At 58.8% G+C, this 57671-nt stretch carries 52 protein-coding genes and 3 tRNA genes (2 of these 55 only partly in view); 13 read left to right on the forward strand and 42 right to left on the reverse strand.

The features are described from left to right. The 8 genes in view from FO488_RS11200 to prsT are tightly spaced (at most 47 nt apart) and all read right to left on the reverse strand, a layout consistent with a single transcriptional unit that may run on beyond the window. Window positions 1-833: the 5' portion of an XrtA system polysaccharide deacetylase gene (locus tag FO488_RS11200; protein ID WP_149210637.1), read on the reverse strand. It extends 55 nt beyond the left edge of the window; only the first 833 of its 888 coding nucleotides appear in the window; it begins with the start codon at window positions 831-833; the stop codon falls past the left edge of the window. Between the two features lie 2 nt (window positions 834-835). Next, window positions 836-2092 carry a TIGR03016 family PEP-CTERM system-associated outer membrane protein gene (locus FO488_RS11205; RefSeq protein ID WP_149210638.1) on the reverse strand — a complete coding sequence of 419 codons (1257 nt, stop codon included), beginning with the start codon at window positions 2090-2092 and terminating at the stop codon, window positions 836-838. Continuing rightward, entirely contained in the window at window positions 2089-3276 is a 1188-nt protein-coding gene (locus FO488_RS11210) for an XrtA/PEP-CTERM system-associated ATPase (protein WP_149210639.1), read from the reverse strand. The genes FO488_RS11205 and FO488_RS11210 overlap by 4 nt, the downstream gene beginning before the upstream one ends. Before the next feature lie 16 nt (window positions 3277-3292). Then, the gene (locus FO488_RS11215; RefSeq protein ID WP_149210640.1) at window positions 3293-4159 is read right to left on the reverse strand and encodes an XrtA-associated tyrosine autokinase; all 867 of its coding nucleotides are present in this window, start codon (window positions 4157-4159) and stop codon (window positions 3293-3295) included. A 47-nt stretch (window positions 4160-4206) separates the two neighbouring features. After that, window positions 4207-5703, reverse strand: a complete 1497-nt coding sequence (locus FO488_RS11220; RefSeq protein ID WP_149210641.1) for an XrtA system polysaccharide chain length determinant — start codon at window positions 5701-5703, stop codon at window positions 4207-4209. 41 nt (window positions 5704-5744) lie between these two features. Beyond that, window positions 5745-6551 (reverse strand): XrtA/PEP-CTERM system exopolysaccharide export protein, encoded by an 807-nt coding sequence (locus FO488_RS11225; protein ID WP_149210642.1) that lies wholly within the window; start codon window positions 6549-6551, stop codon window positions 5745-5747. A gap of 35 nt (window positions 6552-6586) precedes the next feature. Beyond that, on the reverse strand, window positions 6587-7984 hold the full coding sequence (locus tag FO488_RS11230) for a TIGR03013 family XrtA/PEP-CTERM system glycosyltransferase (protein WP_149210643.1): 1398 nt from the start codon (window positions 7982-7984) through the stop codon (window positions 6587-6589). A 7-nt stretch (window positions 7985-7991) separates the two neighbouring features. Continuing rightward, window positions 7992-10616 carry an XrtA/PEP-CTERM system TPR-repeat protein PrsT gene (gene prsT, locus FO488_RS11235; protein ID WP_240731869.1) on the reverse strand — a complete coding sequence of 875 codons (2625 nt, stop codon included), beginning with the start codon at window positions 10614-10616 and terminating at the stop codon, window positions 7992-7994. 715 nt (window positions 10617-11331) lie between these two features. On the opposite strand from prsT, the gene FO488_RS11240 reads away from it, so the two are divergent. Next, window positions 11332-11685, forward strand: coding sequence for a PilZ domain-containing protein (locus FO488_RS11240; RefSeq protein WP_149210645.1), 354 nt, complete (start codon window positions 11332-11334; stop codon window positions 11683-11685). A 516-nt stretch (window positions 11686-12201) separates the two neighbouring features. Here the strand turns inward: FO488_RS11240 and FO488_RS20005 are convergent. The 25 genes from FO488_RS20005 to FO488_RS11370 all read right to left on the reverse strand — a co-directional run bounded on the left by FO488_RS20005 (window position 12202) and on the right by FO488_RS11370 (window position 34747). Beyond that, complete coding sequence (locus FO488_RS20005) at window positions 12202-12792, reverse strand: PEP-CTERM sorting domain-containing protein (RefSeq protein ID WP_240731871.1); 591 nt, start codon at window positions 12790-12792, stop codon at window positions 12202-12204. 560 nt (window positions 12793-13352) lie between these two features. Continuing rightward, window positions 13353-13429: transfer RNA gene (locus tag FO488_RS11250), tRNA-Pro, on the reverse strand. 5 nt (window positions 13430-13434) lie between these two features. Continuing rightward, window positions 13435-13788, reverse strand: a complete 354-nt coding sequence (locus FO488_RS11255) for a MerR family transcriptional regulator (RefSeq protein WP_149210646.1) — start codon at window positions 13786-13788, stop codon at window positions 13435-13437. A 12-nt stretch (window positions 13789-13800) separates the two neighbouring features. Next, window positions 13801-14094, reverse strand: coding sequence for an integration host factor subunit alpha (locus FO488_RS11260; RefSeq protein WP_149210647.1), 294 nt, complete (start codon window positions 14092-14094; stop codon window positions 13801-13803). A gap of 84 nt (window positions 14095-14178) precedes the next feature. Beyond that, complete coding sequence (pheT, locus tag FO488_RS11265) at window positions 14179-16584, reverse strand: phenylalanine--tRNA ligase subunit beta (protein WP_149210648.1); 2406 nt, start codon at window positions 16582-16584, stop codon at window positions 14179-14181. 171 nt (window positions 16585-16755) lie between these two features. After that, entirely contained in the window at window positions 16756-17772 is a 1017-nt protein-coding gene (gene pheS / locus FO488_RS11270) for a phenylalanine--tRNA ligase subunit alpha (protein WP_149210649.1), read from the reverse strand. Window positions 17773-17986: 214 nt separating this feature from the next. Further along, on the reverse strand, window positions 17987-18340 hold the full coding sequence (gene rplT, locus FO488_RS11275; protein ID WP_149210650.1) for a 50S ribosomal protein L20: 354 nt from the start codon (window positions 18338-18340) through the stop codon (window positions 17987-17989). A gap of 129 nt (window positions 18341-18469) precedes the next feature. Then, window positions 18470-18667 carry a 50S ribosomal protein L35 gene (rpmI, locus tag FO488_RS11280; RefSeq protein ID WP_149210651.1) on the reverse strand — a complete coding sequence of 66 codons (198 nt, stop codon included), beginning with the start codon at window positions 18665-18667 and terminating at the stop codon, window positions 18470-18472. A 47-nt stretch (window positions 18668-18714) separates the two neighbouring features. Next, on the reverse strand, window positions 18715-19233 hold the full coding sequence (infC, locus tag FO488_RS11285; protein WP_149212166.1) for a translation initiation factor IF-3: 519 nt from the start codon (window positions 19231-19233) through the stop codon (window positions 18715-18717). 16 nt (window positions 19234-19249) lie between these two features. Further along, window positions 19250-21160 (reverse strand): threonine--tRNA ligase, encoded by a 1911-nt coding sequence (thrS, locus tag FO488_RS11290; RefSeq protein ID WP_149210652.1) that lies wholly within the window; start codon window positions 21158-21160, stop codon window positions 19250-19252. 105 nt (window positions 21161-21265) lie between these two features. Further along, a tRNA-Val gene (locus FO488_RS11295) sits at window positions 21266-21340 on the reverse strand. A 49-nt stretch (window positions 21341-21389) separates the two neighbouring features. Then, window positions 21390-22862, reverse strand: coding sequence for a 23S rRNA (uracil(1939)-C(5))-methyltransferase RlmD (rlmD, locus tag FO488_RS11300; protein WP_240731873.1), 1473 nt, complete (start codon window positions 22860-22862; stop codon window positions 21390-21392). Next, window positions 22862-23461 (reverse strand): XTP/dITP diphosphatase, encoded by a 600-nt coding sequence (locus FO488_RS11305; protein ID WP_149210654.1) that lies wholly within the window; start codon window positions 23459-23461, stop codon window positions 22862-22864. The genes rlmD and FO488_RS11305 overlap by 1 nt, the downstream gene beginning before the upstream one ends. Then, a complete protein-coding gene (rph, locus tag FO488_RS11310; protein ID WP_149212167.1) occupies window positions 23458-24174 on the reverse strand; it encodes a ribonuclease PH in 717 nt (238 codons plus the stop codon). The genes FO488_RS11305 and rph overlap by 4 nt, the downstream gene beginning before the upstream one ends. Window positions 24175-24585: 411 nt before the next feature. Next, complete coding sequence (locus tag FO488_RS11320) at window positions 24586-25131, reverse strand: helix-hairpin-helix domain-containing protein (RefSeq protein WP_149210656.1); 546 nt, start codon at window positions 25129-25131, stop codon at window positions 24586-24588. A gap of 78 nt (window positions 25132-25209) precedes the next feature. Beyond that, window positions 25210-26784 (reverse strand): citramalate synthase, encoded by a 1575-nt coding sequence (gene cimA, locus FO488_RS11325; RefSeq protein ID WP_149210657.1) that lies wholly within the window; start codon window positions 26782-26784, stop codon window positions 25210-25212. Window positions 26785-26957: 173 nt separating this feature from the next. Continuing rightward, window positions 26958-27044 (reverse strand) — tRNA-Leu (locus FO488_RS11330). A 35-nt stretch (window positions 27045-27079) separates the two neighbouring features. Beyond that, window positions 27080-27358 (reverse strand): integration host factor subunit beta, encoded by a 279-nt coding sequence (locus FO488_RS11335; protein ID WP_149210658.1) that lies wholly within the window; start codon window positions 27356-27358, stop codon window positions 27080-27082. A 33-nt stretch (window positions 27359-27391) separates the two neighbouring features. Next, a complete protein-coding gene (locus tag FO488_RS11340) occupies window positions 27392-29125 on the reverse strand; it encodes a 30S ribosomal protein S1 (RefSeq protein WP_149210659.1) in 1734 nt (577 codons plus the stop codon). A gap of 99 nt (window positions 29126-29224) precedes the next feature. Continuing rightward, window positions 29225-30067 (reverse strand): 4-hydroxy-3-methylbut-2-enyl diphosphate reductase, encoded by an 843-nt coding sequence (gene ispH, locus FO488_RS11345; RefSeq protein ID WP_149210660.1) that lies wholly within the window; start codon window positions 30065-30067, stop codon window positions 29225-29227. Continuing rightward, window positions 30064-30771 carry a (d)CMP kinase gene (gene cmk, locus FO488_RS11350; protein WP_149210661.1) on the reverse strand — a complete coding sequence of 236 codons (708 nt, stop codon included), beginning with the start codon at window positions 30769-30771 and terminating at the stop codon, window positions 30064-30066. The genes ispH and cmk overlap by 4 nt, the downstream gene beginning before the upstream one ends. Next, window positions 30771-32060 (reverse strand): 3-phosphoshikimate 1-carboxyvinyltransferase, encoded by a 1290-nt coding sequence (gene aroA / locus FO488_RS11355; protein ID WP_149210662.1) that lies wholly within the window; start codon window positions 32058-32060, stop codon window positions 30771-30773. Before aroA ends, cmk begins: the two co-directional genes overlap by 1 nt. Window positions 32061-32094: 34 nt before the next feature. Beyond that, window positions 32095-32958, reverse strand: coding sequence for a prephenate dehydrogenase/arogenate dehydrogenase family protein (locus tag FO488_RS11360; RefSeq protein WP_149210663.1), 864 nt, complete (start codon window positions 32956-32958; stop codon window positions 32095-32097). Between the two features lie 12 nt (window positions 32959-32970). Then, a complete protein-coding gene (gene pheA / locus FO488_RS11365) occupies window positions 32971-34050 on the reverse strand; it encodes a prephenate dehydratase (RefSeq protein ID WP_149210664.1) in 1080 nt (359 codons plus the stop codon). Between the two features lie 157 nt (window positions 34051-34207). After that, window positions 34208-34747: an HD domain-containing protein gene (locus FO488_RS11370; RefSeq protein WP_240731874.1), complete on the reverse strand. Its 540-nt coding sequence runs from the start codon at window positions 34745-34747 to the stop codon at window positions 34208-34210. Between the two features lie 210 nt (window positions 34748-34957). Here FO488_RS11370 and FO488_RS19435 point away from each other — a divergent pair, with 210 nt between their 5' ends. From FO488_RS19435 to FO488_RS11390, 5 genes are all read left to right on the forward strand, one after another. Further along, entirely contained in the window at window positions 34958-35125 is a 168-nt protein-coding gene (locus FO488_RS19435; RefSeq protein WP_168205801.1) for a hypothetical protein, read from the forward strand. Window positions 35126-35346: 221 nt separating this feature from the next. Continuing rightward, complete coding sequence (locus FO488_RS11375; protein ID WP_149210665.1) at window positions 35347-35568, forward strand: hypothetical protein; 222 nt, start codon at window positions 35347-35349, stop codon at window positions 35566-35568. Window positions 35569-35571: 3 nt separating this feature from the next. After that, complete coding sequence (locus FO488_RS11380) at window positions 35572-36027, forward strand: iron-sulfur cluster-binding oxidoreductase (RefSeq protein ID WP_149210666.1); 456 nt, start codon at window positions 35572-35574, stop codon at window positions 36025-36027. After that, window positions 36027-36578 carry a hemerythrin domain-containing protein gene (locus FO488_RS11385; RefSeq protein ID WP_149210667.1) on the forward strand — a complete coding sequence of 184 codons (552 nt, stop codon included), beginning with the start codon at window positions 36027-36029 and terminating at the stop codon, window positions 36576-36578. Before FO488_RS11380 ends, FO488_RS11385 begins: the two co-directional genes overlap by 1 nt. A gap of 5 nt (window positions 36579-36583) precedes the next feature. Then, window positions 36584-37027 carry a PAS domain S-box protein gene (locus FO488_RS11390; RefSeq protein ID WP_149210668.1) on the forward strand — a complete coding sequence of 148 codons (444 nt, stop codon included), beginning with the start codon at window positions 36584-36586 and terminating at the stop codon, window positions 37025-37027. Between the two features lie 16 nt (window positions 37028-37043). Here the strand turns inward: FO488_RS11390 and FO488_RS11395 are convergent, their stop codons facing one another. The 3 genes from FO488_RS11395 to FO488_RS11405 form a co-directional block, all read right to left on the reverse strand. Then, window positions 37044-38741: a cache domain-containing protein gene (locus FO488_RS11395; RefSeq protein WP_168205994.1), complete on the reverse strand. Its 1698-nt coding sequence runs from the start codon at window positions 38739-38741 to the stop codon at window positions 37044-37046. A gap of 410 nt (window positions 38742-39151) precedes the next feature. Next, on the reverse strand, window positions 39152-39643 hold the full coding sequence (locus tag FO488_RS11400; RefSeq protein WP_149212169.1) for a chemotaxis protein CheW: 492 nt from the start codon (window positions 39641-39643) through the stop codon (window positions 39152-39154). A 121-nt stretch (window positions 39644-39764) separates the two neighbouring features. Continuing rightward, a complete protein-coding gene (locus FO488_RS11405) occupies window positions 39765-41636 on the reverse strand; it encodes a tetratricopeptide repeat protein (protein WP_149210670.1) in 1872 nt (623 codons plus the stop codon). A 1221-nt stretch (window positions 41637-42857) separates the two neighbouring features. Between FO488_RS11405 and FO488_RS11415 the strand changes: the two genes are divergently transcribed. The 3 genes from FO488_RS11415 (at window position 42858) to FO488_RS11425 (ending at window position 45199) form a co-directional block, all read left to right on the forward strand. After that, window positions 42858-44330 (forward strand): peptidase S10, encoded by a 1473-nt coding sequence (locus tag FO488_RS11415; protein ID WP_240731876.1) that lies wholly within the window; start codon window positions 42858-42860, stop codon window positions 44328-44330. A gap of 328 nt (window positions 44331-44658) precedes the next feature. Beyond that, the gene (locus FO488_RS11420; protein WP_149210672.1) at window positions 44659-44895 is read left to right on the forward strand and encodes a hypothetical protein; all 237 of its coding nucleotides are present in this window, start codon (window positions 44659-44661) and stop codon (window positions 44893-44895) included. Between the two features lie 67 nt (window positions 44896-44962). After that, window positions 44963-45199: a hypothetical protein gene (locus FO488_RS11425; RefSeq protein WP_149210673.1), complete on the forward strand. Its 237-nt coding sequence runs from the start codon at window positions 44963-44965 to the stop codon at window positions 45197-45199. A 36-nt stretch (window positions 45200-45235) separates the two neighbouring features. Here FO488_RS11425 and FO488_RS11430 read toward each other — a convergent pair whose 3' ends face one another. From FO488_RS11430 to FO488_RS11440, 3 genes are all read right to left on the reverse strand, one after another. Then, window positions 45236-45847, reverse strand: a complete 612-nt coding sequence (locus FO488_RS11430) for a class I SAM-dependent methyltransferase (protein ID WP_168205995.1) — start codon at window positions 45845-45847, stop codon at window positions 45236-45238. 101 nt (window positions 45848-45948) lie between these two features. Then, window positions 45949-46782, reverse strand: a complete 834-nt coding sequence (locus FO488_RS11435; RefSeq protein WP_149210675.1) for an MBL fold metallo-hydrolase — start codon at window positions 46780-46782, stop codon at window positions 45949-45951. Between the two features lie 169 nt (window positions 46783-46951). After that, window positions 46952-47977 (reverse strand): thioredoxin domain-containing protein, encoded by a 1026-nt coding sequence (locus FO488_RS11440; RefSeq protein WP_240731878.1) that lies wholly within the window; start codon window positions 47975-47977, stop codon window positions 46952-46954. A gap of 248 nt (window positions 47978-48225) precedes the next feature. Between FO488_RS11440 and FO488_RS11445 the strand changes: the two genes are divergently transcribed. The 3 genes from FO488_RS11445 (at window position 48226) to FO488_RS11455 (ending at window position 52703) form a co-directional block, all read left to right on the forward strand. Then, complete coding sequence (locus tag FO488_RS11445) at window positions 48226-49434, forward strand: MFS transporter (protein WP_149210677.1); 1209 nt, start codon at window positions 48226-48228, stop codon at window positions 49432-49434. 75 nt (window positions 49435-49509) lie between these two features. Then, on the forward strand, window positions 49510-51291 hold the full coding sequence (locus FO488_RS11450; RefSeq protein ID WP_149210678.1) for a transporter substrate-binding domain-containing protein: 1782 nt from the start codon (window positions 49510-49512) through the stop codon (window positions 51289-51291). Beyond that, window positions 51288-52703 carry a sigma-54 dependent transcriptional regulator gene (locus FO488_RS11455; protein WP_149210679.1) on the forward strand — a complete coding sequence of 472 codons (1416 nt, stop codon included), beginning with the start codon at window positions 51288-51290 and terminating at the stop codon, window positions 52701-52703. The genes FO488_RS11450 and FO488_RS11455 overlap by 4 nt, the downstream gene beginning before the upstream one ends. Before the next feature lie 59 nt (window positions 52704-52762). Here FO488_RS11455 and FO488_RS11460 read toward each other — a convergent pair whose 3' ends face one another. Together FO488_RS11460 and FO488_RS11465 are read right to left on the reverse strand one after the other, a co-directional pair. After that, the gene (locus FO488_RS11460) at window positions 52763-54259 is read right to left on the reverse strand and encodes an AAA family ATPase (RefSeq protein WP_149210680.1); all 1497 of its coding nucleotides are present in this window, start codon (window positions 54257-54259) and stop codon (window positions 52763-52765) included. Between the two features lie 87 nt (window positions 54260-54346). Beyond that, window positions 54347-55528 (reverse strand): glycosyltransferase family 4 protein, encoded by a 1182-nt coding sequence (locus tag FO488_RS11465; protein ID WP_240731880.1) that lies wholly within the window; start codon window positions 55526-55528, stop codon window positions 54347-54349. A 555-nt stretch (window positions 55529-56083) separates the two neighbouring features. Between FO488_RS11465 and FO488_RS11470 the strand changes: the two genes are divergently transcribed. Beyond that, window positions 56084-57406, forward strand: a complete 1323-nt coding sequence (locus tag FO488_RS11470; protein WP_149210681.1) for a dicarboxylate/amino acid:cation symporter — start codon at window positions 56084-56086, stop codon at window positions 57404-57406. A gap of 70 nt (window positions 57407-57476) precedes the next feature. On the opposite strand, the gene FO488_RS11475 is transcribed toward FO488_RS11470, so the two are convergent. After that, window positions 57477-57671, reverse strand: partial view of an IS1182 family transposase gene (locus FO488_RS11475; protein WP_240732271.1) — the end only. 1305 nt of this gene lie beyond the right edge of the window; the window shows 195 of its 1500 coding nt (coding positions 1306-1500); the start codon falls outside the window, past its right edge; it ends in the stop codon at window positions 57477-57479.

The raw sequence follows: 57671 nt of genomic DNA on the forward strand, positions 1-57671 counted from the left end.
GCGATCGCAGCCGTCATGGTGCCGAATTGGAGCTTGCCCAAGAGATGCCGCAGCTTCCCTTCGGTACGGTGCAGATTGAGATAATGCCGAAAACGCGACTTGAGCCCGGCTTTGATGCGGGGCTGTCCCGGATCGATCTCCCAGGGGTGAAAATAGAGCACCGCGGGCTGGTGCTCCTGATCATTGATCCTCGCAATACCCCGCCGGACCAACTCCGCCGGCAACAGCCGCAGATAGCCGCCACCGGCTATCGGCAGCCGATACTCCATGCTGCCACAGCGCACGGGATACGTGGTCAACGGGAACTCCGCCAGGCGCCCGGCATCCCGCTCCACCGCATAGGGGAAACGGGGGGCGTCCGGAATGCCGTAGGTATCGTGATAAACCGGGAAGACACTGCTGTCGAAGGAATAACCTTCGTCGAGCAGAATATCGAAAGCCCAGAGAGATTGCTTCGTTATGGAATAACTGGGGGCGCGATAACCGCAGATTTCCGTGCCGCAGACGTCCTCAAGAATCTGCTTGGCGCGGCGTATATCCGACCTGAAGGCATCCGGTCCGATACGATACACCAGTTGGTGCCCATAGCCATGGCTGGCAATTTCATGCCCCTGGGCCTGAATCTCCCGGACCAGGTGCGGCACCCGTTCCGCAATCCAGCCCAGCACGAAAAATGTGGCCTTTACGCCGAACTCGTCGAGCATACCCAAAACCCGATGCGTATTATCCTCGACCCTCAAGGGGAAACTATCCCATTCCGCAAAGGCGATATGGCGGGCAAAAGCGTTCACCTGGAAATAGTCTTCCACATCTATGGTCAGGGCATTGAGCATGGTCAGAAGATCTTTCTGATTTCCACAATTCCGCGGTTGATGTCCCGGGCATTCGTTGAGGAGTTGATGTCGTCACGGTTGGTCTCGTAGGAGTAGGTCAGGGTGAGCGTGATGTCGTGGTTAAAGGCGTACGCCAAACTGCCAGTAGCGATGAAATGGTAAGGATACTCCCCCCGCAAGCCGTTCTGGTAGTAGCGCTCCGCAGTCGCGTTAAGACTGGCGGTAAGGCTCTCTACGACCTCGTGGCGGCCATAACCGGAAAAGGAAAGTTTGCGCTGGTTGCGCGTATCCGTCTGGGTATTGACATACTCGGAATAGGAACTCGAAATCCCCACGGCCCCCCGCTGCAAAACCTTGTCGAGCTTGCCGCTGTAACTGGTTTCCTTTGTCGAAACGGCCAAGGGATCTTCCGTATTTTGCACATTGGTCTCAAGTGTCGCCACGGCGACCTCAAAGTCATGTGTGACGCCCGCGTGCCAGAACAAATAGTTTACGCTGTTGTAATGCCGGAAGTTTTGCCAGGTATTGCCAATCTGGCCGAAAACGAAGGACTTCTCGGCGTATTGATATTTGAAGCCGCCATAAACGTCGTGTTTGTCGAAATTAACCGGTACCGTTTCACTCCGGGTAAACGCATAGCCCAGTGTCAGGCTCAGCTTGGGCGTCAGTTCGTACGTCAGGTCGGCAAAGCCTCCATGTTCATGCTTATCGATGCCGTCCGAATCCCAGTAACGGGTATCCGTATAGCGATAACCGGTTTTGAGCGTACTCTTTGCTCCCGGCCGCCACAGCAGGTAGGGGGAAACCATTGCGATATTCTGGTCGGTCTGGTTGACGAAAAGGCTGCTTTGCGTGGTTACGTCACGGGAAACATCGAGCGACACCCGACGGTACGTATCGCTGACGTCGAGATAGAAGAAATTATCCACCAGCGCCATAGTCCCCTTCAGGTTGGCGTCGTGATTGTACTCGTCGTCACGGCTGTGCCGCGCATAGTTGCGATAGTCGAACGTGTACGCCACATCCCAGTTCCAGAAGGGGGTGAGATAATGAAGCGTGGCCCCCGGCTGAACGCGGGTAATGTAGTCGGTTCGCTTGCCGGAGGCGGATTCATAGATGTTGTCGTTTATCTCTCCGATTACCGCGAGAGACGGCTTGAAATCAAGTTCGGAAGCGCAGGCCTGCCCCGAAATCCCCGTGAAGAGACCTGTTGCGATCAGCGCACCTATCATTCCAGTCTGGCGGAAACGGTTCATCATTTTCTCCTGGTAAAGGTATCGCCGCCGAAAACCCTGCGGACAAACCCCACGCTCGTGGGCTCGGGGGACATATCCTGGTCACTGTCGCCTTTATGGGACGGGGCGATTTCATCCAGTTTTCTGAGAAGGTTGAATATCTGCGAATCGGCCTTGGTCATGTGCGAGGTAACGTTATTCTGGAGCTGGGTGAAGCGATCCTGAAATTCATTGATGACCGCCTGCGTCGGGGTGCCGTTTGCCCCTTCGAGCGTATCGAGCCGCCGGGCAATATCGCTCAACAGGGTACGCATATCCTTGTTCTCCGATGCCTGCGCGGCAGCTTCGGCATCGGCCGGTGCTCCTTCCCTGGGGGCAACGGCTCCGTTGGCCCAGAAATGGTTGTCGAAATCCAGGTCCCCGATAACTTCGCGCACCATTTCGACCGGTATCACCTTCATTTCTTCGGCAAATGCCGAAAGCATCAGAAAATCGCAGATGATGTTGATCAAGCGCGGGATGCCCCTGCTGTAGCGGAAGATAATGTCCAGCGACTCGAACGGGAACTCCACAGCCAGGGCATTCCCCGCGACCTCAAGGCGATGCATGATGTAGCGCTCGGTCTCCTGGCGGCTTAACGATTGCAAATGGCAGTTGATGCTGATCCGCTGCCGCAACTGACGTAGCTCGGGAGCGGACAGAATGGCCCGCAGCTCGGGCTGCCCGACCAAAATAATCTGCAGGAGCTTGCTGTCGGAGGTTTCCAGGTTGGAGAGCATCCTGACCTCTTCCAGAAGCTCCGGCGCAAGATTCTGCGCCTCATCGATAATCAGGATCGGCTGATTGCCGCGCGCATACTGGTCAACCAGAAAATCGTTCAGATCCCGGATCAGGGTAACCTTGTCCTTTCCCTGGGTCTGAAGGCCGAAATCATCATTAATCATGGCCAACAACTGCTCAGAGGTGACACGGGTGTTAAAGACCTTTGCCAGGACCAACTGTTCATAGCGTTTATTGAGCAGGTTTCGAATGATCGTGGTTTTGCCCGAGCCGACCTCTCCGGTGAGGAGAATGAACCCGGCCCGCTCCCTGATGCCGTAGTCAAGAAAGGTCAGCGCCTTCTTGTGCGACTTGCTCAGGTAGATGAAGCTCGGGTCGGGAACCAGGTCGAATGGCTTCATGCGCAAATTGAAAAAGGTTTCGTACATACGCGCTCCGCTTTTGTTATGAAGCTTTGGGGGAATAGTCGCGATAATATGAGTAGCGCTCATCATGCCGGTCAAGCGTGGCGTCGTTATACACCAGGCCCAGCAGCTCGCACCCCTTGAGGGCTTCGACGGCTTCCTTGACGTTTTCCTGGGAGGCAAGCCGCTCTTTTACGACGAACAGGACCCCATCCATCAGATTGGCCAGGGAGCGGGTCTCCGCGAAGGGGAGAATGGGCGGCGTGTCGAAGATGAGATACCGGTCGGGATAGCGGTACTTCATCTCTTCGATCAACTCTTTCATCTTCTGGGATGTGAAGAGTTCAACCGGGTTGCTGACGGCCCGGCCCGCCGGTATCAGGGAGAGCTTGCCGATCCCGGTAGCCACGATCGCATCTCCGATGTCCAGACCTTCGAGAAGGACATCCGAGAGTCCCCGTTTGTTATTCATATTGAGGTAGCGCTGGACGGAAGGGCGGCGCAGGTCCGCATCCACCAGCAGGACGGTGTGATCGAACTCCTGGGCCAGGCTGATGGCCAGGTTGAGGGCGGTGAGCGTCTTCCCCTCGTGGGGCACCGCACTGGTCACCATAATGGTGTTCTTGAAAAAATCCTCGCCTTTGGTCATTTTCACCAGAACGGACTTCAGCTTCCGGTACTCTTCCGCCGTAGGCGAATGCGGGTCGTTCAGATTGACGAGATACGGGTTGTCTGATGTTATCGCAGGGGTGACGGACGGAGCCGGAGGGGGCTGAGACGGGATGGCCTTGAAGACGTGTTTTTGCTGATGCCCTGCGGGAGCGGGAGCGGGAGCGGGAGCGGGAGCCACGCCCCCCCCTTCCCTAAGCTGTGCCGCCCTTTCCATGGCCTTTTCAATTCTGCTCATATGTTAAGCCCTTTCATGATAAATCAGGTATATCGGCTCTATCCCTTTTACCGCAAATGCCCTTTGACGTCCTGGACAATGCTGGCCGGAGAAATGTAGCTCATCATCGTATCGACATAATTAAGCCCCAGCAGTTCCATGACCGGGAAACAGAGCAGGAAAAGGAAATACACACCGCCGAGGGTGAACAGGCGCTTCGCGCGCTTGTGCTGTAAAGCGACCTCCTGCGGGTCCAGCATATGAGGGATGATCGCCAGGATCGGCACGCCAAAACCCTTGACCGAGCGTGCGTCTTTTACCGATGTGTCCATTTGCTCAAGCAGCAGCAGGATGCCGAAGCTGCCGGCCAAACCGCCGATGATCCCCATCATCATGATGGCGAGGCGATTCGGGCTTATGGGCGCCGTGGGGAGGGTGGCCGGATCGACAATGCGGAATGTGGTCGATTTGTCCTGGACCTCCATCTGCTTCGAAACCTCGGACTGCCCGTGGCGCGCGAACAGTTGGTCGTAGATATTTTTCTGGTTGTTTCTCTCCAGTTCCAGCTTGTCGAGTTCAGCCCGTGCCGCGGGGATATTTCTGAGCAGCGCCTGATTCGAAGCGATATTGCGGCGCAGCCCATCCTCCGATGCCCTGATGGCCGCTATCTCCGAATCGACTTTTGCCAGTTCGTTGGAATCGAACGTCTGCCCGCCGCCCGCAGCCTTCATCTGCTCCTTGATGGACTCGATTTCGCCTTTTACCGTGAGTACCTCCGGGTAGCTATCGGTATATTGGGCCTGAAGTTCGTGCAACTGTTTCTGCAGCGCCAGCAGTTTGGAGCGCAGCGGGTCGCTGGTCGTCTTCGTCACATGGCGCATCCCCTCCAACTGCCGGCGTCTCAGTTCCAGGTCGATGAGTTTTTGCTGTGAAGCGTTGATATCCTGGTACAGTTTCCCCTCGTCGATGGAGATGGCCGTTCCCTTATCACGCTTATAGGCGTTCACCTCATCTTGCGCCTTGTCCAGTTTCGCCTTGAACGTGGAGATCTGCTCGGAAAGGAACTTGGTGGCATCATAAGATTCGCCGCGTTTTGACGACGTATTTTCTTCTATATAGAGGCGGACCAGTGTGTTGACAAAATCCTGGGCAATTTTCGGATTGCTGTCCTTGTACGAGATTATGAACAGGTTCTTGTCTTTTACCTGGACATCGATATTCTTCTGGATTCTTTTCACCAGTTCTTCGCTGTCGGCGCCGCTCTTTGCCGCCAGGTTCATATCGGTGCTGTCGGCGACCTTGGCAAGCAACGTACGGCTGGTTATTGCATAGGTAAGCACCTTTATCGTGTCTTCCATGGACGGTGTAACCGTAAGCCCCTTGACGAGCTCACTTATGACGTTTTTTTCAATGAAAACGGTACTCTTTGCCTCAAACTTCTTGGGAAGCACAAAGCTTACAATCGTCACTGCCGTCATAATCAACAGCGCCAGCACCACAAACAATTCTTTACGCCTGTTCAGAATTTGCAGGAATTTTTTATAATCAAGTTCCGAAGACTGCATATGCACCTCACGAGCAAAGTTTTACGCGTACCGGCCGCCCATCAAAAAAGGCTTTCCTTGACAAGGACGTAATCACCCGCCTCCAATACCAGATTCTGGGACAGATCCCCCTGTTTGAAAAGCTTTTTGGCCTTGACTTCCAGGGATCGCTCTTGTTGCCCGACCTTTCTTCTGATGACGATATCATCCTGATCCGCAAATTTCGTGAATCCTCCCGCTTCGAGTATCGCCTCCATGACCCTCATGCCTTCCCGGTATTCGATGGCCTTGGGCGTATTGACGGCGCCGAGGATGTAGACATTCTTGTCCAAGAGGAGCGGGATGAAGAGCGAATCCCCGGATTCGAGCAGGATGTCGTTCTCCGACTCCCCCTTGATGAACAGCCGGTAGAAATCCTCTTTCACCCTTTTCCCGTTCCGCAGCAAATATGCTCTCCTCAGATCGGCCGTCTTGACCTCGCCAAGCGTGCATAGCAACTGCAGGAGCGTCGTCCGCCTCTGGAGGTCATAGACCCCCGACTTGATTCCGCCGCCGTAAATATACACCTTGCTGTTGGTGATATCCTTCACGGTAACCGTGACAATCGGGTTCTTCACCAGTTCCTTGAGGCGCGTCCCCAGGGCCACCTGCAAACCCGTGGGGGTAGTGCCGCTGGCGGCCACGTCCCCCAGGCCCGGAACGGTAATCTTGCCGTCAGGGCGCACCTTCACGGAAAACGTCAGCTCCTTCACTCCCCAGACGGCAATATCCAGGCCATCGCCTTCACCGATCACATAGTCTGCCGCGCCGGCCGCCAAGGGAAACAGTAACACCATACCGAGACCTACCAACAGCCGCTTCATTTTCATACATTCCTCACAATACCGGGATAGTTGCAGGAGCGCTACTGCCCACCGCGGCCGAAAAGCACCACCTTGATGGTTTCGAAAAAGATCAGCGTATCCAGGAACGGGCTGAGATTTTTGATATAGAACAGGTCGTAGCGCAATTTCTCGATGGCGTCCTCCACCGACGAACCATACGGATAGCGCACCTGCGCCCATCCGGTCAGGCCCGGCTTGATGAAGTGCCGCTTCGAATAGTACGGGATGACCTGTTTCAGTTTTTCGACAAATTCAGGCCGCTCCGGACGCGGTCCCACAAAACTCATGTCCCCCTTCAGCACGTTGTAGAGCTGGGGGATTTCATCGATGCGCGATTTCCTGAACAGCCCCCCAAGCTTGGTCACGCGGGGATCGTTTTTGGCGGCCCAGATGGCGCCGGACTTCGCCTCCGCATCCTGGCGCATGGTTCTGAACTTGTACAGGTGGAACATCTTCTCCTTGTTGCCGACACGCACCTGCTTGAAAAACACCGGGCCCGGAGAATCCAGCTTGATGGCCAGGGCGATCAAGGGGAAAAAGGGGAGCGTCAGGAACAGGCCTATCAACGACAGGACGATATCGATGTAACGTTTGCAGAGGCTGAAATAGATCGGCCGGCGAAAGCCGCTGGAGAAAATGATCCAACTGGGAGTGATGTGCTCCAACATAAGCTTGCCATGGATGAGTTCATAGAACGACGGGGCATCCATCACCTCAAAACCGTTCAATTTACAGCGCAACACGTCCCTGAGCGGAAAAACGCCCCTTCTCTCCGACAACGCAACGACGATTATGTCGGCTTGCGCCTGACGTGTGGCGGCCATCAGATCGTCGGCGTTGCCAACGATCTGGTCGTGGGGAACGACAATACCCTCCCCCTGTCTGTCATTGTCGCTGGCGCCATTGCAGTTGCATAACGCGTATCCCGCCAAGGTATAATTGCGGTTGTGGGCCGAACAGAACTCTCCCACCTGGCTGGCCAGCGGGCCGGTCCCCAGCACCAGAACGCGCCGGGAAAATCGTGGGTTGTGGCGGCCGACCAGATAAAAGACCACATGCCAGATAAACTGCAGGAGAGCAAAAGCGGCAATCGAGATTACCAGCACGCCGCGCCCGAGCATAATGGCCGGGTCGATGTAATAGACGATGGAAAGCAGGAAGAATGAAGTTGCCGCACCAAGCAGCGTATTGATGATGATCTCGCGTTTTCGGGTGTTTCTGTCGAAATCATAGGTATCCATCAGGTGCGAGGCAAACAGGATGGCCAGAACAAAAACAAATGCAGTATAAAATGTCGAGGTCGCAAACAATTTACCGGCGACTTCCTGATAGCCGAGTCGTGCCACGGCTGCCGAATAGAGCGACAGCAGAGCCAGCACGACATCGACCAGTATGAGGATAAGCCAGCGCAAACTCATTGAGACCTCATCTTCTCAGTTCAGACAACACGGTTTTAGCGGCAGCGGCATCGGCAAAGTCGCCAAGCGTAAGAGCTTTTTGCAATGTTCGCACCGCATTTGCCTTATCTCCGGATTCCTTGTAGGCAAGCGCCAGGTGATAATTGATCGTCGGGTTGTTCTGGAGATTGACGGCCTTTTCCAAAACCTTCTTCGCATCGCCTACACGGCGGTTCTTCAGCAGGGCATAACCAAGCGTGTCCAGAACTCCCGCATTCCCGGGTTCAAGCTTATAGGCCATGATAGCCAGGCGCAGGGCTTCTTCCTTATTGCCATGACCGTCTGCACTGAGATAGGCCAGATTGTTCAAGGCCGGTACATAGGTATTTGATTTCTCCAGGCAGAGCCGGTATTTTTCGGCGGCTTCCTTCTTTTTCCCCTTCTGGTCGAATATGGAGCCCTGCGCGTAAATGGCCGGTGCGAAGTCAGGTTTTTTACGCGCGGCGTCGACATACGCCGCCATCGCCTGATCATAATCTTTTTTAATTTCGAATAGTTTGCCCAAATAGAGGAGGGCATTCACATTATTGGCATCGACGTGCAAACCATTCTTCATTTCCCTGATCGCGCTGTTGTAATCCTTCTGGCTTTCGTAAACGGAACCGAGCAACATATAGCCGCGCGCCGAATTCGGATACTTGGTGATGACCTTGCGCGCCTGCTCTACCGCCTTGGCGGTATCCTTCATGGTTGCATAGGTATTAACCTTCAGGACAATGCCCGCCTCAGGGTTCAGGGCCTCCACGTCATCGAAAATCTTGATGGCGTCCTTGTATTTCTTATCGGCGACCAGAATGCGCCCCTTCATCTCAAGGGCAGGGACATCCCGCGGATTTATCTTGATCGCTTCATCCAGCACATTTATCGCCTTGCCGGTTTCCTTCCGTTTCAGATAATGGCTCGCCTGCGCCAAAAATGCCGCCGGGATATTGGCATCTTTCGCCTTCTGGTAATAGGCAAGGGCTGAACGGTCGTCGCCCTTTATCTCGTAGAGAGCGGCCAGGCCGAGCATTGCCTGAGCGTTATGCGGATCATTGCGGTGCAGGGTGCCGTACTCGGCAATGGCTTGGTCGTAATTACCGGTAGCGGCATAATACGTAGCCAGACTCTGGTAGGATGCGGGCAGCAGAGGGTCGATTTCTTTTGCCTTTTGCAGGTTTTTGAGGCCTTCGGCCTGCTTGTTTTCGGAGAAAGAGAGTGCCGCCAGGGCGTTATACAACACGGCATCGCCCTTCTTTCCCGTCAGGCCGGCCCTGAGAACGGACAGCGCCTTGGCATTGTTTCCCTTGCGCATATGGTAGGAGGCGAGCAGCAGGCGGCTGTTCAGAGAGTCGGGAGCCATCTTGACGGCCGCTGCAAGCTCCATTTCTCCCTCTGAATTTTTCCCGCGGCTGAAATAGTAATACCCCTTTTTCTGATAGGCATCCACCATCTTGGGATCGGCTTTTGTCGCCCGGTTCAACTCCTGCATGCCCTCTTCGAACATCCCCTTTGCCATGTAGGCGTTGCCGAGCATATTGTGGGCGACCGCATCCCTGTCATCCTGTTGCAGCACTTTATTGATCTCGGCAATCGCATCGTCAGTCCGCTTCTGGGTCAGAAGGATCGCCCCGGTCATGAGCCGGGCCTGCCGTGAAGTGGGCACCACGTCGAGGATCTTGCGGAATTGGCTCAATGCGCTTTCAAGCTCACCCAGATTATAGTTGCAGAGCCCGAGAAAGTAATATGCCTCCAAGGTCGGCGCAATCTTTATGGAGTTCTGGAGTTGGGCGGCGGCCTCCGCATACTTCTTGCGCTGGTAGCTCACCAGACCCTTCAGGCGATAGCCATCGGCTCTTTTGGGGAACTCTTTGATCAACTCGTCCGAGGCTTTGTCGGCCTTGTCGAACTCCCCCTTTTCAATGCGGATCAGCCCCGACTTGTAAGCGGCGAGTGTCTCGGAATGGCTGATTGCAAGAATTTTCTGATAAATCTCCAATGCCTTGTCGGCGTTTCCCGCACTCTTTTCCAGGGCGGCAAGCATGTAATAGGCACGGGGGTTTTTCGGGTCGGCGGCAACGATCTCATCCAGGAGCCCTTTTGCCTTCTGCTCTTTCCCGGCAGACACGTAGAGCGCAGCCAGTTCGAGTTTCGTCCGTGAACGCTGGGGGTCTGCTTTGAGGGCCTGCAGCAGGTAGCTCTCCGCGTCGTCGTACTTTTTGTTCACGGCGCACGCTATCCCCAGGGTTTCCAGACCCTCGGCGTTGCCCGGATGCTTGCCGAGGTACTGCCCCGCCAGCTTGAAAGCCTCGTCCGGCTTCTTCGAAGCAATCATCAGCTTCGCCAATTCCAGCACAACGTCATCACGGGAAGGATTCTGTTTCAGAACCTTGGTAAATTCCTTCTCCGCCTGTTCCCGTTTCCCCAGGGCGGCATATGCCTTTGCCAGTTGGAAACGCGCATCGCTATAGTTTTCATCCTTCTCCAGGGCGCTTTTGAAAAGAACCAGGGCAGCGCTCGGATTGGAACTGTTCAGCTGCTTGAGCCCCTCACTGAACAACTCCTCCTTCGATTTACTGCCGCAAGCCGAACAGGCTAACAGGATCAAGGCCACTAAAAATATCCTAAACACTTACACCCCCTCCTGGCTGGGCCAGAGACATCGTGCATGCTTCAAAGAAAGTAATTGTTCGCTACGTCCGGCTTCCTTGCCGCCCCCCCTCGCAATCCAAGCCTCCGTTGCCCATTCCGACAGCGGGATTCACAATTGTCAGAATGGTCCGACCCGCGCCAACACAGTATTGATCTGCAATTTTGCGAACAAACGGCCATCCCAGGGGGGCCAATTTACTCTTTTCCCAAGCCAAACGCTACTGTCGGTAATCTTAACAACCAGCAACGAACGGGTCAAACCATGCAAATAATCCTATGAAAACAAGCCATTGCATTGCAGGCACATAAATTGCTTAAAAAATACAAAACTTACGCGATTTTTCAAGGGCGCTTTTCAGCAACAGACCCGGCGACATGAGAGTAAAAATGATTACCGATGTGCCTGTCAGCTATTCAAACCACAAACAAGAATGCAAACACTAGGCCAACACCGTCAACAGCACACCCCAAAAACATATGACATCGTTTTGAATTTGAGTGACACTTTTATGAGGACGAACGCGAAGAACCCTTAAAATATTATAATTCACCGCCAACACCAGATAATTTTGCGGCATTTATTCAAGATATTCTTAAACACTATTATAAATTGTCATAGTTATCAACACATTTCACTGCAATTTCCCTCATAATATCAGTATCGAGGAGATACCAAAATGGAGAAGCGGAATTTCACCAGGGTTGCCTTTTCCGGCGGAGCCTCAATCAAGTATAAAGAGCAAATTCTCTGGGGGAACATCGAGAACGTGAGCCTGCAGGGTTTCTTCATCAAAACAAAGCATGATCTGCCACTCGGCAACCCGCTGGAAGTAACCATTTACCAATCTCCCAACTCATCCATTTACCTGAATGCCAGCGTGGTTCGCAGTGAAGAAGAAGGTGTAGGCATGAAAATCAGCGGAGTGGACGTAAACTCATTCGTCCGCCTCAGGGATGTGGTTTCACAGCAGTGCAACGATCAGACGCTTATCATGCATGAAACCTACAAAATGGCGAACTGCATCCACTGATTCCCGTACCCCCCCTCGTTCAGGTCATCGCCTGGACGCCCCGTCGATACCCTGTCCGCGCCACCCTCTGCTTTCCAAAATCTTGCCCATACGGAAAAACATCCGCCGCCACCTCCCCTCGCACCCTTGCCTTTCTCCTCTACAAATCACGCTAAGCGGTCTTGATGCCGCCCACCGCGGAAGAAAGGTCGGAATCCGCCAAAGCACCGACACGCGTTTTCCCAGCCCCTTGGGCGCGCCCCACGACGGCCACAATCAAGCCGGCAGCAGCACGCTCTTGTACGCGCTTAGCCGTTACAATGAAAATTGGGCAAATGCGTCGCTTTTGTGTGCCGATTTCACAACAATTTTGCTGATGCCCTGGGACCGGTGCGCTTCCCGGGCGGTTTTGTGCGTCTCAAACTGGGGCTTGGTTGCCTGGGTGGGGAAATGGTGCCATTCATACCATGCGAGACAAAACGAAAGGGACGTTATCGGCCATGATAACGTCCCTTCGAGAGGTCGGACTACGAGGGTCTATGCTTTGTTGTTCTGACGGCGTTTGCCGTAAATGGCCAGGCCGACCATACCGAGCCCCACCAACGCTATCGTGCCCGGCTCAGGCACTGGCGCCCCCGGCATATCACAGCCGGTTGCCTCGATCCCTGCACTCTCAAGGATGTAATTGCCATGGTTCCACAAGATACTGAGGGCAAGCTTGCCGTCCGCCGCGAGATCGGTAATGAGGGAGGCGGTGAAAAGGTCATTGGTTGCCCAATCCCAGCCTAACTGGTCATGAATATCGCCGCTCGTAGTATTCCATGAACCGACAACCAGCTTGACCTTGTCGGCGGCAGACCCGGCCAGATCGGTTATTTCGATGAAGAACTGAATACTGCTGATCGTATCGACACCGGGGGTAAACGGAGGCGATATGTTGAAATTTGCCGTCACATGGTCGGATGAATCGTTGAACGTTGACCCGAAGTTAATGCTGTCCGTCCATGTGTAGGAAGTCCCTGGCGTGCAGGGGTTTTCAGGCGTGCAACTTGTTGCCGAGGCAACTCCGGTCATGGCAGCCAACGTCAATCCTACCGCAATCAATCCTGCCAAAAATGTTTTCTTCATGGTGGCCTCCTCCTCAATTTGTCATACGCTTTTTCAAAGACTCGTTTGTGCAGCAAAAGTGCAAGCACAATGCCACTCCTACAACATATCAATAATATTAAATATTTTCTGTCACTCCCCTCTATAGCTCCCAATTTGTAAGTATATTCGACAAGACGTTCGGTAGCCCCGCAACGATGGAGGCTACTTAAAAACCCCAGCCGCAAAAATTTACTAAAACATTTCAAACAGTTCCGCAGACAGCCGCGTTATATAGGTATTTACTAATAATATATACAAATCTTCCTGTAAGGTATTATGTCAGACAGATTCTTCACGTGCAGAACAGAAGCACTAACGGCGATCCAGGACACTACGCACGAAGGGCAAACAAAAAGAGCCTCAAAGCCCTCTTTTGCCGTTCCGGATATGAAATTGTCATGAGGGGATGCGGACCAGCACTTTACCAGAGACTAACCGCACTGAACAACACGAGAGGGAGGGGGAACTGGAACCAGCAAGGGGCAGCACGAGACAAAAAGAAAGCGGGTCTACAGAAAACTCTGTAAACCCGCTTAAAATGGTCGGTGCGACTGGATTCGAACCAGCGACCACTAGACCCCCAGTCTAGTGCGCTACCAAGCTGCGCTACGCACCGCTATGCTACATCTGATTCCGCAAGAGCAAAAGTTCATCTCTGATATCCCGCAACAGCAGGAGATACTTCTCCGTGGGGGCTGCCGGGGGCTGTCCATCACCAGCGATGATTCTGCCCTTTGGTGTTATGCGTCTCTTTACACCTTCGATGGTAAACTTTTCGTCGTACAACAAGCGACGAACCTGAAGAATAATGTCAACTTCCCGTTTGGAATACAGTCGTTGACCGGTGGTGCTTTTCTCGGGCTTCAGGAATTCGAACTCGGTTTCCCAGAAGCGAAGCACCGAGGTCCTGACGCCTGCCATCTGGGCAACTTCACCGATCTTGTAGTACAGCTTGTCGGGAAAGGTGGCGCCCATAGCAGTATATGCTTATTTGGCCTCTTTCGCGACGGAATTGATCGCGTTTTTTAGAACCTGACTCGGCTTGAAGGTAAGGATACGCCTGGCATCGATGGTAATGGTTTCACCGGTTTGCGGATTGCGTCCTCTCCGGTCGGCCTTCCGCTTCACAACAAAATTGCCAAACCCTGCTATCTTGATCTTTTCACCTTCCTCCAAGGTACTCTTCAGGATGCTGAAAACGGTTTCGACCATTTCAGCGGACTCCTTTTTCGAGAACCCGATTTTCTGGTGAATTTTTTCTACGATGTCAGCTTTGGTCATAACAACCTCAATCAGCTAAGTTCTACGACGTCTTTACAAAGGGCAATTTTTATAACACAGGGGACGGCATTACGCAACAGGTTTTTATCTTATTGATACTTTTACCTTATTCAAAAGGCTATCTACAATCTTTCTATGCAGTTTTCCGATCTCGTCATCGGTCAGCGTACGCTCGTACGAACGGTACCGGATGCGAACGGCAATGCTCTTGAATCCTTCCGGGATACCCTTGCCCTGGTACAGGTCGAAAATGTCAACCTGCTCAACTTCCTTGGCCTTGACGCTGTGGATGCACTCGATGACCTTTTCCACCGGCAACTCCACAGGGGCCAGCATGGCGATATCCCGCGTACTGTCAGGAAAGCGGGAGGGGGCCGCGATGGTCCGTTTCTGCCGCGCCAGGGTCAACACTTTTTCGAAATCGAGCTCAAAGCAGTAAACCGGTTTATCCAGGCCGAAATTGTCCTGGACCGTCGGATGCAGTTCGCCGACCGAACCGATCCTCTCCCGGCCGACGACGATGCTGCACGATTTGCCGGGATGATAAAACGGCTCCGGCGCATCGGCCACCCATTTCACGCCGCCGACGCCCACCTGGCCGAACAGGTTTTCCAGGATGCCTTTGGCATCGAAGAAATCAACCGCCTCATTGGCGCGACTCCACCCCATCCCGTCACGGGAACCGGTCAGGGCCCCGACCACGTACAGCGGCTCGTGGGGCATCTGTTCTCCCGCAACGGGCAGATAGACCCGGCGCATCTCGAAGAGTTTCAGATCGAGCGTGCGGAAGCTGATGTTGCGGGCAACCGTTTCGAGAACGCCGGGCAGGAGGGTGGTACGCATGACCGATTGTTCATCCACCAGCGGGTTGGCCAGGCGAATCGAGCTGCGCCGCGGATCGTCTCCGGCAAGGAGCAGCTTGTCGGCGGCACCCGGGGCCGTAAAGCTGAAGTTGATGATCTCGTTCATGCCGTGATTGACCAGAATGTCCCTGACGCTCTTTTCAAGCTGCTGGTGCCGCGTCGGGCGGTCCGAGACCACCCGGGCCATGGGCAGGGTGGCGGGGATGCGGTCGAAGCCGTTGAGGCGGGCGACCTCCTCCACCAGATCGATCTCGCGCTCGATGTCGATCCGGTAGCTGGGCGGCACGACCGCCAACGCCCCCTCGGGGAGTTCCGTAACGGCGCATTCGAGCCGCTCGAGGATGGCGACGATCTCCTCGCGCGGCAGATCGATCCCGATCATGGCGTTGGCCCGCTGCGGGCGGAAGGTGATCGCCGCCGGTTCACGCCTGCCGGGGTAGATGTCGAGACTCCCCTTGGCCAGGCGGCCGCCGGCAAGCTCCACGATCAATGACGCAGCCCGGTCGAGGGCATGGATCACACCGCCGATGTCAACCCCGCGTTCGAAACGGTGGGAGGATTCGGTATGCAGGCCGAGCCGCTTGCTGGTTCTGCGGATGGCCGACGGCAGAAACCAGGCGCTCTCGAGCAGGATGTTCGTGGTGGTATCGGCAATCTCGGAGTTTTCGCCCCCCATGACGCCGGCCAGGGCGACCGGCCGCTCGGCGTCGCAGATGACCAGGTCGTCCGCGGTAAGGGTCCGCTGCTGGCTGTCCAGGGTCGTGAACCGCTCCCCTTCCGCGGCGCGGCGCACCACGATCCGCTGCCCGGCCAGGCGGTCGCAATCAAAGGCGTGCAGCGGCTGCCCCAATTCCATCATCACCAGGTTGGTGACGTCCACCACGTTGTTGATGGAGCGCACGCCAATGGCGTTGAGCCGTTTCACCAGCCACTCCGGAGAGGGGGCTATGCGGCAGCCGCTCAGGTAGCGCGCGGCATAGCGGGGGCAGTACTCGGCGTCTTCGACCGTGACGCCGATGTGCCTGTTGACCGGCTCATCGGACTCTTTGACGGCGATTTCAGGGCAATGGATCTTTGTGCCCAGCTTGGCGGCAATTTCGCGGGCAATGCCCACGGCGCTGAGGCAGTCGGCGCGGTTGGGGGTCAGGCCGATCTCAAACAGGGTATCCTTCAGCCCCAGGGCGGCAAAGACCGGGGTGCCGAGCTTCAATCCGGCGGGCAGCACCATGATGCCGGCGCTTTCCGCAGCCAGCCCCAGTTCCTTTTCCGAGCAGAGCATGCCACAGGATTCTTCGCCGCGGATCTTGGAGCGCTTGATCTTGAAATCACCCGGGAGGGTCGCGCCGATCTGGGCCAGGGCAACCGTGTCGCCCTGTTTGAAGTTTTGGGCGCCGCAGACCACGTCCAGCACCTCGGTGCCGTTGTTCACCCGGCACAGGGAAAGTTTGTCGGCGTTGGGATGCTGCCGTTTTTCCTCGACCACGGCCACCACCACATCGTCCATCCCCTCGCCAAGCTTCTCCATTCCCTCCACTTCCAGGCCGAGCATGGTAAGCAGATCGGCCAATTGGTCGGGGGTTAGATCAAAATCGACGAATTCCTTGAGCCAGTTGTAGGTAACATTCATATCAGGACACCTGAGTTCCAAAAATTTAGCAGCCTGTTGAAAAACCCAGGTTGTTCAAAAATAGTCAGATCGTCGCACCTGCTAGACAAGCCCTGCGGAGGCGTAGCGGCGCTACGCCGCACAAAAGGGCGTTCGAGGACGAAGGCCTGATGGCTGTTTTTCAACAACCTGCTAGAATTGCCGCAGAAACCGGACGTCGTTTTCGAAGAGTAGTCGCATATCGCCGATGCCGTACTTCAACATGGCAATGCGTTCGATACCCATGCCGAAGGCAAAACCCGATACCTCTTCGGCGTCGTAATTGACGTGGCGGTACACCTCGGGATCGACCATGCCGGCCCCCAGGATTTCGAGCCAGCCGCTGTTTTTACAGACACGGCACCCTTTGCCGCCGCAGATGACGCAAGCGATATCCACCTCGGCCGAGGGCTCGGTAAACGGGAAAAAACTGGGACGCAGGCGAACACCGGTTTTCTGCCCGAACAGCTGGTTGGTAAAGATGGTCAGTACCCCCTTCAGGTCGCCAAAGGTAATGCCCTTGTCCACCATCAAACCCTCGATCTGGTGAAACATGGGGGAATGGGTGGCATCGGAATCGCAGCGGTAGACCGTGCCCGGGGCGATGATCCGCACCGGCGGCTTTTGCTTCAGCATCGTCCGGATCTGGACCGGTGACGTGTGGGTGCGCAGCAGCAGGTTGTTTTCGACGAAGAAGGTATCCTGCATGTCCCTGGCAGGGTGCTCAGGGGGGAAATTGAGCGCCTCGAAGTTGTACCAGTCGTGCTCGATCTCGGGCCCCTCGGCAACGGAGAATCCCAGGCCGGCGAAGATGTCGCAGACCTCTTCGACCACCAGGGAGATGGGATGTTTGGTGCCGCCAGCCGGGCGCCGGCCGGGCAGCGTGACGTCGATCCGCTCGGATTGCAGCCGCTTTCCCCTGGCCGCTTCGCGCGTCATTTCCAGGGCGGCGTCAAGGCAGGCCTCGACCTTCTCCTTGACGGCATTGACCAACTGTCCGACAATCGGCCGTTCCTCGGAGCTGAGTGCCCCGAGCCCTTTCATGAGGGCGGTCAGTTCCCCCTTGCGGCCGAGGAACCTGACCCGTATTTCCTGGAGGGCGTCCTCGCCGGAAACGGCGGCAATGGCCTTTATGGCCTCGTCTCTCAATTTTTCTAGTTGTTCCCGCATGTAGTGACCCCGTAGTCAATCAAACCGGCAGAACCACCCGGCTGCCCAGCACGAGTCCCGGATAGGACCGGAAAACCTGTGGTTGTTTGCCGTTTCGGCAAACAACGGGCTGAACAGGACAGTAAAGGTATCCTGCCGATTCGTGAACCTTACAAAAAAAGGAATGGGATCGTTTCATCCCATTCCCTCAGTTTTGAAATCAAAACCGGTCTGCTTAGATGCCAGCCTTGGCAAGGGCAGCGATCTGGCTGAACCCGGTCGGATCGGACACGGCAATGTCGGCCAGGACCTTGCGGTCGATCTGCACGTTGGCTTTCTTGAGGCCGAAGATGAATTTGCTGTACGACAGCCCGTTGATGCGGGAAGCCGCGTTGATGCGGGTGATCCACAGACTGCGGAAATCACGCTTTTTGACACGGCGGTCGCGGAAAGCGTAATTAAGGGCGCGGTCCACCGCCTCGGTTGCACTGCGGAACAATTTGCTCCGTGCGCCCCGGTAGCCCTTGGCAAGTTTCAAGACCTTGTTGCGTCTGCGTCTCGCTTTGAATCCTCTTTTTGCGCGTGGCATGTTCTACTCCTTCATGATGAATTTCGCCCGATCCATAAGGGGAGACAGGTCCTCATGGTTCTTGGCATTATGCCGTTTCAGCAGCATGCACCGCGAGGTGCAGCAGTGAAAGCCGGTTATGAATTGGCCCTATTTGTAGGGGATCAGCTTGGCGATGTTTTTCTGGTCCACATCGGCAACCATGGCCCGCTGACGCAGGTTCCGCTTGTTCTTGCGGGTCTTGGGAGTCAGGATATGGCTGGTGAACGCCTGGCTGCGCTTGATGCGCCCGGTTCCCGTTTTCTTGAAGCGCTTGGCGGCGCCACGGTTCGTTTTGATCTTCGGCATGGGTTCTTCTCCTTGGCTATAAATGATAAACCGTAAGTGTAAATCAGCTATTTTTTCAGTTTCGGTGCAACAATCATATACATATTGCGGCCATCGACACGCGGCTGGGATTCGATCACGGCAACGTCCTGCAGTTCGGAGGCAAAGCGCTCGATTACGGCGCGACCGATATCCATGTGGGTAATTTCCCTCCCCCTAAATACCAGCGTCACCTTTGCCTTGTTCCCCTCTTCGAGGAAGCGCCTGACGTGCTTGATCTTGAACATGAGGTCATGTTCATCGGTTTTAGGCCGCAGCTTGATCTCTTTGACCTCGACATGAACCTGTTTCTTCTTGGCTTCCTGCAGCTTCTTGCTCTGCTGGTACTTGAACTTTCCGTAGTCCATGATCCGGCAGACAGGCGGAACCGCTGTCGGAGAGACTTCCACCAGGTCGAGCTGCTGCTGTTCGGCGAGTTCAAGCGCCCTGGAAGTAGGAATGACGCCCAGCGCCTCGCCATCGGCGCCGATGACACGAATCTCTGCGGCGCGGATGGCATTGTTGATGTTCACGGTCGGTTTTGCTATGACTGCACCTCCTGAATTACTTGAAGTTCCGGCATTCCAAGGCAATGAAATCGACGAAATCGGCGGGCGTCATGGGATGCAGGTTCTTGCCGTCGCGATACCGCGGCGTCACGGTGCCCTGCTCCACCTCTTTGTCACCGATCACCAACATATAGGGAACCTTCTGCAACTGGGCCTCGCGAATCTTGAAACTCAGCTTTTCATTACGGAAATCCGACTGCACCCTGACACCCGCTCCCCGTAAATGCGCCTCAACCTCCTGGGCGAACGGAATCTGGTTGTCGGTAACGGTCAGCACAATGGCCTGGACCGGCGAAAGCCAAAGCGGGAAGCTGCCGGCAAAGTGTTCTATGAGAACGCCGATGAAGCGCTCGATAGAACCGAGAATCACCCGGTGGACCATGACAGGCCGTTTTTTCTCCCCGTCCGGCCCGATATAATGGAGATCAAAACGCTCCGGAAGGGTAAAATCGCACTGAATAGTAGCACACTGCCACCGCCTGTCAAGACAATCACGCAACTTGATGTCTATCTTGGGGCCGTAGAAGGCGCCGTCACCTTCGTTGATCTCGTACGGGCGACCGGTATCCTTGAGTGCCGACAGCAGTGCGTTGGTGGCCAGATCCCAGGCGGCATCGTCACCGATGGACTTTTCCGGGCGCGTGGACAACTCCATCTCGTAATCGAAGCCGAAGATCGCCATGACATCGCTGACAAAGGAGAGGACACCCTTGATCTCGGCATCCAGCTGTTCGGGCGTGCAGAGGATGTGGGCATCATCCTGGGTGAAGCAACGCACCCGCAGCAGGCCGTGCAATACGCCGGCCCGCTCGTGGCGGTGCACCGTGCCCAGCTCGAAGAAACGCAGCGGCAGATCGCGGTAGCTGCGGAGCTGGGACTTGTAGATCATCATATGGGCAAGGCAGTTCATCGGCTTGATGCCGAACCCCTGCTCGTCCACCTCGGTAAAGTACATGTTCTCGCGGTAGTTCTCGTAGTGCCCGGAGCGCTGCCACAATTCGGTCTTGAGGATCTGGGGGCCCACCACGATGTCGTAGCCGCGCTTTAAGTGCTCCTTGCGCTCGAAGTCTTCCAGAACCGTGCGGAGCATGGCCCCTTTGGGGTGCCAGATGGCAAAGCCGGCGCCGACTTCGTCGGAAAAGGAAAAAAGGTCAAGTTCGCGCCCCAGCTTGCGGTGGTCGCGGCGTTTGGCCTCCTCCAGGCGGTTCAGGTACGCCTCGAGCTCCTTCTTGTCCACGAAGGCCGTACCGTAGATGCGCTGCAACATGCGGTTCTTTTCATCGCCGCGCCAATAGGCCCCGGCAATGGAGAGGAGCTTGAATGCCTTGATGCGGGAGGTGCTGGGCACGTGGGGACCGCGGCAGAGATCGGCAAAGCCGCCCTGGCTGTAGACCGACACCGTTTCGACGCCAAGGTCGTTGATCAGTTCGGTCTTGTAGGGCTCGCCCATCTCCTCGAACATCCGAATGGCGTCGCCGCTGGCCAGCACCCGGCGTTCGAGCTTCAGGTCGGCTGCGGCGAACTCGGCCATCTTGGCCTCGATACGCTCCAGGTCTTCGGGGGTAAAGGGGCGCTCCACGTCGAAGTCGTAGTAGAAACCGGTCTCGATGGCCGGACCGATGGTTACCTTGGCCTGGGGGAAAAGTTCCTTAACCGCCTGGGCCATCAGGTGGGAGGCGGAATGCCGGATAATTTCCAGGGCTTCGGGGCTTTTCTCGGTGATGATCGCCACCTGGGCCCCATCGCTTAACGGCGCGGAGAGGTCAACCAGTTCGCCGTTGATCTTGCCGGCCAGGGCAGCTTTCGCAAGGCCGGCCCCGATGGATGCCGCCAGATCGAAAACATTCGCGCCTGCGGGGAGTTCCCTTACGGAACCGTCGGGAAGGGTGATATTGATACTTGCCATACCAATCTCCTGTGTACTTGCCGACCTTAAGACAACCAAACAGAAAAGGCATCGAAACATCGATGCCCACGCTTGCAGCTTTGCTTAAGCACTGCTTCTTCAAATTGGTAGGCGCGGGCGGTCTCGAACCGCCGACCTCTACCGTGTCAAGGTAGCGCTCTCCCCCTGAGCTACGCGCCTATACAAGAAAGCTGGAAAGTAATAGCAACATACCGCAATCTTGTCAAGCCTATTTATCATTTTTTTCAAGCAGGGCCACGTTTTCCACATGAACCGTCTGGGGAAACATGTCTACCGGCTGGATTTCCCGGCAGCAATAGCCGCGTTTTTTCAGCGCAACCAGGTCGCGTGCCAGGCTCTGGGGATAGCAGGACACATAAATAATCCTGGCCGGCGCCAGGCTGGCGACCGAATCCAGCACATCTTCCGCACACCCCTTGCGCGGCGGGTTGAGCACCGCGACATCGATCCGCTGCCCCTCCTCCGCCAGCTCTTCGAGCAGTTCCGCCGCATCGCCGGCTTCGAAGCGGCAGTTTTTCCGGGCATTGAGCTTCGCATTCCGGCCGGCGTCCGCCACCGCCTCCTCCACGACCTCGATGCCGATCACCTGGGCCGCCTGATCGGCCAGGAACAAGGCTATCCCGCCGATGCCGCAGTAGAGGTCGAGCACATTCTCTCCGCCCCTCAGCCCGGCCCAGCGCTTCACCTGTTCGTAGATCAGGCGCGCCCCGGAATTGTTGACCTGGAGAAACGACCGTGGAGAGACCTGGAACGCAACATCGCCGATCCGCTCCGTCAGATGGTGCTGCGGCGTCAGGAACAAATCCTTCTGCCCCAAGATGACGTTCCCCTCGGAGGCGTTCACATTCTGGGCCATGACCTCGACTTCGGGGATCAGCCCCTGGACAAAACGCCCCAAATGATGGATTTCGTTGTAGGAACGCCGGGCGGTCACAAAAACTACCATGGCCTTGCGCTCATGGACGGAAACCCGCACCACCAGATAGCGCAGCAACCCCATCTTGCTGTAGGGGTTGTAGACCGGCACCTTCAGCTTGACGATCCCCTGCCGTACCGCCTCCACGACCCGGTTGATGAGCGGATGATGGAGCGGACACTGGTCCAGGTCGTAGACATCGTGGCTGGCGCGGCGGTAGATGCCGATGAACGGATCGGACCACTTGCCGGCGATGGTCAGTTTTGCCGTGGTACGATAGTGGATCAGGTTCTCGGGGGAGAGCAGCGGGTGAACGGTAATACCTGCCAAATCACTATGCTTGGCCAGTTCCGCCAGGATCATGCCCCGCTTCCAGGCGGTCTGTTCACGGTACTTCATGGCGATCAGAGGGCAGCCGAGACAGTCGGCGCTTTCCGTACAGGGGGGGCGCTTGCTGCGTAGCGGCGAGGGGTGCAGCAGCTTGAGCATATGGCCATAGGCGGTGCCATGGGAGACATGGTCGATCCTGGCCAGGACGACATCATTCGGCAGAGCCCCGCCGACCCGGAGCGTCATCCCGTCGTCGGTGCGCACCGTCCCGTAACCATCCTCATCCAGGGCGGTCATGGTAAACTCCATCACCGCATTACGCTTGATGTGGGGGGTAAAGCGGGGGCTCCCGGATGCGGCCGCAGTGCCGCGGGGGGAAACGGGTGGCCGTGCGGGGCGTTTTCCCCCGCGCTTTAATTCACGTTCGTCTTTCACTATTTGTCGCACCCCTCCTGGAGATACCCCCGAAACAGACTGAAGGCCTGCCCCCGGTGACTGATACGGTTTTTCTCGTCGACGCCGAACTCCGCCATGGTCCGGTCATAGCCATCGACCAGAAACAGCGGATCATAGCCAAAGCCGCCTTCGCCGCGCGCGCTCTCGAGAATGCGCCCCTCCACCCTGCCGGTGAAGGTATGCGCATCGCCGTCGGGCGTTACGAAAGCCAAGGTGCAGACAAAGGCCGCTCTTCTCGATTCGGCGGGCACTCCCGCCAATTCGGTGAGCAGTTTGGCATTGTTGGCGGCATCACCCGCACCCTCGCCGGCAAAACGGGCCGAATAGACGCCGGGGCGGCCCTCAAGCGCATCCACCACCAACCCGGAATCATCCGCCAGGGCCGGCAGCCCGCTGAAGCTGGCGGCTTCACGGGCCTTTTTGAGGGCATTTTCCGCAAAGGTCGCCCCGTCCTCCACCGTATCCGGAAAATCCGCAAAATCAACGGCGCAGCGAACCGAAGCGACCAGACCGGTGAGCAGGGCCTGAATCTCCAGCAACTTTCCCCGGTTACGTGTGGCAACGACGAGTTCCTTCATCCCCGCAGCGCCTCCTGCTGAAAGGCAAAGAGCTGCCGGATGCCGGCCATGGCCTGGCCGCGCATGGCATCCATCTGCTCGATGGTGAACGGTTCGGCCTCGGCCGTCCCCTGAACCTCCACAAAGCGGCCGCTGGAAGTCATGACGAAATTCATGTCCACCTCGGCGCCGGAATCTTCCTGGTAATTCAGGTCCAGCATCGGTTCGCCGCCGATAATGCCCACACTGACCGCGGCTACGGCCTCCTTGAGCGGAATATCGGCCAACGCCCCCTTGTCGCGGAGTCCGGCCAGGGCATCCGCCAGGGCCACGTAGGCGCCGGTGATGGCGGCGGTCCTCGTGCCGCCGTCGGCCTGAATCACGTCGCAGTCGATGTAAATGGACCGTTCGCCCAACCGGGCCAGGTCGGTAACGGCGCGCAACGAGCGCCCGATCAGGCGCTGAATCTCAAGCGTCCGGCCGGTCTGCTTCCCTTTCGCCGCTTCGCGCGGCGACCGGGTGTGGGTGGCCCGGGGCAGCATTGCGTACTCGGCCGTTACCCAGCCGGTCCCCTTGCCCTTCAAAAACGACGGAACGGATTCCTCAACCGATGCCGTGCAGATGACCCGCGTGTCGCCGAACGCGATCAGCACGGACCCCTCGGCATGCTTGGTGAAGCCTCGCGTAATGGTGATGGGACGCAGATCGCTGCATCCCCGGCCGTCATTCCTTATCATGCCCTACTCCTTCCGGTAAAAATCTGGAAGGTGTTCAATATCCTTTCGCCGCCCGCGTGTCAAACAAAAAGGGAACCTGAAACAGGTCCCCTTGCTTGTTCAAACCTCATGTACAGCGTTCTATCAGCCGAGGTGTGTGTCGTTGCAGCGCGTCCGGTTGGCAAGAATGGTGGAGTCGAGCATTTCGCCACAGCATGTGCATTTCCATGCGTCGAACGAGCGGACAAAATCGTAGAATTTCTCGGCAAACATACGGCCTTTGCAGCGTGGACATTGCATAGCACTCCTCCTCATAGCGAAATTTCAGCAAAATCAGTACCTATGAGTGTTTACATCATGCGTGCCAAGTCCCGCCGTGTAATGCGACAAAAAGCGTCGGCTAAAGATATTAGCTTTATATTCGGCAAGTTAGAAATATTTTTTTATGACTTCATACCTCTTTTCCCCTATTCCCTCCACGTTGCGCAGTTCCTCCAGGGCCATCGAACCGCCATTTTTTTGACGATGTTTGACAATGCGCTCTGCGATCACCGGACCGATGCCCGGGAGCCGGTCAAAATCAGCCGCCCCCATGGCATCGATATCCAAGGGTATGCCCATGAGCATTCTTTCGGAAGTGCCAAGGGAGGTAACGAGCACCTCCCCCCGCCCGTCCTGGCCGATCACGAAACCGATGCGGTCGCCATTTCGGAGACGCCGTTCAGCAACCCCTGCCGGGGCAAGTACTGTAAAGGGTCGCAGCGGGTTCGCCATTTTTATGACGCTTATCGTCATCATATTGGCGGAAAGTGGATATATCCCGGGATGGGCCACATCCCCCGACACGCGCACGAATCCCTCGACGGAAAAACCCGCCAGAGCGGCGTGTTGCGCGCTTTGGCGGGTTTTAATGCCAACAGGGATCAAAACGACCGCTGCAATGAGAAGAAGGATTATGCGCTCGTAACGAACCATGTCCCGCCTCCCGGGCGGAGCCGTGAGCCGATGGCATCTACGGCTTTGCCCGTTGTCATGGTACTGCCCGCCGGACGGCTATTCCTGTTCCTCCGACTTGTGCAGCTTGAAATCAATGCTGTCGATCAGCGCCTGGTACGAGGCATCGATGATATTATCGGAGACGCCGACGGTTCCCCAGCGCGTATGCTTGTCGCCCGACTCGATCAGGACGCGGGTCGATGAAGCCGTTCCCTGCCCTGCCGGCAGAACGCGGACCTTGTAGTCCTGGAGCTTGACCTCTTTGAGTCTGGGGTAGAATTTCTCCAACGCCTTGCGGATGGCGTTGTCCAGGGCGTTGACCGGCCCGCTCCCCACGGCGGCGGTATGTTCGACCTTGCCGCCGACCCTGACCATGATGGTCGCCTCGGCCAGGGGCTTCTGGTCCTCGCCCCGCTTTTCGTCGATGACCCGGAACCCGAGAACGGTGAAAAACTTGCGATGGGTACCCAGGGCCTTCTTCATCAACAGCTCGAAGGATGCTTCGGCGCCTTCGAACTGGTATCCGCGGTTTTCCATCTCCTTGATATTGTCCAGGATTTCCAGGGTGACCGGGTCCTTGCTGTCCAGGTTGATGTTGAACTCTTCCGCCTTGGCCAGGATGTTCGAACGGCCGGAGAGGTCTGAAACGAGGACGCGGGTGCAATTGCCGACCAGTTCGGGGCGCATGTGTTCGTACGTCTCCGGATGGCGCTGGATGGCGCTGACATGCACCCCTCCCTTGTGGGCAAAGGCGGAGTTGCCCACATAGGCCTGGTGCTTGTCGGGGGAGATGTTGACCAGTTCATAGACGAAGCGGGATACGTCCCTGAGGTGGCGCATCTGTTCGTCGCTGATGCACTCCTTGCCCATCTTGACCTTGAGGGCGGGGATGATGGAGCAGAGGTTGGCATTGCCGCAGCGCTCGCCAAAACCGTTGAAGGTCCCCTGCACCTGCACGATCCCCAGGTCCACGGCGTGCAGGGAGTTGGCCACGGCGCATTCGGAGTCGTTATGGGCGTGGATGCCGAGGGGCGTCTTGATCTGTTTTTTCACCGCCCTGATGATCTCGGCCACCTCGAACGGCATGGTCCCGCCATTGGTGTCGCACAGGATGATGCAATCGGCGTTGGCCTCTTCCGCCGCCTTGAGGGTCTTGATGGCATAGTCGGGATTGGCCTTGTAACCGTCGAAGAAATGCTCCGCATCGTAAAAGACTTCCGGCGCGTGCTTTTTCAGATACTCCAGGGAGTCGAAAATCAGCTCCAGGTTTTCCTCCAGGGAGATGCGCAGCGCCTCGCGGACATGGAAGTCCCATGTCTTGCCGAAGATCGTGATGGCATCGGCCTCCGCCTTGATCAGGGTGACGATGTTGTTGTCCTTCTCCGGCGTCACCTTGGCCCGGCGGGTGGAACCGAAGGCGGCAATCTTGGCCTGGCGCAGCTTTTCCTTCTTGATGTCTTTGAAAAAAGCCACATCCTTGGGATTGCTCCCCGGCCATCCCCCCTCGATATACTGGATCCCAAGCTCGTCCAGTTTACGGGCTATGCGGACCTTGTCCTCAACCAGTAACGAGATATCTTCTGCCTGGGTACCATCCCGCAGGGTTGTGTCGTACAATTTTACAAGGCTCATCGCTACCTCCCCAAGCATCGGCATTTTAAGATTCATAGGAAACAGAGTTCCATGTTTGTATACTTTTTCTGAACTATTTTCAACATGCCCGTGGCCCAGACGGTCATCCACCCCCGGAATGCACAAAAGGGCTTACAGGTTAAAACCTGCAAAGCCCTTTTGTCGTTTCATGCTGGTGCCCGGAGCCGGGATCGAACCGGCACGACCCGAGAGTCGAGAGATTTTAAGTCTCTTGCGTCTACCAGTTCCGCCATCCGGGCGGCGGTCAACCATTGGGGGGAACGGCACTGCCTGTTCAGCAGTTCACCCGTTCCTTCAGTTCCTTGCCGGTTTTGAAAAACGGGGTTTTTTTCGCCGGAATGCGGACAACTTCCCCGCTCTTGGGATTGCGGGCCTCGCGCCCCGAGCGTTCACGTATCGTAAAGCTGCCAAACCCGCGAATCTCCACCTTATCGCCGGTCTTCAGAGCATCCTCGATGGAGTCGAAAACCGTGTTCACCAGGGCTTCAGACACCTTCATATTCAACATTCCATGCGTCTGGACGACTTTCTCGATCAGTTCACTTTTGGTCATCGCATCATCTCCTGCTTCGTAGTAACACGGGTATTATTGGTTGTTTTTGTTGTTGAGTTCCTGCTGCAAAAGCTCGCCGAGGTTGGAGGTCGCTTCCCCCTGGGAACCCAGGTACTGGGCGAACTCGGCCTTCTCGGCCGCGGCCTGCATCGCCTTGATGGAGAGCGAGATGCGGCGTTCGCGGGAGTCGCAGCTCAACACCACCGCCTCGAGGTTGTCGCCGATAGCGGCGAATTCCTTGGCCGACGGCACTTTCTCCCGGGAAAGTTCGGACACGTGGATCAGGCCCTCGATCCCCTCTTCGAGCTCGACAAAGACGCCGAAATCGGTCAGGGAGGTCACTTTGCCGGTCACCTTGGCGCCGGCCCGGTACTTATCGGGAGCAAGGCTCCAGGGGTCCGGCTCAAGCTGCTTGATGCCGAGGGAGAGCCGTTCGTTGTCCACATCCACCTTGAGGACCACGGCCTGGACGAGTTGCGCCTTTTCGTAGACATCGCCGGGATGCTTCACCCGCTTGGTCCACGAGATGTCGGAAACGTGCACCAGGCCGTCGATGCCGTCCTCTATGCCGATGAACATGCCGAAATCGGTCATGTTTTTGATCTGGCCTTCGATCTTGGTGCCGACGGGGTACTTTTCGGCAATGGTCTTCCAGGGGTTTTCCGATACCTGCTTCAGCCCCAGGGAGATCTTGCGGTTGTCCATGTCGATACCCAGCACGACCGCCTCGACCTCGTCACCGACCGTGAGCACATCGGCGGCACGGCGGACCCGCTTGGTCCAGGACATCTCGGATACATGGATCAGCCCTTCGACGCCCGGCTCCAGTTCCACAAAGGCGCCGTATTCCATCAGGCTGACGACGCGGCCCCTGATACGGCTCTCCAGGGGATAGCGGGAAGGGACTTCCAGCCAGGGGTCGGAAAGGGTCTGCTTGATGCCGAGGGAGATTTTCCCCTTGGCCCGATCGAATTTGAGCACCTTGGCGGTAACCTGCTGCCCCGGCTTGAGGATATCCGACGGTTTGCCCACCCGCCCCCAGGAGAGGTCGGAAACGTGCAGCAGGCCATCAACGCCCCCCAGATCCACAAACGCCCCGTAATCGGTGACATTCTTGACGACGCCTTCCACGATCTGCCCTTCTTCCAGCTTTTCAAGGGTCACGTCGCGCATGGAAGCGCGTTCCTCTTCAAGGATGGCGCGGCGGGAGAGAACGATGTTGTCGCGTTTCTGGTTCAGCTTGATGATCTTGAACTTCGCCTTCAGGCCGATGTAGCTGTCGGCGTCGGACGACGGTCTGATATCCACCTGCGACGTGGGAAGGAAGGCGGGAACGCCGATATCCACCGTATAACCGCCGTTGACCCGCGCCGTAATGGTCCCTTCGATAATGCCGCCCTCCTGCCCGGAACCGCCGATCTTTTCCCAGGCGGCCAGGTAGTCGGCCTTTCTTTTCGAGAGGATATACCCTTTTTTCCCGTCTTCGCGCGTCATGAGAACACGAATGCGCTCACCGACCTGGACCGTAATCTCGCCATTGGCATCACGGAACTCGTTTGCCGACACAAAGCCTTCCGACTTGAGGCCGATATCCACCAAGACGGTGTCCTGATCAATACGGACTACCGTACCTTCTATAATTTTATCCCGCTCGGGCCTTTCTTTGAGACTCTCGTTGTAGAGCGCGGCAAATTCACTGCTTTGCTGTTCAGCGTCGTCGTCTTGCTCACCGGTGTCTGAAGTGTCGAGCCGTTTGAAATCAACCATTACAACTTACCCCCTGGACGTTTTTCTATCTTTCTGATTTCCTGTTTTGTATATGATCTATTTGTAAGCATAATAATATAGCAACGAGTTTGAAAAAATTCAATTGCTTTTATTGAGCTCCTCAATCCTGCTCACCACTTCATCGATGATCCATTTGGGGGTCGAGGCCCCGGCCGTGACCCCAACCCGTTCCACCCCGCTGAACCAGTCGGGGTCGATTTCGGCGGCGGTCTCTATATGGTGGGTGCGCGGCTGGATTTCGACACAGACCTCGGCCAGGCGGCGCGTGTTGGCGCTGTTGAACCCCCCCACCACCAGCATGCAGTCAACCTGGCACGCCAGTTCCTTGGCTTCCTCCTGGCGCACCGCCGTGGCGTCGCAGATCGTGTTGAACACGCGGATCTCGCCGCCCCGCAGGAGGCATTCCGACACGACGTTCTTGAGGTTTTCGAACGACTGGGTCGTCTGGGCGACAACCCCGATCTTGTTCATCTTGGGGAGCTTGGCGACCTCTTCGCCGGAACCGACGACGAACACCTTGTCGCCGCCGTAGGAGACAATCCCCTGGACCTCGGGATGGTCGGCATCCCCCACCACAACCACGCCGTAACCGGTCTCCGAAAGCCGCTTGACATGCTCCTGGGCCTTCTTGACGAAGGGGCAGGTCGCATCGACGATCTCCAACTGCTTTTGCACGGCCTCTTCGATCTCGTGGGAAGCCACCCCGTGGGAACGGATGATGATGGTGCCGCAATCCATGGTATCAAGGTTCTTGAGCACCTTGACCCCCATCTCCTCCAGCTTGTTGACCACCTGGGGCGAATGGATGATCGGCCCGAGGGTATAGGTCTTTTTGTCGATGCCCGCCGCCTCGAAGGCCATCTGGGTGGCCCGCTTGACGCCGAAGCAGAATCCTGCGCGTTTTGCGAGAATGACTTTCATGGTATCGTCCCAGCCTGTTGGATTTTTTTCCTGGCGATGTCTTCCATCCTGTTCAGCACCTCGTCGACACTGCTGTGGGACGAATCGACGGGAATGGCGTCCTCGGCCTGGCGGAGCGGGGCAAGATCGCGCTGGGAATCCTGGTGATCCCGCCGGGAGACCGCTTCGATGGTCTCTTCCAGGGTAACCTGCTCCCCGTTGCCGATCAGCTCGGCGAAACGGCGCTTCCCCCGTTCCTCGGGAGAGGCGAAGAGAAAAAACTTGAGATCGGCATCGGGAAAGACGGCCGTACCGATGTCCCGGCCCTCCAGCACCACCCCGCCGTCCCGCCCCAGCCGGCGCTGAAGCAGCATCATGGATTCGCGCACCGGCCTGAGGGCCGAGATGCGCGAGGTCATGAGGGACATCTCCGGCGTCCGGATCAACTCCGTCACATCCTGCCCATTGGCAAACACCCTCTGGGAGCAGTTGGCGCTGTCGAGGCGAATATCCGCGCTGCTGCAGAGCCGCTCCACGGCAGCGGCATCGCCCGGGTCGATCCCCGCCTGCCCCACCAGGAATGCCACGGCCCGGTACATGGCGCCGGTATCGATCTGGAGATAGCCGAGCCTCTTGGCCAGCAAACGGGCGATGGTGCTCTTGCCGGCTCCGGAAGGGCCATCGATGGCAATGATCAGGCCGTTGGGACGTGCGCTCACGGCCATCACCTGCCGGCAACCTGATCCAGCAACGGGAAAAAGGAGGGAAAGGAGGTTGCCACGCACTCCACGTCGCGGATGGATACCTCGCCCTGCGCCACCAGGGACGCAACCGCCAGGGACATGGCGATACGGTGGTCCCCGCAGCTCTCCACGGCGCCGCCGCCCAGACGCTCCGTGCCGACGATGTCCATACCGTCGTCGCACTCCTCGACCGCAACCCCGAGCGTACGCAGGTTTGCCGCCATGGCCGCGATCCGGTCGGTTTCCTTGACCCGCAACTCCTTGGCGTCCCGCACCGTGGTCCGCCCTTCCGCGCAGGCCGCGGCCACGCAAATGACCGGGAATTCGTCGATGGCCCGCGGCACCACGTCGCCGGAGATCTGGATTCCCTTCAGCCGCGACGAGCGGACCAGGATATCGGCCACCGGCTCGCCGGAGACTTCGCGTTCGTGAAGCAGTTCGAGGGAACCGCCCATGGACCTGAGAATGTCGATGATTCCCGTACGGGTAGGATTGATGCCCACGTTGCTGATGAGCAGTTCCGATCCGGGCGTGATCAGGGCCGCGACCATGAAGAAGGCCGCCGAGGAGATGTCGCCCGGCACCCCGATTTCCTGGCCGGTGAGTTCGGTTCCCCCGCGAACCGTGACGCCGTTTTTGAAGACCTCCAGAGAGGCCCCGAACAACCGGAACATGCGCTCTGAATGATCACGGGAAAGGGTCGGTTCGCGGACCGAGGTCTCCCCGTCTGCGTACAGGCCGGCCAGCATGATGGCAGACTTCACCTGGGCGCTGGAAACCGGCGATTCGTAACCAATGGCGTTCAGGGCGCCCCCGGTGATGGCAAGCGGCGCCAGGGTTCCCTTGTCGCGGCCCATGATGCGGGCACCCATGCGGACAAGCGGCTCGACCACCCGTTTCATGGGGCGTTTGCGCAGATACTGATCGCCGGTTACCACCGAGAAGAAGGACTGGCCGGCCAGAAGGCCGGTCAGAAGGCGGATGCTGGTGCCGGAATTACCGCAATCGACGATGTCCGTGGGCTCCTTGAGGCCATGCAGCCCCTGGCCGTATATGGTCACGGTTTCGCCGTCGTCCTCGATCCGCACCCCCATGGCGCGAAAGGCGCTCATGGTCGCCATGTTGTCTTCACCGCGCAGAAATCCCCTGACGGTGGTGACGCCATTGGCAATGGCCCCCAGCATGATGGACCGGTGGGAGATGGACTTGTCCCCGGGAACAATGATCTCGCCCTTGACGGACGATGCAGGTTGCACAGTGATGGATTTCACGCAAAGACTCCGTTGTTATGCTGATCTTTCTCGTTCAGAGGATACCATCGCGGAATTGCTTGGCAATGGTAAAAAACTCGGCCAACCCCGCAGGATCGCTGCGGTCGATGCGCTGGCGCAGTTCGGCCAGGCTCGCCGAGAAGCCATCGATGCTCGCCAGAAGAGCCGTCCTGTTCATCAGGGCGATATCGCGCCACATGACCGGATCGGAAGAGGCGATGCGGGTAAAATCCCTGAAACCGCCGGCGGTGTAGGAGAGTACGTTCTCCCCTTCCACATCGGCCGTTCCCACGGCATGCACCAAGGCGTACGCCACGACATGTGGCAGGTGGGATATTTCGGCGAAGATCCGGTCGTGGTGCCCCGGCTCCATGGAGCAGACATTGGCCCCGGCAGACCGCCAGAGCCGCGCCATCGTATCACATGCCCCGGCATCGGTGTCCCGGGTCGGCGTCAGGATGCAACGCTTGCCGTTGAAGAGGGATGCAAAGGCTGCCCCGGCGCCCGAATGTTCGGTGCCGGCAATGGGATGCCCGCCGACAAAGGCGCATCCGGGCGGCATGAGCGCCTCGCACTCCTGCACGACCGCGGTCTTGACACTGCCGCCGTCGCTGACGATGCAGCCGGCGGGGAGAAAGGGGGCGATCTCCCGTACCACCGCCGGAATGGCACAGACCGGGACCGAGACGAACACCACCTGGGCATCCCGCACACCCTGAGCGGCGTCGGGGGCGATCTCATCCACGATCCCCAGGGAGAGGGCCTGCTCCAGATTGCTGCGGTCGGTGTCGATGCCGACGATGGCGCCGACCGTGCCGGCCTCACGCAGGGCCCGGGCAAAAGAACCGCCGATCAGGCCGACGCCGATCACGGCCAGACGCTCAATGATCATGGACATACCGCCTCGCTCCTACATCGACCGCGGATAGGAACCGAGGACTTTGAGAAATTGACAGCACTCCTTGAGTTCTTTCAGGGCCGTCGCCACTTCCGGTTCGGAGGCGTGGCCGAACAGGTCGAGAAAAAAGATGTACTCCCAGGCCTTTTTCTTGTAGGGGCGCGATTCGATCTTGGAGAGATTGATGCCGCGCTTGGCAAAAGGTTCCAGCATGCGGCAGAGGATGCCGGGCTCATCCTTGACGGAGAACAGTATGGAGGTCTTGTCGTTGCCCGAACGCTCGATCTCCTTACGGGCGATCACCAGGAAACGGGTAAAGTTGTTGACCTGGTCCTCGATCCTGGTCCTGACCACCTTGAGGTCATAGAGCGAACCGGCCAGTTCGCTGGCGATGGCGGCGGCGGTACCGTCTTCGCTGACGATCTGGGCCGCCACGGCCGTGGAGGCCACGTCCACCAACGGCACGCCGGGCAGATTCTCGTCAAACCATTGACGGCACTGGGCGATGGCCTGGGGGTGGGAGTAAACCTTTTTGACGTCTTCAAGCCGTCCGGAACGGGACAACAGGTCGTGATGCACCTCCAGCAGGATCTCGGCGGTGATCTTCAGACTGCTCTCCACGAACATGTCGAGGGTATGGGAGACGACCCCTTCGGTGGAGTTTTCAACCGGCACCACGCCATACAGCGCCTTGCCCTTCTCCACCTCCTCGAAGACCGACGGGATCGATTTGAGCGGCACCAGTTCCGCGGAGAGCCCGAACTGCTGCATGGTGGCCAGGTGGCTGAAGGTCGCCTTGGGCCCCAGAAAAGCAACTTTCATGGGGGATTCCAGGGCAAGGCTGGCCGAGATGATCTCGCGGTAGATACTGCGCAGGGCGTCATTGGGGAAAGGCCCGGGGTTGCGGCTCAGCAGCCGCTCATAGATCTGGCGTTCGCGGCCGGGAACATGAAACTCCATATTGCTGCCGGACTTGAGCTTGCCGACCTCGACCACCACCCGCGCGCGCTCGTTGAGAAGCTCGACAATCCGGTTGTCGATACTGTCGATGCTGGTGCGGAGCTGTTCGATTGTGGGGGTTTCCTGTTGCAATGAAGTCCACCTGAAAGCGTTACGGGATTTCTCAATAAAGAAGAGGGTCAATTTACTGCATAGCCGCTTCAAATGCAACCACTATTAAGTATACGGAATAGCCGTCCGGGCGCAACCCCCTCCCTGCACGACAGGGCTCGGGCCGCATTATCCCCCCTCAGTGGAGAGCCGCCCCGAAACGCTCCAGCCATGCGTCAAAAATTTGAAGCTTGTCCTGCCCAAAACCGGAAAGCTTTTCGCGAACCCGCTCCGGTGGCGTTCTGAGGGTCAACCTTCCGGGATTCTTTGAAAAAAACAGATCGGCGAAGCAGATGATCTCTTCCGCCGTCGTCCGGGGGACCATATCCCTGGGGGGAAGCGGCAGCTTCTGGTCTGCGATGTCCCGGGCCGTCAGGCCGACGCCGATGTGGCGTTCGCACACCAGGGCGTGACGCGGCAGCCCCTCGCGCTCAAGGATTTCCCGTCCCAGGATGCCGTGCATGATGTAGGGATGCACCCCCAAGGCGCCGATCCCAGGGGCGGCGACCCTGCAGACGCCAATATCGTGCAGCATGGCCGCTTCCTGTATGAAAGCACACTCATCGGGAGCAAGAGCGACCTCACGACCGACCGCCAGGGCAAGTTCCGCCACCGCGCGCCCATGGGTGGCGGCGATCTCCAGCCCCTCCCCTTCAAAGTACCTGCCCAGTAGTGCCATCACATCCACCATCTGTGTCTTCACCGCCAAAAGTCAAATTTTAGACACCCTTTTGTAACAAAAGGGCTTTTAAAATGTCATTATTTTGTCTTCAATTTTCAATGCCATGTTTTTATTACGTAATTTATTTGGCATGCCTTATGCTTTTATAAAAAATGCCCCACCAACCCGGGCGGGTCCGGATGGATAACCAAACAGGAGCAGATAGTCATGTACGCCAAGTTCTCGTTTTATTCCGTAGCGCAAATGTACGCCATCAGCATTGGAGAGCCGGTTGCCATCCTCCTGGGGCGGGACAATCTCTACTGGGTCGTCGATCAGGTCCGCGCGTCCGATTACCTGAACGACGGCTGCTCCCTGCTCTGCGCTGCCGGCTAGGAGACCCGCCGCCTCACGCCGCTCCTCGCCGGGCGGAACGCCAGTATCCCTTTTTATACCTTAATCCCCTTCCGAATAAAAGCGTTTGCGTATTCCCCTTTCCATCAGCTTTCAACCTGGGACATCCCCTCTTTCGACAAAATCTTGACCCGCATCATTAATTTTCCCGCCCGGGCAGGCTATGCTGCAACCATACTTCACGAGGCGAGGAGGTTGACACCATGGAACTCAGAAGCGGCCTTGGCGACAGGGCCATCCAAGACGTGATCCAAACATATCCGGAGATCGGCGGGATTCTCAACCGCTATGACATCGGTTGCGTGACCTGCTCGGTGGGTATCTGCCTCTTGAAGGACGTGGTCGCCATCCATGGCCTGGCAAAGGACGACGAGACGGCGATCCAGCAGGAAATCAACCGCTACCTGACGACGAAAGGAGAATGAATCATGGCACATCCCGGATGCGGCTGCCCCGGCAGCGCCGCGCGTATCATCGAACAACCGGCATCGCATGGCGGCACCGCGGTCGCCGTCCCTTCAGAGCTTCGGCAGTGGCCGGTGCAACTCCATTTGGTGCCGCCGACGGCACCCTATTTCCAGAATGCGGACCTCCTGATCAGCGCCGACTGCGTGGCCTATGCCATGGGCGGCATGCACCAGGACCTGCTGAAGGGCAAAGCCCTGGCCATCGCCTGTCCAAAGCTGGACGACACCACCCCCTATGGGGAAAAGCTGGCAGCCATATTCAGCGCCAACGCCATCAGGAGCATCACTGTGGCCATCATGGAGGTGCCCTGCTGCCGCGGTCTGGACATCATGGTCCGGGAGGCGCTGGCCCGAAGCGGGCGGGAGATCCCCCTTGAGAGCGTCGTGATCGGCGTCAACGGAGAACGGAGGAACTGATGGAAACCGGGATTACCCAGGCGCTGGTCAATGAACACCGCCTGATTCTGAGGATGGTGGCCCTCCTGGAACGCAACGCCCGCCGCACCGCCGCAGGAGCGTACGACGAATGGCAATTCTACCTGGACGGCACGGACTTTATCCGCACTTATGCCGACCGCTTCCACCACGCCAAAGAGGAGGACGTCCTCTTTGCGGCGCTGCTCGAAAACGGCATGCCCCGGGAGCACAGCCCGGTGGCCGCCATGCTGCTGGAGCATGACCAGGGCAGACGGCACGTGGGCGCCATGGAGGCGGCGGCCAAAGAGGCAGCGGCGGGCAACGGCGGCTGCGCTGCGCTCGTTGCGGAACATGCCCTGGCCTACGCCGAACTGTTGCGCGCCCACATTGCGAAAGAGGACGGGATACTCTACCCCCTTGCCGAACGACTCATACCTGCTAGACTGAAAAGCAGCCTCATCGCGGGCTATGCGGCGGCAGAAGCAGGGAAACCGGCCGGTTTCGCGGCCCGTTATGAAGCGCTGGTATCAAAATACGAGCAAGAGGGGTAGATCACATGGAGACCGAGCAGCTCTGCCGCATCGTCATCGATAACGCCAGCGACGCCGTGCTGTTTTCCGACAGCAAGGGGATTATCCGGCTCTGGAACAGCGGCGCGGAACGGATGTTCGGCTATCGCCGCGAAGAGGCGCTGGGGAAGTCCCTGGACCTGATCATACCCGAAAACCTGCGCCAACGGCACTGGGACGGCTACTTCCGGGTCATGGCCAGCGGCACGAGCCGCTATAGCGTCGAATTGCTCTCCGCCCCCGCCCTGTGCAAGGACGGCAGCCGCATCTCCACGGAGTTTTCCCTGGTTCTGGTCACGGATACGGCCGGGCAGGTACAGGGCGTTGCCGCGATCATCCGTGACGTGACGGCGCGCTGGCAGCGGGAACGGGAGCAAAAGGAACGCATGCGGGAATTGGAGTCGCTGCTGAAAAATGCGGTGCCGGGATAAAGAGGGAGCCGTTCTGTCATCTGCTCCCGGGACCGCATTGTTTGCTTTCGCAGTCAGGGCAGATGCTGTAGCTGAACATTGCGCCGGAGTGCTTGCTGATATAGGTCTCCAGTTGGTTCCAGTACCCCTTGTCGTCGCGGATTTTCTTGCAGGAATGGCAAATGGGGAGCAGGCCGCTCAACGTTCTGACATCGCACAACGCCCCCTGAAGATCTCCGATAAGCCCTTCGCGCTCTTTTTCGGTCTTCTTCCGATCACTGATGTCCTCAATCTGGACGATGAAAGATCCCGGAGCGCTTTCGTCGTCCCTGAGGAGTGAGGCCGTCAGTTGCACCCAGACCAGTTCGCGTCCCTTGGTTATGTACCGTTTTTCCACGGTATAGGCGGATAGTTCCCCGTCCAACAGTCGCTCCACGTTGGGGACATCCAGGCTCAGATCGTCGGGGTGGGTGACCTCTCCGAAGGTCAAACCTTCAAGGGCCGCCTTTTCATATCCCAGGATGGCGCACAGGGCGTGATTGACCTGGATGAACGTGCCGTTGAGGGAGACGATGGCCATCCCGATGGGGGCATTCTCCAAGGCGCTGCGGAATCGTGCCTCGCTTTCCCGCACCGCCTTCTCCCGGGCGGAAAGTTGAGCCGCCATCTGGTCGAAGGTCCGGGCCAGGTCCCCCAACTCGCCCCCGCCCAGGCCATCGGAAACCCGCGTGTGCAAATCTCCTGCCGCCAGCCGGTGGGAAGCCTCCTGCAGCGCCGTGACCCTGTTGACAAAACAATGCTTGCCGATAAACAGGGCCAGGAGGATGGCCGCCACCAGGAACAGCGTCAGGAACGCCATATTGTAAAACTGTTTCTCCGCCGCTTTGCTCAGGGTGGCCTGCAGAGGGATACCGGCGCGAACGTACAGGTAGGGGAACGTTTCATTGCGTAACCGCAATTTGGTATAGGAAATGATCCGCCGGTCGCCGGACACCCCCACATCAATAAACGAGTCCTCCTCGGGACCGTTCACCATGCTCATGAAGACCCCGTCGTTGACCTTTTTGCCGATGAACCTCTCGGGGTTCAGGTTTCTGTCGATTATCACCCCGTTGTAGTCGATGATATTGAAGGTCGTCCCCGCGGGCAGGTCGGCCTGGTTGAACAGGACGTTGTAGTGGTCGAAGTTGAAATTGATCGCAATGACGGCCGAAACCTCGCCGTTTTCATCCAGGACCGGATACCCGAAACCGATGGTCGGTTTTGTGGAAAGCTGGCCGATGACATATTCGCCGGAAGAAAACTGCCTGGTTCTGGCCGCATTCCGGAAGGTGCGCTTGTCCTGCAGGGATATGGGCTTGGTAAGAGGCAGGGCCGATGCCCACACCTTTCCTGTCGGGTCGGTGATGACAATATTCGCATACTGGGGATTCAGGGCGAGAACGCTCGTCAGAATACCGTTGACGGCCGCGGCCTTATGCTCCCTGACCTGGGGCAATTGCCCCAGAACGGTCACCAGCTGTTGTGCGCCCGCGGTAAGGTTTCTCTGTTCTGATGCGATGCTGTAGGCCAGCTTCCTCGTCTCGACGATACCTTCCTGCAGTGCGTCATGGCGCTGGTCCAGGCCAAAATGGACGATCAGCCCCACAGCCGGCAAGGCAAGCAGAAGGGCCAACAGAAGCAAAAGCTTGCGCAGCGACAGGGAGACGAGGCGGTTGAGCAGGCGTTGTATCATGAACGCGTCCTTGAGAGGCCGTTGTGCCGGCGAGGCGCTCGGGAGATGGATTTCCTGCCGGGAGCCGGGGCAATCATCAACGAAGACATGGCGAGGCGCCCCGCAATTCGTTCGGCATGTTCGTGCGGACATCACCACGGCGCGACATGACCGCAGCAACGTGGTGCATGCATAAACGTGCAAAAGCCGGGCCTCAAATCGGGTCATGCCAGGGATTGGCCGGACTATCGGTATTTTTTCCCAAAAGAGAAGCGGCACAACGGCCTCCCCCGGAGGGCCGGAACAGGGATTGCGCGCCGCTTGGCCGGGCGGCGAAGGGGTGGAGATTGGAGGGTGGACAGAAAAAATAATAATGGGGATACCCCATCAGGAGATCCCCATCGTCACAACGGTTTTCCGGCAAATTCTGTTTACATCCCGCCAAATAGCTGGGTTTCTCCCGGTGAAAACATTTTGTCCAGGGAAAGGAGCACCAACAGGCGGTCCGTACGATTGATGACGCCCGTGATGCACTCCTGATCGATACCGCCCGACACCACGGGTGGAGGAGGCTGTATCTCGCTGTCGGAGATGCGGATGACCTCCGACACGGCATCGACGATGAATCCCGTCAAATTGCCGCTTACATCCACGACGATGATGCGGGTCTGGCTATTGCTCTCCACTTCGGGCAAGCCGAATTTGCGGCGCATGGAGACAATGGGAATCACGCGGCCACGGAGGTTGATGATGCCCTCGATGTAGTGCGGGGTGTTGGGCATATGCGTAATGGCGGTCATCCGGATGATCTCGCGGACCTTCAGAACTTCTATGCCGAATTCTTCGTCACCCAGGTTAAAGCTGACGAGTTGGTTGAGCTCTCCCTTGGACTCATCACTCTTGACCACCAGTTCGTTGGACATCATCCCATCCTTTCTGTGTTTCAGATCGTTGTCGCACTGCCCATTCTATACCAGTTTGCCAAGGCCCTGTCAAAGCCTGAACGGCCCGGCCGCAGCAGCGGGCGGAATGCACGCGCCTGCATCAATGCCCGCGATTTCGCGTGCGCTTCTTGCCCTTAACGTTCTCATGGCGCTTATGCGTCTTTTTCACCTTTTGCACACTATGCTTCCTGGCTTTGGCGGACGGGGCGTCGTATTTGATGCTGCTCAGCAACAGCTGGGGCTCCGCAAAGCCCGGATCGGCCTTTTTTGCCGCCTCCAGCATCTCCCTGGCCTCGGAGATGCGCCCGCTTTTCAGGTAGGCCCGGCCGAGGGCAAAGAGCGCCCTGGCATTGTCAGGCTTCAACTCGAGTGACTTCCGGTACTCGCTGAAGGCCAGCTCATAATCCTTTTTGAACTCATAGACGATCCCCAGGCGGTAGTGGCGTTGCGGGTCGTCCGGCGACCTTTCCAGCCAATCCTTGACAAGCCCGGTCAGGTCATCGAAGCGCTTCTGCCTGACATAGAGCGTGATCAGGCCATTGCGGGCTTCCTCGTCCTCAGCGTTCAGCCGGATGACTTCCCGGTAATGATACTCCGCCTTTTCGGGAGACGAACGGCGCATGAGTATCCGCGCCAGTTCCCGATGACCCTCGATACTGGTCGGATCGAGGCGCAGGGCCTCTTCGTACTCCAGGACCGCGTTTTTCAGATCCTTGCCACGAACGTACACCCGCCCCAGGTTCAGGTGATACAGCGGGTTGTCGGCTCTCGTGCGGATCAGCTCGCGGTACTGCTCCGCCGCCTCGGCAAAACTGCCGCGCCAGGTGAATATCTCGGCCAGTCTGCGCCGGGCGTTGACGTTGGAGGGGTCGGACTGGAGCGCCCCACGGTAAAACGACAGCGCTTCATCGAGCTGCCCCTTGCGCTCGTTGAGCAGGCCAAGCCGGTACAGCGTTGCGCCGTCCTTTGCCCCTCCCTTGACCAGCGCCGTGAACGTCGCCGCGGCGTCATCGTCATGGCCGGCCGCCATTTGGGCGTCCCCCAGTTTCTGCTGTACGCCGGTCCAGTCGGAGCGTCCCTTGAGAGCCGTCTGGTAGGCGGTAATGGCCTTGCCGTATTCGCGTTCCGCCATGAACTCATCGCCCTTGCGGGCGAAGTCTTCCGGGTCGATGGTGACATCGATCCCGGCCAGCAGATACTCCTTACGGGCCGCCTCCCGGTCGCCCTTTTCCATCAGCACATCCGCCAAGAGCTTGTGCCCCTTCGGGTCAGAGGCATTGGCCGCAAGGTAGGTCCGAAGCTGACCGGCCGCCTGGTCGAGCTTGCCGGCCCTGCGGTAGACTCCGGCCAGCCCGAGACGGGCGGCCGCATCGCCGGGCTTCAGTACCAGCAGCCGGTCATACGCGCTTGCCGCCTTGTCGTACTGTTTGAGGTCTTCATAGGCCCTGGCAAGGCCGGCATGAATAGCGGCGTCATCGGGGAAGGCCCGGCGTGCCGAGCTGTAATGGAACAGCGCCAGGGCCGGCAATGCCCCCTCCCCCATGATCGTGCCCAGGGCTCGATGATAGCGGGGATCGGGCTTGCCCATAAGCCCTCTGGTCAGTTCGACCGACGCCTCCCTGTCCCGCCCCTGCTGGAGGAGCAGCAGGCCAAGGTTGCCATGGGCTTCGGCAACGGTGGCGTCTTTGGCCACCACCTCGCGGTAGAGCGCCATTGCGCTGTCCAGCTTACCGGACCGTTCGGCCCTGAGCGCCTTGACGAAACGCCCGGCAGCACCATCCGGGCATACTTTGAGAATGCCCTCTTCCTGTTTCAACCGTTGCGGGGCAGCGCTGACGGCGGTGAGCGTGTCGAGGGACCTGCGCGCTTCCGTGCAGGGGTCGGACTTGGACAGCCCCCAGGTAAAACCGCAACAGAAAACGACCGCGATTACGAGAACAAAAAAACGAATAAAGGTCATGCCTTGCATCATGGTTACCCGATCCTTCCTCCACCCCGGAGGACCTTGCAGCGATCCCCCGGGGTGAGAACAGCTTACGGCGTCATCACGACAAGTTCGTCGCGGCGATTCTTTTTCCAGGCCGCCTCGTCATGCCCCTGGTCGGCCGGACGCTCTTTGCCATAGCTTAGACGGCAAGCCGCCCGTCGGAACCCCCACCAGTGCCATCAGATACTCCCTGGCAGGACGAGACTGCCAGGGGGCACACGTGCAGCAGTCGCCGACGGTATGGCCACGGTTGCAGGAACATGGCGGGATTCAAACGAACGAAGGGGAACGGGGAGGAGCGCGCGGCGTTAAAAGCCGTAACAGCAGCAGGAGGGAAACGAACGGCACCGTGAGGGGACTGGCCGGCGGCTGGCTTGCGGGAGGAGCGGCTTGCGGAATCGACCACCCCAGGGCAACGGGTTCATTGCACTGTTTTGCCGGCGCCTGCTGGAGCGGTTTTCCCGTGGGAGGTTCCAGAACGGCGCGCGGTGATGGCTTCGGCTTGTGCGGACGTGACAGGTTTGGGACCTTCATCCCGAGGAACAACAGGAATAAAGGCAGGGCAAAGCAAACCAGGTGCCTGGTCAGGTGGTGCCGCATGGCGTGGTACATGACGACAGTAATATCAGATTGTTGCAGCAAAGTGCAACCGAATTGGTCGGCACGCCGTGGGGCGTTCGCCCCTCTTCCCCGCTACTCCTTGCTCCGGGGCAGATCCTTCGCCTCATTCTCATGCTTGGCACCCCGGTCCCCGAGGTCGCAGGAATTGGACATTCAGGTGGGCACGCCGAGGCGCGGCAGGATAAACTTCTGGAGCACAATCCACACTGCCAGGAATACGATCAGCACTATCAGGTCTTTCACTCCGTCACCTCGCTTTTCAGACTCAGGCCGGGCAGGTTGTGTGGGGATCGTATCCTCACCCCCTGCCCAATAATTCAATTTATACTATATAACAAAAAACATATCAAGAATAATTCACAAACGGAAACAGGGCCGGCCGACGCCGGGGCAGTGCCTTTGGGCCCACAGGCACCGTGATGGTTGTGACAGTACGCGGGATGGGGTATAGTGTGTTCGTGGCTTTGCTGCCCGAGCGTCTGTTTCCCGGAGGTACGCCCCTTGCTCATATCCCTGTTTTTGACCGTACTCTTGCTGACCGGTGAACTTCAGCACCCTTGTATGTCCGCGGCGGAAACAGCCACGATGATCGCCCAACCGGCCCGGGGCGACGAGAAGGGAGCCGAGAAGGAGAAAAAGGAGCCGCTCCCGGCTGCGGAAACACCGGTCGTTACCCGCCACACCATCCGCCTGAAGGGCAAGGAACTGGCCTATACGGCGACCGCAGGCAAACTGCCGGTGCTCAACGATGCCGGCGAAACCGAGGCCCGGATCTTTTTTGTCGCCTACACCGTTCCCACCCCCTCGCCCAGCGTCAAACGGCCGCTCCTGTTCATCTTCAACGGCGGTCCCGGCTCATCGTCGGTCTGGCTGCACCTCGGGGCTGCCGGCCCCCGCATCGTGCGCATGCTGCCCGATGGCAGGATGCCCGCTCCCCCCTTTCGCCTGGATGACAACGGCACAACCTGGCTGGAATGGGCTGATCTGGTGTTCATCGACCCGGTCGGCACCGGCTACAGCCGGGCGGCCAAGGCGGATCTGACGAAAAAATTCACCACGGTCCAGGGGGATGTGGACTCGTTGGGCCAGTTCATCAGGCTCTATCTGGGACGCTACGAACGCTGGGGCGGACCGTTGTTCCTGGCGGGGGAGAGCTATGGGGCCTTCCGCTCCGCCGGGCTGTCCGAATACCTGCTTGAGCACGGCATCGCGCTCAACGGCATCGTGCTCGTCTCCTCGGTCATGAACATGCAAACCCTCAGCTTCGATCAGGGCAATGACCTCCCCTACCCCCTGTTCCTCCCCAGCTATACGGCAACGGCGTGGTATCATGGCAAGCTGGCGCCCCCACTCCAGGCCGACCTGGACACGACGCTGGCCCAGGCCGAGTCATGGGCGGCAACGGAGTATACGGCGGCCCTGGTCCAGGGGGATGGCCTGCCCGCCGAAAAACGCCGCGAGATCGTCGGCAAACTGGCCGAATTTACCGGACTGGATGCGGCCTTCATCGCCAACCGCAACCTGCGTATCGACAACAGAAGCTTCGTCAGGGAACTCCTCCGCGACCGGCAGCAGATGGTCGGCTATCTGGACAGCCGTTTCGCGGCACAGGACCTGGAACCGTCGAGCCATCGCGGCTTCGACCCCACCGTCGCCGTCATCCGCCCCCCCTACACCGATGCGTTCAACCGCTATATCCGCGCGGAACTGGGGTACCAGTCCGATCTGGAATACTTTACCCTGGGCGGCGGCATCGGCCACTGGGACTGGGAGGCGAAGAACAGCTACGCCGACACCAGCGACAACCTGCGCAACAGTTTTGCCAAAAACCCCTCCATGAAGCTCTTCGTGGCTATGGGGCTCTTCGATCTGGCAACTCCCCACTTTTCCAGCGCGTACACCCTCAACCACTTAGGCTTGACGCCGGCGCTCCGGAAAAACATTTCAACCCGCCGGTACCGTGCCGGCCATATGATGTACCTGGACAGCGTCTCCCGGGAGCAGTTGAATCGCGACGTCAAGGAGTTCGTCCAGAGGACGCTGGCTGAAAACGAATGAGGTAGACGCCCCGGACACAAGGACCGCCTCCCGAATGTATCTTTTCCCTATACAGGTACTTTCCGCCCCCGACTTCAAAAAAAATCAAACAATCTCAGCGTGCTGGGCCCGCGGCCCCGGCATCCCGCATCGTCACGGCTGTATGGGATTGGTATACAGACCCCCATGGAGCAGGTACTCCGAGCGGTTACCCGCCCTCGCCGCCAAAAACAATATCCAATAATATAACCATGTTACAACCGCATAAAAAACTTTTTACGTTATGGCATGGCCGATGCAATTTAAAAGGTCAAGGAAGCGGACACCCGAAGAAAGAAAGGAGAGAGCCATGAGAACCTTATCAGCAACGCTAATGTCCCTGATGATCACTGCCGCAAGAGCGATGGCAGCGGGAGGGGGAAGTGAAGGCGAAGGTATGGGTTTGCTGGCCACATTCTTCATCGCGTTCGGGATACTGATCGTCCTGTTCCAGTTCATCCCGGGTGTCATGCTGTTCGTCGGGATGGTGAAAGGGATTTTTTCAGCCAGCGATGAAAAATCGCACGGAACCATGGGCACAAAATAGTCCGCAAACGGTTGGCGCGAGAGGGAAACGGCCGGTCTTCGGACGGAGTCAAGACAGGGAGGATGCCATGAAAACCACACTATTGAAAAACGCTCTGCTTTTGAGCATAGGTTCCGTTTCCAACGCGTTCGCCGCGAGCGGCGCACGGGAAGACAACAGTGGGCTGTTCGTATGGATATTCCTGGGATTCTGCGCCCTGATCGTCATTGCCCAGCTCATGCCGGTCGTGCTGCTGCTGTTCGGCTTCGCCAAGGGGCTCAGCAAGGACAAGGCCGCCGAACCGCAGACGGTGAAGAGCAAATAAGCGAACGCGAACCGGGGCGGGAACGCCTGCCCCGGCTCAGGGGTTGACGGCCACGGCAAGCAGAACCGGGTAGACGCGCTCCCCCTTGCGCACGGTGGTGGCACTGCGGACAGCGATGGAGACGAAGCCGGCCCGGGCGAGCAAGCCCTCCAGTTCTTCCCGGCTGAAACCGTGGTGGAAGACGCCGGTCTGATCCTCGTGGAAGCTGCCGTCCTCGGTTTCCAGATCAGCCAGGGCGACCCAGCCGCCGGGGCGCAACAGTCCCCGCAGCGACGTCAGGAGTGGGACGATCTCCGGGATGTGGTGCAGGGTCATGGCGCTGGTGACGAGATGAAAAGGGCCTGCGGGCAACTCCCCCTGTTCCAGGTTGCAGCGAAGCGCACGCGTATTCGTAATGCCTGCTGCGGCGCATTTGGCGGTCAGGCGGTCCACCATCCCCTGGGAGCTGTCCATGCCGACCATGCTGTGCAGGGCCGGCGCCAGGTCGAGGGTCAGCAGTCCGGTGCCGCAGCCGTAGTCCATCCCGTCCCAGTCGGCCGAAAGCGGGACCGCATTCTTTATTGCCGTCCCGATGTCCGCAGCCAGCTTTACCCGACGCGGCTCCTCATCCCAGGTTGCTGCGGCACTATCGAAATTCTTCCGTTCCATGATATTCCTCCCCAATGGCCTGTTACGGCGTGTTCCACGGCGCACGCCCGGCGCTTCGCGTGTCCCGTGGAACACGTCCCGCCACAACGGCTTCCCGACGATCATACCTCAAGGGTATACCCGACCTGCGCAACCTGGAATTCCCGCGGCACCTCCCGCGACAGGCGCGCCGCGGCGGCAAACCCGGTGCAATGGCCGGCCGCGATCTTCCTGATCCCCCACTCCTTGACCGCCTGAACGGTTTTTTCCGCCTGCTCCCGGCCGCAAAACGCCAGATGGGTCCCGCCGATCAGGGCATACACATCGCGCCGGCCGGTCGTGGAGGCGATATGTTCCAGGGTATTGATCACTCCGGCATGGCAGCACCCCAGCACGACCACCAGCCCCCTGCCGGTCTCCAGCACCAGCGACTGGTCGTCAATCGTGACGTCCAACTCCTGTCCGGTGCAGTCACGGTACAGCCCCTGGTCACCGGTTTCGAACGCCGTGACGCGGGGGATCTCGCCCGTAAGGTGAACGCCGGGGGCCAGTTCGCGGAATGCCGTCGAAAGATCGAAGGCCGCCCCGGCCCGTTCCAGCTGCTCCCGCCCCTGGGGCAGGCCGATGGGCAGGCACTCTCCCGTATCCTTGACCCGGTAACGGGGGGTGAAGATCGCCGTGTGCCCGTACACCCGGCGGGGTCCGCACTCCTGCAGGTAGGGGAGCAGCCCGCCGGCATGGTCGAAATGGCCATGGGAAAGGGCCACTTTGCCCACGGCAGAAAGATTCTTGTTCATCCGGCGGGCGTTGTGCAGCAGGGTAAGCCCCTGGCCGGTATCGAACAGGATGGCCTCCCCGCCGGACGGTTCGATCAGGGCGGCAAAGCCGTGCTCTCCCAGAGTGCCGGAGATGGGGCCGACCGAATTTTCACACAGGACGGTAATACGAAAGTTCATATGCCACCTTCTTCTCCATCTTGACCCCGGATGCCGTCACACCTCACCAAAATATATCAATATACATATAGTAAAGACCATGTCAACCACGGCAACAAAAACGCCCGGCAGCATCAGGCTGCCGGGCGGCAAAAACGGGGATTACAAGGGCACTCATGAAGATGTGCCGTTAGCGTCCGACCTCGGCGATGGCCTCTTTTATGGCGTTTCTGGTAATCTCGCGGCTGCCGATCAGGAGTTTCCGCTTTTTGGTTCTGGGATTGTCGATCACCACCGTGGGGGTAGCCTTGACGCCGAAACCGCGGAAGATGGATTCGAAGAGCTTGACGCCGTTCATGATCTCGACGAAGTTGTGGGGCCGCAGCGTGATGCCCAGGGGAGCCACCGCCGCCTGGACCTGCTCCGGGGTCGGGCTCTTGGTGCTGCGGGAGAGTTCGTCCAATACATGGCGCAGGCGCATGTATTTGTCCTTGTTGTACACGATGAATTGCAGGTTGAAGGGGGTGTAGTTGGAGGTGTCCGGGTGGATCGGCATATCGACGAACGCCACGCGGGCCGCTGCGGCAATCTCCGGGAAGGCCTTCTCAATTTCTGGCTCCACCTTGCGGCAGACGGGGCAAAACCAATCGCTGACAACGTACACCGTAGTATCGCTCTGGCGCTTGCCGAAGTAGATGTCGGGCCCTGCCGCCTCCGCCTCCTTCTGCACACCGGCCACGGCAGCGCCGAGGCCGATCAGGAGTGCGAGGATCATCACTGCAATATGGGTACATCTCGTTTTCATGCTTCCTCCCAATGCCGTATGCGTAACCAGCAATTCGTAGATCAGGGCGAGCCCCGCCGTGGCGACCATGGCCGCAATGCCGAGACAGACCGGACACCAGGCGCCGATAACGTACTTTTGGATCCAGATCAGCCGCAGTTCGGCCCCGGCGGCCCCAGCGACGCCATAGAGCAGCAGGGTGCCGGCAAGGGGAACGCGCCTGCGCAGGGCCGCCCCCAGGATCAACACGCCGAAGAAGAGGCAGCCGAACCAGCCGAAGTCCATGCCGAAGATGGTATATTTGGCCGTTTCACTGCACAGGGCCGTGCAGATCTTGAGGCCGGAAAGGATGGAGAGGGTCAGGCCGGCCAGAAGCGCCAGCCAGAGCACTACGCCGGCGACCGCCGTACCTGCGCGGGAAGATGATGGCATCGAGCTGCTCATTGTTTGTTGTGGAATCCGTAACACGTCGATAGTTCGTCGGTTATTCCCAGGGGGCATCCCCCTGGCCGCGATCAATGCCCACAATATAGCACGGCGGACGTAAAATGCGAGTGCAATCTTTCATTAACCTGACGGCAACGGGGCACTTACCCCGCTTGACCCGGCGGCCCATCATATCTATAGTAACGGCTGATGCATTCCATCTGGATAGACGATACCACCCCGAGGCGAGCGAGATGACATCCCCCCTGCGCCACAAACCGTTCCTTCTTTTTCTGCTGGCGCGCGCCGCTGCCACCATCGCGTACCAGATGACCGGCGTCGCCGTGGGGTGGCAGATCTATTCCCTGACCCATCGCGCCTTCGACCTCGGCCTGGTCGGACTCGTGCAGTTCATCCCCTCGGCGGCGCTGGTGCTGCTGGTGGGACACGTTGCCGACCGCTACGACCGCCGCCGGATCGTCGCTCTCGCGCAGTTCGTCGAGGCGGCGGCGCTGTTCGGCCTCTGTTTGGGAAGCCACGCCCAGTGGGCCGGCAAAGAGGCCATACTCGCGTTCATCTTCCTGATCGGCATCGCCCGCGCCTTTGAATTCACCACCCTCCAAACCCTGGTCCCCACCCTGGTGGCCCAGGAGACCCTCCCCCGGGCAATGGCGCTCAACGCTTCGGTCAGGCAGGCGGCCGTCATCCTCGGCCCGATGATGGGCGGCTTCCTCTATATTGCCGGCCCTGCGGTGGTTTACGCCGTCAGCGGCGCGCTCTTTCTCCTGTCGGCCGCCGCCATTGCGGCAATTAGGATCGAACGGCCGCTGTCGCAGCAGCGTGAACCGGTTTCCCTCCACTTCGTCTTTGCGGGAGTTTCTTATATCCGCAGCCGTCGGGTGGTGCTGGGTGCCATATCCCTCGACCTCTTCGCGGTGCTGCTCGGCGGCGCCACCGCCCTGCTGCCGATCTATGCCCGCGACATCCTCTCCGCCGGCCCCTGGGGGCTCGGCTTCCTGCGTTCCGCGCCGGCGGTCGGCGCCTTTGCCGCATCCGTCTACCTGGCGCGCCAGCCGTTGCAGCGCAAGGTAGGAAAGGTCATGTTTGCCGCAGTAACCTGGTTCGGCATTGCCACCATCGTCTTCGCCCTCTCCACGTCCATCGCCCTGTCGTTCGTGGCCCTGGTGGTGCTCGGCTGGTCCGACATGTTGAGCGTGGTCATCCGTTCGACCCTGGTGCAGTTGGAGACCCCCGACGAAATGCGCGGACGGGTCAGCGCCGTCAACGCCATTTTCATCGGCACCTCCAACGAACTGGGAGAATTCGAATCGGGACTGACCGCCGCCTGGTTCGGGACCGTGCCCGCCGCACTGATCGGCGGTATCGGCACCTTGCTGGTGGTCCTGCTCTGGCGGCGTTTCTTCCCCGAACTGGCGCAGCGCGAGCGGCTCCAGGCGGATTGAGGCTTTCTTCCGGTACGCCGCTGTGGTATTACTGACGGGATGATTTTTGTACGGGGAGCAGGGATAACAGTGATCATGCCAGACCGACAACACCATGGGTACGGCATCCGTGCCGGCCTCGGGCGCATCCTGCAGGCCGGCCTCGCCCTTGTCGTCCTGTGTCTCGCGGCCCTGCCCGCCTCGGGCGCCACCGACGACCAGAGCCGGAATCCGGGCGACAAGGTCATCATCGTCGGCGGCAACCGCGCCTACCCCCCCTACGAGTTCCTGGACAAGGACGGCCAGCCGGCCGGCTACAACGTGGACCTCACCCGGGCCATCGCCAAGGTCATGGGGATGAAGGTGGAATTCCGTTTCGGCGCCTGGTCCGAGATGCGCACCGCCCTCATGAACGGCGAGATCGACGTCCTCCAGGGGATCTCGTTTTCGGAAGAGCGCCTGGGTTCCATCACCTTCTCCCCCCCGCACACCATCGTCCACCACGCCATCTTTGCCCGCAAGGACACGAGGCCGGTCAACTCCATCGAGGAGTTGCGCGGCAAGGAGATCATCGTATTCCGCGACGGGATCATGCACGATTCCCTGAGGAACCTCGGTTTCAGCGGCAATCTGCACTTCGCCGAAACCCCGGCCGACGCCCTGCGCCTGCTCGCCTCGGGAGCCCACGACTACGCGGTCGTCGCCATCCTGCCCGGCATGTACCTCATCCGGGAACTCCACCTGACGAATGTCGTCCCGGTGGCGACGAGCATTGCCGCCCAGAAATACTGCTATGGCGTCAGAAAGGGGAACGACGAGCTGATGACCCGCATCAGCGAAGGGCTCGCCATCCTCCACAAAACCGGCCAGTATCAGGCGATCTACGACAAATGGCTCGGCACCCTGGAGCCGCCGCCGGTTTCCTGGGAGCGGGCCGTACGCTATGGCGCCCTGGTCCTGATCCTGCTCCTGCTCATCCTGGCCGCCACGGTGGTCTGGTCCCGGACCCTCCAGAAGCGCGTGGCGCTGCGGACCCAGGAACTGGCCCGCGAGTCGGCGGAGCGTAAACGGGCCCTGGAGGAACTCCGCCGCCACCAGGACAAACTCATTCAGGCCGACAAGATGGCCTCCCTAGGGATCCTCGTCTCCGGCGTGGCCCACGAGATCAACAACCCCAACGGCCTGATCCTGCTCAACATGCCGATCCTCAAAGAGGTCTACCAGGACTCGGTGGAGGTGCTGGAGGCCCGTTACCGGGAATCCGGAGACTTCCCCCTCGGCGGGCTCCCCTATTCGCGCATGCGCAACGAGGTCCCGCACATGCTGGACGAGATGCTGGAAGGCTCCAAACGCATCAAGCGCATCGTGGAGGAACTCAAGGATTTCGCCCGCCAAGACGACAACTCCGGCAGCGACCTCTTCGATCTGAACCAGGTGGCCCAGGCGGCCGTGCGTTTGGTGGACAGCTCGCTGCGCAAGGCGACGGTCAATTTTTCGGCGGAATACGCCGCCGACATCCCCCAGGTACGGGGCAACGCCCAGCGCATCGAGCAGGTGGTCGTGAACCTCCTGCTCAACGCCTGCCAGGCGCTGCCCAACACGGAGTGCAGGATCGCCCTGGCCACCTTCCGCGTCAGCAACGCCAGGATCGTGGCCCTGACCATAACGGACGAGGGGGTCGGCATCGCCGCCGAGCATATCCCCCGCCTTACCGATCCGTTCTTTACCACCAAGCGGGAGACGGGGGGGACCGGGCTCGGCCTCTCGGTGTCGGCGGGAATCGTCAACGAGCACGGCGGGACGCTCAAATTCAACTCGACCCCCGGCGCGGGCACGACCGTCATCCTGACCCTCCCGGCCGCCGAGGAGACGCCATGAGCCAGAACCTCTACCCCCCCTTTTGCATACTCCTGGTGGATGACGAGCCGGCCTGGCTCCGCTCCCTCTCCCTCACCCTGGAGCGGTCCGCCGGCATCACCAACATCCTCACCTGCCAGGACAGCCGGGAGGTGAAGGAGATCCTCGCCGCCCGCAATGTGGGCCTGATCCTCCTCGACCTCACCATGCCCCATGTCTCGGGAGAAGACCTCCTGACCATGATCGCGGAACAGCATCCGAAGACCACCACCATCGTGATCAGCGGCATGAACCAGCTGGAAACCGCCGTACGCTGCATGCGGCTCGGGGCCTTCGATTATTTCGTCAAAACCGTGGAGGAAGACCGGCTGGTGGGGGGGGTGCTGCGCGCCATCCGGATGCTGGAACTCCAGCGCGAGAACCACGAGATGTCCAGCCGCGTCCTTACCGGGGCGCTGCGGCATCCCGAGGCCTTTACCGCCATCATCACGGCCAACCAGGCCATGCACGCCATTTTTTCCTACGTGGAGGCGGTTGCGGTCAGTCCCCAGCCGCTCCTCATCACCGGGGAAAGCGGGGTCGGCAAGGAGCTCCTGGCCCGCGCCACCCACCTTTTGAGCGGCTGCGCGGGACCGCTTGTGGCGGTGAACGTGGCCGGCCTGGACGACACGGTGTTTGCCGACACCCTGTTCGGCCATACCAAAGGGGCCTTCACCGGCGCCGACCAGCCGCGCCGGGGGATGATCGAGGAGGCCGCCGACGGCACCCTGTTCCTGGACGAAATCGGCGATCTCAGCATCCCCTCCCAGGTCAAGCTCCTGAGACTCCTCCAGGAGGGGGAATACTTCCCCCTGGGGAGCGACCGCCCAAAACGCCTCAAGGCGCGGATCATCGTGGCCACCCACCACAACCTCGTCCAGAAGGAGGCGGACGGGAGATTCCGCCGCGACCTCTTCTACCGCCTGCGGACCCACCACGTCCAGGTCCCGCCGCTCAGGGAGCGCAAGGAAGACATCCCGCTTTTGCTCGACTATTTCCTCGGCAAGGTCGCCCACGCCCTGGGAAAGAAGAAGCCGACCCCTCCCCGGGAACTGGCCCAGCTCCTTGCCACCTATTCCTTTCCCGGCAACGTGCGCGAGCTGAAGGCCATGATTTATGACGCCGTCAGCGTCCACCGCGACCACATCCTCTCCATGGACACCTTTTTGCGCGGCATCGGCCGGCCCGAGGCCGCGTCCGTGGCCGCCGCTCCCGAAGGCAACCCCTTTGCCCATCTGGAACGGCTCCCCTCCTTTGCGGAGGCGACGGAACTGCTCGTTGCCGAGGCCATAACCCGCGCCAAAGGCAACCAGACCATCGCCGCGCGCTTGCTCGGCATCTCCCAGCCCGCCCTGAGCAAACGCCTCAAACTGGCGCGCGAGCAGGAGGAATGAGGCGCGCCGTCCGGAGCCCCAGCCAATGGCCGGTTACCCTTCAGCGTCTTCCGTGAAGGCTACCTGAATTTGCCCGATGCCGGCACCGCCCGCTTAAAAGCCCATGCCTCGATCTTTTTGATCTGTTCGGCCATGGTAATGGACAGGGGGACCGTTTGGCTGATCATGACCATCAGGTCCTGCTGGGTCATGGGCCGCTGGTCGGCAAGGGCTTCGAAAACAGCCGAATTGACGGCCTGCTCGATCTCCGCGCCGGAGAAGCCGCGCGTGGAACCGGCCAGGAGGGGAATGTCGAAGGAGGCGGGGGCCACCTGCCGCTTGGCCAGGTGGATGCGAAAGATCTGCTCCCGGGCCGCCGTTTCGGGCAGGCCCACATAGAATATCTCGTCAAAGCGCCCCTTGCGCAGCACCTCCGCCGGAAGCATTTCGATGGCGTTCGCCGTGGCGGCCACAAACACCGGCTCACGCTTTTCCTGCATCCACGTCAGAAAGGTCCCGAGCACCCGGGACGCCGCCCCGCCTTCGGACTTGAAGCCGTGGGTCGTGATCCCGGACTCTATTTCATCGATCCAGAGCACGCAGGGTGCCACCGCCTCCGCCGTATCGAACGCCAGGCGCAAACTGGCCTCCGGTGTGCCGAACAAGCCGCCGTAGACCGTTGACATATCGAGCCGAATCAGGGGAAGATGCCACTCCGCCGAGATCGCCTTGACGAACAGCGACTTGCCGCAGCCGGCAATCCCCATGACCAGCACCCCCCGGGGAAGCCCGACTCCGGTGGATATGCTCTCCAAGCCAAAGGCTCTGGTGCGCCGTTCCAGCCAATGTTTGAGGTTCTCCATCCCGCCGAGCTGGTTGCAGCCGGCGGTATCCACGACCAGCTCCATTATGCCGCTCTGTTGAATGATCCGCCGCTTGTTTTCCAGAAGCGCCGCCACCGGGTCGGTGCCGCCCGCCATGCCATCCAGACGCAGCAGACGCACCGACCGTTCCAGATCGACCAGATCGAGCCCCCGGGCAGCCACCGCCAGCCGTTCGAACAGTGTGGGGTCCTCCTGGCACGCCTTGGCAAACGACGGCTCCCGGCTCAGCAGATGTTTCAGAAATTCCTTGATCTCCTCGATCCCGGGAAGCCCCTGGGTTGCGATGATGCTGTCCTCCCGGAGGCTTTGGGGCACCCACTCTTCGTCCCCCAGGATGACCGTCACCTTTCCCCTGCCGTTCGAGGCGGCGGCAAGGTCCTTGAGCTTTCTGACCAACAGCGGATTGTCACGCCACAACCGGTGAACGTCTTTCATGATCATCATAAAGGGGCCGGGCTGGGCGATGGCAAAATCGAGGGCCCTGAGCGGGTCTGCCGTATCCTGTACCACGGCCCCGTCCCGGCAGAGGCCCGTGGTACAGGTCCAGACAAGGGGAGTCCCCATTCCCTTGAGCCGCGCGGCGACCTGATTTAAGAGCCGCTCGCTGCGTTGCTCATTGCCGGTAACGACATAAAACAGCACCGTACCGATGCCGATCATGCGCATCATCTGCTGCTGCGTCAGATTTTCCATAACGTCCCTCCCCCAGAACTCGAACGGCCATCCTATAATGATGTTGCCATGTCTTTCGGTGCGCGGGCCACAACGCCGGTGTGCAGGCTACATTTTCAGGCGGGTCCGGTAGATTTCGCTCAAAGCCCTGCCATGGGCATCAAGGGTATGCAACTGTTCTGCCATTTCACGCCCCAACCTGCCAAGCCGCACCCGCTCGTCCCTGTTTCCCATCAACCAAGTCATTTTGACGGCCAGATCGGTGGAATCGCCGTAGGCGGCATATACGCCGGAGTCCCCCAGCAGTTCCCGGTTTGCGGGCAGGTCAAAGGCGACGGTCGGCAGCCCGCAGGCCATGTAGTTCAACAGCTTGCCGTTGGACTCGACCAGGGAAAGCTTGGGGGATACGGCAACGTTGCCGGCCGAGAGATAGATCGCGGCCTTTGCGTAGTCAACCCTGCCGGTAAAGATCATCATCCGCTCTATGCCGAGTTCCAGGGCCTTGGTCCGGTACTCTTCTTCGGGAGCCCCCATGATCAGAAAACGGATCGGACTCCCCTTCGACTTGAGCAGGACGATGGCGGAGAGCAGGGTATCAATACCCTGGTTGCGATCCAGCGTACCGAGATATACCACAAGCGGCGCCTTATGCGGGAGGCGCAGCATGGTGCGCACCTCCTCGCGCGGGTGAGGGCGGAACAGGGCAGTATCGACGCCGTCCGCCAGGGATGCGACTCTTTCCGCGGCAACCCCCCACCGGCCGACGAGGTTTCGGGCCACGGAACCGGAACTGGCAAGGATAAGATCGGCGGAGCGCGCATTAATGCGCCGTTCCAGCCAGGAATTGAAGCGGTGCAGCAACGAGCCTTCCTTGAGAAAGCCTTCCTCGACCATGCCACCGGCGAGGCTTCCCTGGTAATCGAACACCAGGGGGATGCCCAGCCGTTTTTTCACCCGACCGCCGATCCAGGCCCCCTCGTGCCCATAGGCATGGATCAGGTGCGGCTTGAACATTCGGGCGAACTTGAGCGCCTGATGTGACATGAGCAGATCGACATAGGGCTTATGCCACGAATGGTGCCGAGGCACTCGTTTCAGCCAGGGGACACGGGACATCCTTGTGGTTGACACTCCCGGCATGTCGCGCCCGAAGTGGCCGGTAAAAATCCGGACATTATGGCCGCAACGGACAAGGGCCTTTGCCTCTTCGTAGACCCTCACATCGTTCCCGCAGTCTCCAAAATAGGGGGCCGGGGCAAGCAGCATGATCCTGAGCCTTCTCTCAAGCAAAATGTATCCTTTCCTTTCACGCGCTTGCCGTTCTCCTCGCGGCTGTCGGCGGGCCGGCTGGCAAAAAGTCGCGTGAAGCGGTTCTATGTTTTGCCGGTACGAGTTTATAACCTCATGAGCATGGAGTAAATGTGTAAATTCCGAGAAAATCGGAACAAGTACGCCGCCTGGAAGCACGCGCCCCCCTGGCTGGCAGCAGCCCGCAGGGCAGTCGTTCCTGTCCGGAAAAAGCAGGCCCCGGCATGGGGGGAACCGCCCGGGACCAAAGGGTATAACCCAAATTATACCCATAACATCGGTTATACCACCAATCTTTTACGCAGTATCAGGCGGTTCCGCACCGCCTCCCAAGCACCGCATAACCCTGGTTATACCCTTTCAATCACAGCCCAAAACCATAAAACAGTGTTTAACGTTCAATTCCGGCTACTTGAATACAGGCATCAAGTTGGTATTCACCTTGCTGATATGGTTTTATATTTGCCCAGCAGCGGCTCCAGACAGGCGACAATCTGAACCAAATACGGTTTAAATAAACAGATGAAAGGGATGTGTATGAAAACGAAGAGGTTTTACCAGCATCTGTACGTCCAAGTGCTTGCGGCGATTGCCATTGGCGTTGTCCTCGGCAACTTTTACCCGGAAACCGGCGTTGCCATGAAGCCGTTCGGGGACGGGTTCATCAAGCTGATCAAGATGATCATCACCCCGGTGATCTTCTGCACGGTCGTCACCGGCATCGCCGGCATGGAGGACATGAAGAAGGTCGGCCGCGTCGGTGCCAAGGCGCTGCTCTACTTCGAGGTGATCACCTCCCTGGCCCTCGCCATCGGTCTTATCGTGGTGAACGTCATCCGGCCGGGCGACGGCTTCAACGCCGATGTGACCAAGCTTGATACAAAGGCGCTCGCCGCCTTCACCACCCAGGCGAAATCCCACACCATGGTGGATTTCCTGCTCAACATCATCCCGTCGAGCGTAGTTGACGCCTTTGCCAAAGGCGACATCCTGCAGGTACTGCTCTTTGCCCTGCTGTTCGGCTTTGCCCTGTCGGCCCTCGGGGAAAAGGGGAAAGCGGTGTACCGGCTGATCGACCAGATCTCCCAGGCCCTCTTCGGCATCGTCAACATTATCATGAAATTCGCGCCGATCGGGGCTTTTGGCGCCATGGCCTTCACCATCGGCAAGTTCGGGGTTGGGTCCCTTTCCAAGCTGGGCATGCTCATGGGAAGCTTCTACCTTACCTGCATGCTCTTCGTTCTGCTGGTGCTTGGCCCCATAGGCAAGCTCTGCGGCTTCAACGTCTTCAAGTTCATCCGCTACATCCGGGAGGAACTCCTGATCGTCCTGGGCACCTCGTCCTCCGAATCGGCCCTGCCGCGACTGATGGTCAAACTTGAAAACCTGGGGTGCAAGAAATCGGTGGTCGGCCTGGTCGTCCCCACCGGCTACTCCTTTAACCTGGACGGCACCTCCATCTACCTCACCATGGCAGCGCTGTTTGTCGCCCAGGCCACCAACACCCCCCTTACCTGGACCCAGACCCTGACCATCCTCGCCGTACTGCTGCTTACCTCCAAGGGGGCCGCCGGAGTTACGGGAAGCGGTTTCGTCACCCTCGCCGCCACTTTCGCCGCCATTCCCACCATCCCCCTGGCTGGCCTGGCCCTGATCCTGGGCATCGACCGGTTCATGTCCGAGGCACGCGCCCTGACCAACTTCGTCGGCAATGGCATCGCCACGATCGTTGTCTCCCGATGGGAGAACGAGCTTGACGTCGAGCGAATGAAACATGTGCTCAACAACAATCTGACCGGCTCCGAGGAACCCCACGGATTCGCCATCCCCGAGAGCGAACCGGAGATGCTTGCCGACTAGAGGCGAAACACCCTGCACACAGAAAAAGCCCGCTCCACGCGGGCTCAGACCATTGACAAACCCCGTCTTTTCAGGCGGGGTTTTCTATTTTCAGGGTTATGAACGGTTCGAGTGTAATTTGCCTGAGTGTTGTTATTAGCGAATAGAGGTCCTTGGCAATCCATTTATAGAGCTTCCATGGCTTTCTAAACGTCTGTAACAGCCCAAATAAGCGCAATAAGTCGTCCCGGTCTACCACCAAGGCGATCTTTTTCATGTTTTGGAC

It is taken from the genome of Geobacter sp. FeAm09, from assembly GCF_008330225.1.
Lineage (GTDB): Bacteria > Desulfobacterota > Desulfuromonadia > Geobacterales > Pseudopelobacteraceae > Oryzomonas.

Excerpts from the sequence above, each read along its gene's own strand:
- FO488_RS19435 (WP_168205801.1), top strand. The coding sequence starts at position 34,958 with ATGTACGCCAAGTTCTCGTTTTATTCCGTAGCGCAAATGTACGCCATC.
- rplT (WP_149210650.1), bottom strand. The coding sequence starts at position 18,340 with ATGCCACGCGCAAAAAGAGGATTCAAAGCGAGACGCAGACGCAACAAG.
- FO488_RS11225 (WP_149210642.1), bottom strand. The coding sequence starts at position 6,551 with ATGAAAATGAAGCGGCTGTTGGTAGGTCTCGGTATGGTGTTACTGTTT.
- FO488_RS11375 (WP_149210665.1), top strand. The coding sequence starts at position 35,347 with ATGGAACTCAGAAGCGGCCTTGGCGACAGGGCCATCCAAGACGTGATC.
- FO488_RS11445 (WP_149210677.1), top strand. The coding sequence starts at position 48,226 with ATGACATCCCCCCTGCGCCACAAACCGTTCCTTCTTTTTCTGCTGGCG.
- FO488_RS11420 (WP_149210672.1), top strand. The coding sequence starts at position 44,659 with ATGAGAACCTTATCAGCAACGCTAATGTCCCTGATGATCACTGCCGCA.
- FO488_RS11425 (WP_149210673.1), top strand. The coding sequence starts at position 44,963 with ATGAAAACCACACTATTGAAAAACGCTCTGCTTTTGAGCATAGGTTCC.
- ispH (WP_149210660.1), bottom strand. The coding sequence starts at position 30,067 with ATGAAAGTCATTCTCGCAAAACGCGCAGGATTCTGCTTCGGCGTCAAG.
- FO488_RS11440 (WP_240731878.1), bottom strand. The coding sequence starts at position 47,977 with ATGCCATCATCTTCCCGCGCAGGTACGGCGGTCGCCGGCGTAGTGCTC.
- FO488_RS11260 (WP_149210647.1), bottom strand. The coding sequence starts at position 14,094 with ATGACCAAAGCTGACATCGTAGAAAAAATTCACCAGAAAATCGGGTTC.
- FO488_RS11400 (WP_149212169.1), bottom strand. The coding sequence starts at position 39,643 with ATGTCCAACGAACTGGTGGTCAAGAGTGATGAGTCCAAGGGAGAGCTC.
- rpmI (WP_149210651.1), bottom strand. The coding sequence starts at position 18,667 with ATGCCGAAGATCAAAACGAACCGTGGCGCCGCCAAGCGCTTCAAGAAA.
- FO488_RS11210 (WP_149210639.1), bottom strand. The coding sequence starts at position 3,276 with ATGTACGAAACCTTTTTCAATTTGCGCATGAAGCCATTCGACCTGGTT.
- FO488_RS11395 (WP_168205994.1), bottom strand. The coding sequence starts at position 38,741 with ATGATACAACGCCTGCTCAACCGCCTCGTCTCCCTGTCGCTGCGCAAG.
- FO488_RS11385 (WP_149210667.1), top strand. The coding sequence starts at position 36,027 with ATGGAAACCGGGATTACCCAGGCGCTGGTCAATGAACACCGCCTGATT.
- FO488_RS11455 (WP_149210679.1), top strand. The coding sequence starts at position 51,288 with ATGAGCCAGAACCTCTACCCCCCCTTTTGCATACTCCTGGTGGATGAC.
- FO488_RS11230 (WP_149210643.1), bottom strand. The coding sequence starts at position 7,984 with ATGAGTTTGCGCTGGCTTATCCTCATACTGGTCGATGTCGTGCTGGCT.
- FO488_RS11405 (WP_149210670.1), bottom strand. The coding sequence starts at position 41,636 with ATGATGCAAGGCATGACCTTTATTCGTTTTTTTGTTCTCGTAATCGCG.
- FO488_RS11215 (WP_149210640.1), bottom strand. The coding sequence starts at position 4,159 with ATGAGCAGAATTGAAAAGGCCATGGAAAGGGCGGCACAGCTTAGGGAA.
- FO488_RS11460 (WP_149210680.1), bottom strand. The coding sequence starts at position 54,259 with ATGGAAAATCTGACGCAGCAGCAGATGATGCGCATGATCGGCATCGGT.
- pheS (WP_149210649.1), bottom strand. The coding sequence starts at position 17,772 with ATGCGGGAACAACTAGAAAAATTGAGAGACGAGGCCATAAAGGCCATT.
- FO488_RS11390 (WP_149210668.1), top strand. The coding sequence starts at position 36,584 with ATGGAGACCGAGCAGCTCTGCCGCATCGTCATCGATAACGCCAGCGAC.
- FO488_RS11320 (WP_149210656.1), bottom strand. The coding sequence starts at position 25,131 with ATGGTTCGTTACGAGCGCATAATCCTTCTTCTCATTGCAGCGGTCGTT.
- FO488_RS11335 (WP_149210658.1), bottom strand. The coding sequence starts at position 27,358 with ATGACCAAAAGTGAACTGATCGAGAAAGTCGTCCAGACGCATGGAATG.
- FO488_RS11435 (WP_149210675.1), bottom strand. The coding sequence starts at position 46,782 with ATGAACTTTCGTATTACCGTCCTGTGTGAAAATTCGGTCGGCCCCATC.
- FO488_RS11430 (WP_168205995.1), bottom strand. The coding sequence starts at position 45,847 with ATGGAACGGAAGAATTTCGATAGTGCCGCAGCAACCTGGGATGAGGAG.
- pheT (WP_149210648.1), bottom strand. The coding sequence starts at position 16,584 with ATGAATGTTACCTACAACTGGCTCAAGGAATTCGTCGATTTTGATCTA.
- FO488_RS11415 (WP_240731876.1), top strand. The coding sequence starts at position 42,858 with ATGATCGCCCAACCGGCCCGGGGCGACGAGAAGGGAGCCGAGAAGGAG.
- FO488_RS11255 (WP_149210646.1), bottom strand. The coding sequence starts at position 13,788 with ATGGGCGCCACCTTTCCCGACAAGCTGTACTACAAGATCGGTGAAGTT.
- FO488_RS11240 (WP_149210645.1), top strand. The coding sequence starts at position 11,332 with ATGGAGAAGCGGAATTTCACCAGGGTTGCCTTTTCCGGCGGAGCCTCA.
- FO488_RS11205 (WP_149210638.1), bottom strand. The coding sequence starts at position 2,092 with ATGATGAACCGTTTCCGCCAGACTGGAATGATAGGTGCGCTGATCGCA.
- FO488_RS20005 (WP_240731871.1), bottom strand. The coding sequence starts at position 12,792 with ATGAAGAAAACATTTTTGGCAGGATTGATTGCGGTAGGATTGACGTTG.
- FO488_RS11340 (WP_149210659.1), bottom strand. The coding sequence starts at position 29,125 with ATGGTTGATTTCAAACGGCTCGACACTTCAGACACCGGTGAGCAAGAC.
- FO488_RS11360 (WP_149210663.1), bottom strand. The coding sequence starts at position 32,958 with ATGTCCATGATCATTGAGCGTCTGGCCGTGATCGGCGTCGGCCTGATC.
- FO488_RS11450 (WP_149210678.1), top strand. The coding sequence starts at position 49,510 with ATGCCAGACCGACAACACCATGGGTACGGCATCCGTGCCGGCCTCGGG.
- cmk (WP_149210661.1), bottom strand. The coding sequence starts at position 30,771 with ATGGCCGTGAGCGCACGTCCCAACGGCCTGATCATTGCCATCGATGGC.
- thrS (WP_149210652.1), bottom strand. The coding sequence starts at position 21,160 with ATGGCAAGTATCAATATCACCCTTCCCGACGGTTCCGTAAGGGAACTC.
- FO488_RS11305 (WP_149210654.1), bottom strand. The coding sequence starts at position 23,461 with ATGAAGGAACTCGTCGTTGCCACACGTAACCGGGGAAAGTTGCTGGAG.
- FO488_RS11370 (WP_240731874.1), bottom strand. The coding sequence starts at position 34,747 with ATGGCACTACTGGGCAGGTACTTTGAAGGGGAGGGGCTGGAGATCGCC.
- FO488_RS11220 (WP_149210641.1), bottom strand. The coding sequence starts at position 5,703 with ATGCAGTCTTCGGAACTTGATTATAAAAAATTCCTGCAAATTCTGAAC.
- FO488_RS11380 (WP_149210666.1), top strand. The coding sequence starts at position 35,572 with ATGGCACATCCCGGATGCGGCTGCCCCGGCAGCGCCGCGCGTATCATC.
- FO488_RS11470 (WP_149210681.1), top strand. The coding sequence starts at position 56,084 with ATGAAAACGAAGAGGTTTTACCAGCATCTGTACGTCCAAGTGCTTGCG.
- cimA (WP_149210657.1), bottom strand. The coding sequence starts at position 26,784 with ATGAGCCTTGTAAAATTGTACGACACAACCCTGCGGGATGGTACCCAG.